We start from the raw sequence: 53,400 nt of genomic DNA, 5'->3' as shown, positions 1-53,400 counted from the left end.
CTGGGGGATTACCAGGGTCTTTCGCATCGGCTCGGCAATGCTGCGCAGCTTGGCGGTGAAGCCCTCCCCAAGGCCGAGGCTGCGGTGGCGTCCTTGAGCTTGGGGCTGCATCTACCCAAACGCGAGCTGCGCTCCACCAACACGCCCACCGCCGAGCGGTTGGCCGCCCCCTTGAGGAGGTCGCCTTCCCAGTGCCCGGGGAAAGCCCGCTCGTTGGCCTCGGGCGGACGCAGGTGAATGCTCACAGCGTCGGGCAGCTGGCCCCGCCGGTCCTGGCCTCGCGAGCGCGGCATGCGCTTGCTTTGCGCACGCTACCTCCCCCGCCACTGCCGGGCGGTGCTCTGCACGGCCTTCGCGGGGACTGGATCAAGATTGGAGGATTGGAGGCGACTTCCGTGTCGCAATCCAAAAGCTCCAAACAGAAGCCGAGCACCGACGCTGAACAGCGCGCAATCTCCATTTCGGAACAATGGGCTGGGCCGCTGCCGCCCCCTGCCGCGCTGGAGCATTTTGAACGCATTGCCCGGGGGCAGCCGAGCGCTTGCTGCAAATGGCCGAGCAGGAGCAAAAGCACCGCCACGCGCTTGAAGCAGCTGCCATACAGACGCAGCAAGAAACCGTGCGCTTGACGGCGCGCGACAACATCGTCGGAATGGTGCTGGGTTTTTTGGCGTTGGCCGGCAGCTTGGCTGCCGCAGTCTGGGCGGCCGCGACCGGTGCCCCATGGCAAGTCGCACTCGGCTTCATCGGCTTGCCCGTAACGATTGTCGTGGTCGAGTTGGTGCGCCGCAAGCGCTGAACTTCAGCATCAAGACACCAGCTACCGAACCCAGCCAGGCATCACCGGCAGTCGGATGTTTGGTGCCGCTTGTCTGACTCGAACAGACGACCTACCGCTTACAAGGCGGGTGCTCTACCAACTGAGCTAAAGCGGCTGAGCGGGCAACCCGTGCGCAGGGTCGCCCGTCGGGCAGGGCCCCATTGTAGCCCTGCCGGGAATCACTTGATCCGGGTCAGCGTCGGGCGCTTGCCGCCACGTGCCGGGTGGCCATCCCCATCGCCGCCGTCGTGCGCGGTCTCGGCGGGAGCGTCGGTCAGACCGTCGGCCGACTCCCGGGCCTCGTCGCTGGCCACCACCTGCAGCCGCTGGGGCGGCGCATCCGCAGCGGCCGGCTGCGGGGCGGGAAAGGCCATGCCCTGCCCGTTCTCGCGCGCGTAGATGGCGATCACATGGTCCACCGGCACCACCACGTCGCGCGGCACCCCGCCGAAGCGGGCCTTGAACTCGACCACGTCGTTGCCCAGCCGCAGGCCGCTGGTGGCGTCGAAGCTGACGTTGAGGACGATTTGACCGTCGCGCACGAACTCGCGCGGCACCTGCACGCGCTCGTCCACCGCGACCACGATGTAGGGGGTAAAGCCCCCGTCCGTGCACCATTCGTGCAAGGCGCGGATGAGGTACGGACGCGTGGAGGGCAGATCGGTTTCCATCACTTGCGCATGACCTTTTCGGACGGCGTGAGCGCCTCGATGTAGGCCGGCCGCGAGAAGATGCGCTCGGCATACTTCAGCAACGGGGCGGCATTCTTGTTCAGCTCGATGCCGTAGTGGTCCAGGCGCCACAGCAGCGGGGCGATCGCCACGTCCAGCATGGAGAAATTGTCGCCCAGCATGAACTTGTTCTTCAGGAACACGGGGGCCAACTGGGTCAGGCGGTCGCGGATGTGGGCCTTGGCCTTCTCGATTTGCTTGTCGGTCGGCTTGGGCGTGCGCTGCTCCAGCACCGAGACGTGCGAGAACAGCTCCTTCTCGAAGTTGAGCAGGAACAGCCGCACGCGCGCGCGGTCCACCGGGTCGCCCGGCATGAGCTGCGGGTGCGGGAAGCGCTCGTCGATGTACTCGTTGATGATGTTGGATTCGTACAGGATCAGGTCGCGCTCGACCAGGATGGGGACCTGGCCGTAGGGGTTCATGACCGCGATGTCCTCGGGCTTGTTGTAGAGATCCACGTCGCGGATCTCGAAATCCATGCCCTTCTCGAACAGCACGAAACGGCAACGGTGCGAATACGGGCAGGTGGTGCCCGAGTACAGAACCATCATGGTGTGTTCGCTCCTCAACAAAAGAAAACAGTGGATGGCCGCCTGCCGGCTGGCTCACCCACTGCGCGGACCGCGCACTGGCACGCGGTCAGATGGGGGTTACTTGACGTCCTTCCAGTAGGCGGCGTTCAACCGCCAGGCGATGACGGTGAACACGCCCAGGAAGATCAACACCCACACACCCAGGCGGATGCGGTCGTTCTTCGCGGGCTCGCCCATCCATTCCAGAAATGCGACCAGCTCGGCGACGGTGCGGTCGTATTCCGCCTCGGTCAGCTTTCCGGGCTTGACGACTTCCCACCCGCGGAAGACTTCCACCTCGTGGCCGTGGCTGGAGACCTTCTCGAACACCGGCTTGCGCTCGCCCTGCAGTTCCCACAACGGGTGGGGCATACCGATGTTGTGGAAGGCGACGTTGTTCCAGCCCGTGGGGCGGTTGGGGTCGCGGTAGTAGCCGCGCAGCAGCGTGTACAGATAGTCGGTGCCGCTGTAGCTCAGTTGCGCGGCGCGCGAGCGGGCCACCAGCGACAGATCCGGCGGTTGCGCGCCGAACCAGGCCTTGGCCTGCTTGGGGTCGATCGCGGCGATCATCTGGTCACCCACCTTTTCGGTGGTGAACATCAGGTTCTCGCGGATTTGCTTTTCCGTCAGGCCGATTTCGGTCAGCCGGTTGTAGCGCACGAACGACGCCGAATGGCAGCTCAGGCAGTAGTTGGTGAAGATCTTGGCGCCGTTTTGCAACGCGGCCAGATCGTTGGTCAGGCGCGGGGCCTTATCCATCGGGAAGCCTGCGCCTGCGGCGTGCAGCGCGCCAGACGCCCCGAACATCGCACCGAGGGCCACCAGACCCGTGGCAATCCATCGCTTCATGGGATTCGACTCCTCGAGTTTCAGTGGGCCTGGAAGTTGACGCGGGACGGAACGGGCTTGAACTCGCCCAGGCGGCTCCACCACGGCATCAGCAGGAAGAAGCCGAAGTAGAACAGCGTGCCCACCTGCGAGACGCGCTCACCCACCGGCGACGGCGGCAGCACGCCCAGGTAGCCCAGGATCAGGAAGTTGACGACGAACAGCGCGTACAGGTATTTGTTCCAGCTCGGGCGGTAGCGGATCGACTTGACCGGGCTGTAGTCCAGCCAGGGCAGGAAGAACAGGATGATGACCGCGCCGCCCATCACGACCACGCCCCAGAACTTGGCGTCGATGCTGAGCATCAGCGCGGACAGCACCACCGCGCCGCCGAGCAGGCCGCCTTTGCCCACCGGGCCCATGGACGACTTGATCGCCCCCAGCACGGCCGCAATCAGCACCACCGCGACGAGCACGTACATCATCTCGGTCGTGGTCGCGCGCAGCATCGAGTAGAACGGCGTGAAGTACCACACCGGCGCGATGTGCGGCGGCGTCACCATCGGATCGGCCGGAATGAAGTTGTTGTATTCGAGGAAGTAGCCGCCCAGCTCCGGCGCGAAGAAGACGATCGCCGAGAACGCCATCAGGAACACCGACACGCCCAGAATGTCGTGCACGGTGTAGTACGGATGGAAGGGGATGCCGTCCAGCGGCTTGCCGTCCGGCCCCTTGGTGGCCTTGATCTCGATGCCGTCCGGGTTGTTGGAGCCCACCTCGTGCAGCGCGATGATGTGCGCGACCACCAGACCCAGCAGCACCAGCGGCACGGCGATGACGTGGAAGCTGAAGAAGCGGTTGAGCGTCGCATCGCTGACGACGAAGTCGCCACGGATGAGGATCGCCAGATCGGGGCCGATGAAGGGGATGGCGGAGAACAGGTTGACGATCACCTGCGCACCCCAGTACGACATCTGGCCCCAGGGCAGCAGATAGCCCATGAAGGCCTCGGCCATGAGCGCGAGGAAAATCGCGCAGCCGAAGATCCACACCAGCTCGCGCGGCTTGCGGTACGAGCCGTAGATCAGGCCGCGGAACATGTGCAGGTACACCACGATGAAGAACGCCGACGCGCCCGTGGAGTGCATGTAGCGGATCAGCCAGCCCCACGGCACGTCGCGCATGATGTATTCGACCGAGGCGAAGGCCACGGGGACGCCTGCCGCGTTGAGCGAGGCGTCCGGCTTGTAGTGCATGACGAGGAAGATGCCGGTGACGATCTGGATCACCAGCACCAGCAGGGCGAGCGAGCCGAAGAAGTACCAGAAGTTGAAATTCTTCGGCGCGTAGTATTCGGACAGGTGCTCCTTGTAGAGCTTCGACAACGGGAAGCGGTTGTCGATCCAGGTCAGGAGCTGCTCGCCGCGCGACGCGTTGGGGGGGGCTTCCTTGAATTCGGCCATGGTGGTTCCCTAGTGCGTGGATTCGGTGCAAACGCGGCGGATCAGGCCTTGGGCGGGTCTTCGCCGATCAGCACGACCGTGTCCGAGACGTAGTGGTGCGGCGGCACTTCGAGGTTGTCCGGCGCCGGCTTGTTCTTGAACACCCGGCCCGCCATGTCGAAGGTGGAGCCGTGGCAGGGGCACAGGAAACCGCCTTTCCAGTCGTCCGGCAGCGACGGCTGCGGACCGGGCTGCAGCTTGTCCACGGGCGAGCAGCCCAGGTGCGTGCAAATGCCCACCGCGACGAGGATTTCCGGCTTGATCGAGCGGTGCCGGTTCTTCGCATACGGCGGCGTCGGGTACGCCTTGCGGTCGGATGCGGGGTCGGCCAGTTGAGACTCGACTTGCTCCAGCGACGCCAGTTGCTCCGGCGTGCGGCGCATCACCCACACCGGCTTGCCCCGCCATTCCACGACGACCTTCTCGCCAGGCTGGAGCTTGGACACGTCCACCTCCACCGAGGCGCCGGCGGCCTTGGCGCGCTCGGACGGCGAGAACGAACGGACGAAGGGGACCGCAGCGGCGGCCACGCCCGCGCCACCCACGGCACACGAGGTGATCAGCCAGGTCCGGCGGTCTTGGTCTAGGTTGGCTTCGCTCATGGGGGAGGTCTTTCTGAAATGCTGGAGCAAGACGGGACGCGCGCACCGCCACCGGGCGGCCTGCGCACAAAAGCCGCTGCGCATTGTAAGGGATCGCCGTTCGGACAAACCCTGATCCGTGACGTCGGCAGGTCAAACCGCCGCCGTCGCCCGCCGTGCACGCATCGCCCAGGCCGACTCCAGCGCCGCCAGTAGGCTGGAGGGATCGGCCAGCCCCCGCCCCGCCAGGTCGAACGCCGTCCCATGGTCGGGGCTGGTGCGCACGAACGGCAGGCCCAGCGTGGTGTTGACGCCCCGCTCGAGGCCCAGGTACTTCACCGGGATGAGGCCCTGGTCGTGGTACATGGCGACGACCACGTCGAACTCCCCGGCCCGCGCGCGCATGAACACGGTGTCGGGGGGGTGCGGGCCGGTGACCGCCCACCCGGCGGCCTGCGCGCGAGCGACGGCCGGGGCAATGGCGTCGATCTCCTCCCGCCCGAACAGCCCGCCCTCGCCCGCGTGCGGATTGAGCCCCGCGACGGCGATGCGGCAGCGCGGCCAGCCCAGCAGCCCGCAAAAATGGTCGTGGGTGATGCGCAGCGTCTCCCACACCGCCGCCTCGGTGACGGCCTCGATCGCGGCGCGCAAAGGGATGTGGATGCTGACGAGCACGGTGCGCAGCACATCGTTCGACAACATCATGCGCACCGGCAGCTCGGCAGGCAACAGGCCGCGCGCCTGCGCGGCGATGCGCTGCAGCAGCTCGGTGTGGCCGGGCACATCGACACCGGCGGCGGCCAGCGCCGCCTTGTGCAGGGGGGCCGTGACGATGGCGCTGACCTCCCCGCGCAGCGCGGCCTGGGCGGCGGCGATGACGGCATCGGCGGCCGCCCGCCCCGCCACGGCACTCACCTCGCCAAAGCGCGGCAGCGCCGGGATCGACACCACGGGCCACACGGGCATGCACCGCGGCGGCACACGCCCCGCCTGCGCCGGCCCGTCCAGCACGGCGATCGGCAGCAGCCCCCCGCCCACCTGCGCCGCCCGCCGCATCACGGCCACATCCCCCACCACCACGCAGCGGGACGACCACTCGGGCCAGCGCCGGAACACCTCGGCCACGATCTCCGGCCCGATGCCGGCCGCATCCCCCATGGTGATGGCGATGGGGGCGTCGCCCCCGTCAGCGGACAAGCGGGGCGCGTCCATCAGGCGGGATTGTCGATGTCGATGAAACGGTGTTCGATGCCGAGCTGGGCGGCCACATGCGCGCCAACGGCGGGCGCGCCGTAGCGCTCGGTGGCGTGGTGCCCGCACGCCAGGAAAGCCACGCCGCACTCGCGCGCCAGGTGCGCCTGGGGTTCGGAGATCTCGCCGGTCAAAAAGGCATCGGCGCCGGCGGCGATGGCCGCCTCGAAATAGCCCTGCGCCCCGCCACTGCACCAGGCCACGCGGCGAATCGGCCGGCCGTCCCCCGCCACGCAGGTGACGCGCCGGCCCAGCGCCGCCTCGACGCGGGCGGCCAGTGCCGCCGCATCCGGCGCGTCGCACCCGCCCAGGAAGCCGAGCTGCTGCTCGCCAAACCGTCCCCACCCCTCGCCCAGCGGCGCGAAGCCCAGGCGCTGCCCAAGCTGGGCGTTGTTGCCCAGCTCGGCATGCGCATCGAGCGGCAGGTGGTAGGCATACAGATTGATGTCGTGCGCCAGCAGCCGCTGCAGGCGGGTTTTCATCCAGCCGGTGACGGTGCCGCGCTGTCCGCGCCAAAACAGGCCGTGATGCACCAAAATGGCATCGGCACCAGCGTCGATGGCCGCTTCGATCAAGGCCAGGCTGGCGGTGACGCCGCTGACCAAGCGGCGGATCGGCCGACGCCCCTCGACCTGCAATCCGTTGGGGCCATAGTCCTGAAAGCGCGCCGGCTCCAGCAGCGCGTCCAGCGCGGCCAACAGCGCGTCACGGGTGGTGCCGCCGGACGCAACGTCCGCGGCGGAGAGGGGCAGATCCTGCATGGGCGGATTGTCGCACCGCCCGTGCGCCGATCGTCAGGACTTGCCGGCGGCGCGCTCGGACTCGGCCATCTTGCGCGAGAAGAAGCGGTAGAACCACACCGCCATGACGACGATGAAGGCAATCACCCCCGCGCTCATGAGCCCGTAATCGGTCGAAAAAAGGTCCACAATTGCTTTCATACTGCGCTCCTGCGTCATTTGAACCGCTTGCCTATTGGAGCCGCGGACGGCGACAGGCGCATTGACCCATATCAACCCTGATGCAAACAGGGGTTTGGCCGGCGGGCTGCCGGCGGAAAGTGTCCATGAAGCGCCACTGGCTGATCTTCTCCCAGACCGTCACCGTGCTGCTGGCCATCTGGTTCGTGGTGGCGACGCTCAAACCGCACTGGCTGACCCAGCGGCCCTCGCTGTCGAGCGTGGTGCCGGTCTTCGAGGTCGGGCCCGACACGCGCAGCCCCACCATCGCCGGGGCCAGCCTGAGTGCCGCGGCGCGGGCGGCCGCTCCCGCGGTGGTGAGCATCAGCACGAGCAAGGCGGTGCGGCACCCGCATGCCCAGGAGCCGTGGTTCCGGTTCTTCTTTGGCGAACGGCCGGAATTCCAACCCCAGGCCGGGCTGGGATCGGGCGTGATCGTCAGCCCCGCCGGCTACATCCTGACCAACAACCATGTGGTCGAAGAGGCGGACGAGATCCTCGTGCAGCTCAGCGACGGCCGGCAGGCACCGGCCCAGGTCATCGGCACCGACCCCGATACCGATCTGGCGGTGCTGCGCATCGCCCTGCCCGATCTGCCGGTGATCGTGCTGGGGCGATCCGAATCGCTCGAGGTGGGCGACCGGGTGCTGGCCATCGGCAATCCGTTCGGCGTGGGCCAGACGGTGACGGCGGGCATCGTCAGTGCCTTGGGGCGCAGCCAGCTTGGCATCAACACCTTCGAAAACTTCATCCAGACCGATGCGGCGATCAACCCGGGCAACTCCGGCGGGGCGCTCGTGGACGCCGAGGGGCACCTGGTCGGCATCAACACGGCGATCTATTCCCGCTCGGGCGGCTCGATGGGCATCGGCTTTGCCATCCCGATGGCGACGGCGCGGGAGGTGATGGAGGCCATCGTGCGCGACGGCGCCGTCACGCGCGGCTGGATCGGCGTCGAGCCGCAGGAGCTGACACCCGAGCTGGCCGAGCATTTTGGCGTGCCGCAGGCCAGCGGGGTGATCGTGACGGGCGTCCTGCAGGACGGGCCTGCGGCCAATGCCGGCATCCGCCCGGGGGATGTCATCGGCCGCGTCGAGCAGACGCCCATCCGGGATGTGGCGGGCCTGCTCGCCGCGGTGGCGGCGCTCAAACCCGGCACACCCGCCGAGCTGGAAGTACAGCGGCGAGACGGCGCGCGCACACTGACCGTCGTCCCCGCGCGCCGGCCGTCAGCCGCCGCGCGTTGACGCGGTCACGACGACGAGGGGCCGTCGGTCGCGGAAGCGGTTTCGTCCGCTTCGGCGCTGGGTTTGCCGCGCGCGAACCAGCGCGCGCCGATGATGCCCAATTCGTACAGCAGGCACATCGGGATGGCCAGCGCCAGTTGCGAAATCACGTCGGGCGGGGTGACCACCGCCGCGATGATGAAGGCCACGACGATGAAGTAGCCGCGAAAGGACTTGAGCTTCTCGATGGACACCATCTCGAAGCGGACCAACAGCATCACCACCACCGGGACCTGGAAGGCCAGACCGAAGGCCAGGTAGAGCGACAGAATCGCCTCCACGTAAGACGCGATGTCCGGCGTGGCGTTGACGCTGGCCGGGGTAAAGCCCTGGATGAAGGCGAACATCTTGTCCAGCACGAAAAACTGGACGAACGCGATGCCCAGGTAGGCCAGCAGGCTGCCGATGATGATGAGCGGCAGGGCAAAGCGCTTTTCGTGGCTGTACAGGCCCGGCGCGACGAACGCCCAGATCTGGTAGATGACCCAGGGCAGCGCCAGCAGCAGCCCCGCCATCATCAGAACCTTGAGCGGCACGAAAAACGGGGTGAACACCCCGACCGCGATGAGCTTGACATCCGGCGGCATGTGCGCCCGGATCGGCACGGCGATCAGGTCGATGAGGCCGCTCGGGCCGGGCCAGATGGCGAGCAGCACCATGCACACCCCCACGCCCCCCAGGGCGTATAGGATGCGGTCGCGCAGTTCCATCAGGTGCGCGACGAACGGCTGCTCGGTGCCGGCGAGCTCGTCGGCGGAGTCTCGGGGATCGGCCATGGGTCAGCGCAGGGGAGTCTTGGGACGGTAGCGCGCCACGCGCGCCGCGCCGGACAGGGCCCGGGTGCGCACGCCGGCGCGGGCCTTGTACCACTGGGGCACGGCCTGGCGCTTGAGGCGGAAGTTCTTTTTCGGCCGCCGATATTCGGGATAGACCGGCGCACCGATGGACGCCAGATCGTCGTAGGACGTCGATGCGCTCGACGACGATTGGCCTTCGAGCCCGGCCGTCACTTCGGACCATTCGCGCTCGAACTCGGCCGCGGTCGAGCTGACCTGCGTCTCGACGTCGCGGGCGGTCTTTTCGACCGCCTCTTTCATGCGCTTGAGCTCTTCGAGCTCGATGGTGCGGTTGACCTCGGCCTTGACCTCGGCCACATAGCGCTGCGCCTTGCCCAGCAGCGCGCCCACGGTGCGGGCCACGCGCGGCAGCTTCTCGGGGCCGATGACGACGAGCGCCACGACCCCGATGAGGGCGAGCTTGGAGATACCGAGGTCGATCATGCGGGGGTGGCCGCGCTCACGACTTGGTCTTGGCGTCGACGTCGATGGTGGTCTTTTCGGCCGCCTTGTCCTGTCCCACCTGCGCCGTGGCGGTGGACGACGACTCCGGCGCGCTGCCGTCGCGCATGCCGTCCTTGAAGCCCTTGACCGCGCTGCCCAGGTCGGACCCGATGTTCTTGAGCTTCTTGGTGCCGAAGACCAGCACCACGATCAGCAGGACGACCAGCCAGTGCCAAATGGAAAAACTGCCCATGTTCTACTCCAACGACGGGGCAGCCGGCCCCGATGCCGTGTTTGATTCTACGCAGCGCCGGGGGTTCGCCCGGACGCGGGAATGCCGCGATTGTGCCCGAAAGGGCTCGGGGATGGGGTCAGCCCTTGCGCCAGGGGCGCGGGCCGCCGATGACGTGCACGTGCAGGTGGTGCACCTCCTGCCCGCCGTGCTCGCCGGTGTTGGCGACGATGCGAAACCCCCCTTCCGGGTACGGCTGGCAGCCCTGCTCCAGCGCCAGACGCGGGGCGAGCACCATCAGGCGGCCCATCAGGCGCTCGTGCTCGGCGGTCAACTGGGCCATGGACGGGATGTGCGCCTTGGGGACGATCAAAAAATGCACCGGCGCCCAGGGCTGAATGTCGTGGAAGGCGTACAGCTCGTCGTCTTCGTACACCTTGCGGCTGGGGATCTGGCCGGCGACGATCTTGCAAAAAATGCAGTTGGGGTCGTGCGACATGGTCGGTCGGGTCGGGATCGGAAGGAGTGCGGATCAGACGGGCATGGGCCGGCGGTCGTTCCAGTACAGAAAACCTTTGACCAACCGGTACAGGGACCAGACGGCCGCGGCGAGCAGAATCACCGCGCCCACCCCGAGGACGAGCGTGAGAAAGCCGAGCGCGGCCCACAGCAGGCTCCACCAGAAGGTGCGGATCTGCCAGGTGAAATGGCTCTCGTAGAGGGTGCCGGCGACATCCTCGCGCTTGACGTAGTTGACGATGATGCCCACGAGCGCGGTCACGGCGACGAACCACGATGCCGCATAGAGGATGTAGACCGCCAGCGTCAGCCGGCGCAGGCTGGCGAGCTGCTCGGGCGTCTTGGGGGTGACGTCGATCACGGGCGGGGTCGACATGGGCGCCTCCTGCAGGTCGGGCTCAGGGTTGGGGGAGCGGGGACTGCGCCTCGGCCTCGCGCGCGCGGGCCTTGCGCAGGGCTTTTTCTTCCAGCCCGGACAGGCCCTCGCGGCGCGCCAGCTCGGCCACCACATCGGCCGGCCCAAGGCCGAAATGCGCCAGCGCGATCAGGCTGTGGAACCAGAGGTCGGCCACCTCGCCCACGAACGCCTGCGCGCTGCCGGCACCGTGCTGCAGGTCCTTGGCGGCCATCACGGCCTCGCCCGCCTCCTCGGCGATTTTTTTCAGAAAGGCATCCGGCCCCTTGTGCAGCAGGCGCGCGACGTAGCTGCGCTCGGGGTCGCCCCCGGCGGCCGGCTTGCGGCTGTCGATGACGGCGGCCAGGCGCAGCAGGGTGTCGAGCGGCGGGATGTCGGTCATGGTCAGCGGTAGATGGATTGCGGATCCTTGAGCACGGGATCGACGGCCTGCCACTCGCCGCGCTGCGTGTCCAGGCGCTGATAAAAGCAACTGTGGCGCCCGGTGTGGCAGGCGATGCCCGGCTCGTGGCCCAGTTGCGTCACCTGCAGCAGCACCACGTCGTCGTCGCAGTCGAGGCGGATTTCGTGCACCTGCTGCACATGGCCGGATTCCTCCCCCTTGTACCACAGGCGGCCGCGCGAGCGGCTGTAGTAGACGGCGCGGCCCAGTTCGGCGGTCTTTTGCAGGGCCTCGCGATTCATCCAGGCGAACATCAGCACGTCGCCAGTCCCGCGCTCCTGGGCGATCACGGGCACCAGGCCCTGCGCGTCCCATTTGATGCGATCGAGCCAGTCGGCCATGCCGCTCACCTCCGCACGGGGATGCCCGCCTCGGCCATGCGCTGCTTGGCCTGGGCGATGGTGTATTCGCCGTAGTGGAAGATGCTGGCCGCGAGCACCGCGTCGGCACCGCCGACCCGGATGCCATCCACCAGGTGATCCAGGTTACCCACCCCGCCCGAGGCGATCACGGGCACATCCACCGCATCGCTGACGGCACGGGTGAGTTCGAGGTCGAAGCCCGCCTTGGTGCCATCGCGGTCCATGCTGGTGAGCAGGATTTCGCCCGCGCCAAAGTCCGCCATCTGGCGCGCCCAGGCGACCGCATCCAGCCCAACGTTTTTGCGCCCCCCGTGGGAATAGACGTCCCATCCCGGCCCCAGAGGCTGGCCGTCCGGGCCGGGGCGTTGGCACTCGTCGGGCGTGCGCCGCTTGGCGTCGATGGCCACGACAATGCACTGCGAGCCGTACTTGCCCGACGCATCGCGGATGACCTGGGGATTGGCGATGGCAGCGGAGTTGAAGCTGACCTTGTCCGCCCCGGCATTGAGCAGCCGGCGCACGTCCTCCACGGTGCGCACGCCGCCGCCCACCGTCAGCGGAATGAACACCTGGCTCGCCACCGCCTCGATGATGGGCAGGATCAGGTCGCGCCCGTCGCTGGTGGCGGTGATGTCCAGAAACGTCAGCTCGTCGGCGCCCTGCTCGTTGTAGCGCGCGGCGATTTCCACCGGGTCTCCGGCATCGCGCAGCTCGACGAAGTTGACGCCCTTGACGACGCGCCCGCCGGTGACGTCCAGGCAGGGGATGATGCGCTTGGCCAGCATCGTCAGGCGCCCACGCCGTCGACGAGGCGGACCGCCGCGGCGTAGTCCAGGTCGCCGCTGTAGATGGCGCGGCCGCAGATGACGCCCTCCACGCCTTCGGACTCGACCTCGCACAGCCGACGGACATCGTCCAGGTTGGACAGCCCGCCCGAGGCGATGACCGGGATGGACAGGGCCTGCGCCAGCCGCACCGTGGCCTCGATGTTGATGCCGGTGAGCATGCCGTCGCGGCCGATGTCGGTGTAGATGACGGACTCGACGCCGTAGTCCTCGAATTTGCGCGCCAGATCCACCACCTCGTGGCCGGTCAGCTTGCTCCAGCCGTCGGTGGCCACCTTGCCGTCCTTGGCATCCAGCCCGACGATGATGTGCCCGCCGAACGCCGTGCAGGCGTCCTGCAGAAAGCCGGGGTTCTTGACCGCCGCGGTGCCGATGATGACGTAGCGCAGCCCGGCGTCCAGATAGCGCTCGATGGTATCGAGGTCGCGGATGCCGCCGCCGAGCTGCACATCGACTTCGTCGCCGACCTCGCGCAGGATGCTGCGGATGGCGGCTTCGTTGCGGGGTTTGCCGGCGAATGCGCCATTGAGGTCCACCAGGTGCAGGCGGCGCGCGCCCTGCTCGACCCAGTGGCGGGCCATGGCGGCGGGGTCGTCGCTGAACACGGTGGACTGGTCCATGTCGCCTTGCTTGAGGCGCACGCATTGACCGTCTTTCAGGTCGATGGCAGGAATCAGCAGCATGGCTCGTCGGGGGTGGGGCTTCAGGGGTTCCAGTGCAGGAAGTTGCGGTACAGCGCCAACCCCTGGGCCGAGCTTTTTTCGGGGTGGAACTGGGTGGCGAACAGGTTGTCGCGCGCGATGGCGCTGGCAAAGCGCACGCCGTACTCGGTCATACCGGCGGCATGGGCCGGGTCGGCCGGATGGGCGTGGTAGCTGTGCACGAAATAATAGTAACTGCCGTCCGGGATGCCGGCCCACAGCGGATGGGGCGCGGGCCGCTCGGCAGCGCCGTGCTCGAAGCCGTACCAGACCCGGTTCCAGCCCATCTGCGGCACCTTGAAGCGGCTGCCATCGGGCTGACTCTGGCCCTCCAGGCGAAACCGAACCACCTGACCGGGGATCAGGCCCAGGCCGGCAGTGTCGCCTTCCTCGGAGTGCTCCAGCAGCATCTGCATGCCGACGCACACCCCGAACAGCGGCTTGGTGGCCGCGGCGTGCAGGACCGCCTCGCGCAGGCCGCTGCGCTCCAGCTCGGCCATGCAGTCGGGCATGGCGCCCTGCCCCGGCAGCACGACGCGGTGCGCATCGCGCACCACCTGCGGACTGGCGGTCACGACCACCTCGACATGGTCGGTGGCCAGCGCCGCATGGATGACCGCCTGCGCCACCGAGCGCAGATTGCCCATGCCGTAGTCGACGACCGCAACCGTCTCGCGCCTGACCGGAATGTTCATCGTGGTGGGGGGAGATTCGGCGTGCACCGGCCTCACAGGCTGCCCTTGGTCGAGGGGATGGCATCCCCCAGCCGGGGGTCGCGCTCCAGCGCGGCCCGCAGGGCGCGCGCAAAGGCCTTGAAAATCGTCTCGCACTGGTGGTGCGCGTTGTGACCCTTGAGGTTGTCGATGTGCAGCGTCACGCCGGCGTGGTTGACGAAGCCCTGGAAAAACTCGTAGACGAGCTGGGTGTCGAGCTGGCCGATCATCGCGGCCGTGAACCGCACGTCCATGTGCAGGCCAGGGCGTCCGGAAAAATCCACCACGACGCGCGACAGCGCCTCGTCCAGCGGCACGTAGGCGTGGCCGTAACGGCGAATGCCGCGCTTGTCACCGACCGCGCGCGCCACCGCCTGCCCGAGGGTGATGCCGACGTCCTCCACCGTGTGGTGGCCGTCGATGTGCAGATCGCCGCGGCACTCGATCTCCAGATCGATCAGCCCGTGGCGGGCGATCTGATCCAGCATGTGGTCGAAAAAGCCGATGCCGGTGTCGAGCCGGGCGCGGCCGGTGCCGTCGAGGTCCACGCGCACGCGGATCTGGGTCTCGGCCGTCACGCGCTGGACGTCCGCGGTGCGGGCCGCGGCGCTGGGAGCAGGCAGGGTGGTCATAGCGATGGCGGCAGCGCCGCGAGCAGCGCCTCGTTCTCGGCGGGCGTGCCCACGGTCAGCCGCAAGCAGTTGGCAAGCATCGGGTGCATTGTAGAAACATTCTTCACGAGGACGCCACGCGCGCGCAAGCCGGCAAACGCCTTGGCCGCATCGGGCACCCGCACCAGGATCATGTTCGCCTCGCTGGGAAAGGGCTGCACGCCGGGCAGTGCGGCCAGCGCGGCCATCAGTCGCTCGCGCTCGGCGCGGATCGCCGCAGCCTGTTCGGCAAAAACATCGGCGTGCTCCAGCGCAAACAGCGCGCATTCGGCGTTGAGGGCGCTGACGTTGTACGGCGGGCGCACCTTGTCGATCTGCGCCACGAGCGGTGCAGCCCCGATCAGGTAGCCCAACCGCACCCCGGCCAGGCCAAACTTGGACAGTGTGCGCATGACCAGCACATGTCCGTGCGCCGCCGGGTCGGCGCGCCATTCGTCCAGCCAGGTGTGGCTGGCAAAGGGCTGGTAGGCCTCGTCCATGACGACCAGCCCCCCCACCGCGCCGGCGGCGGCGATCAGGCGCCGGATCGCGGCCGGATCCCAGCAGTTGGCGGTCGGGTTGTTGGGATAGGCCAGGTAGGTGATGGCCGGTTGCACCCGGGCGATGGCCTCGAGCATCGCCGCCTCGTCGAGCGCAAAGTCGGGTGTCAGCGGCACGCCGTGGAAGGCCAGCCCCTGCAACTGCGCGCTCATGGCGTACATGACGAAGCCCGGCACCGGCGCCAGGATGGCGGCGCCCGGCCGGTCGCAGGCCATCGCCAGCAGGCTGATCAGCTCGTCTGAGCCGTTGCCCAGCATGAGCGCCGCCCCCTCGGGCAGCCGGACGTGTGCCGCCAGCGCGTGTTTGAGGTCCTCGATGCGCGGGCCTGGGTAGCGGTTGACGGCCACCGCCCCCAGCCGTTGGCCGAGCGCGTGTTGCAGCGCATCGGGCAGCGGGTAGGGGTTTTCCATCGCATCCAGCTTGATCAGGCCGGTCGCGTCCTGAATGGCGTAGGCGTGCATGCCCTGCACGTCCTGGCGGATGCGCTGCAGCGCCGCCTCCAGCAACGGGTTCATGCCGCGCCCTCCTCGCGCAGGCGCAGCTCGGCGGCGCGCGCGTGGGCGGTCAGGCCCTCGCCGTGCGCCAGCACCGACGCGATGCGGCCCAGCGTCTGCGCCCCCTCGGCGCTGACCTCGATCAGGCTGGAGCGCTTTTGAAAGTCGTACACCCCCAGCGGGCTGGAGAAGCGCGCCGTGCCGCTGGTGGGCAGCACGTGGTTGGGGCCGGCGCAGTAGTCGCCCAGGCTCTCGCTGGTGTAGGCGCCCAGGAAGATGGCCCCCGCGTGGCGCAGCAGCGGCTCCCAGCGGTGCGGCTCGCGGCTGGCGATCTCCAGGTGCTCGGGCGCGATGCGGTTGCTCAGCGCGCAGGCCTCCTCCATGCTGCGGGTGCGGATCAGCGCGCCCCGGCCCTCGAGGCTGCGCACGATGATGTCCGCACGCGGCATCGTTGGCAGCAGCCGGTCAATGGCGGCCTGCACCGCATCCAGATAGGCCGTGTCCGGGCACAGCAGAATGGACTGCGCCAACTCGTCGTGCTCGGCCTGGCTGAACAGGTCCATCGCCACCCAGTCCGGCGGCGTGGTGCCGTCGGCGAGCACCAGGATTTCGCTCGGCCCGGCGATCATGTCGATGCCGACGGTGCCAAAAACATGCTTCTTGGCGCTGGCGACGTAGGCGTTGCCCGGGCCGGTGATCTTGTCCACCTGGGGAATGGTCGCCGTGCCATAGGCCAGCGCCGCCACGGCCTGCGCCCCGCCGATGGCAAACGCGCGGCTCACCCCCGCGACGTGCGCGGCGGCCAGCACCAGCGGGTTGCGCTCGCCGCGCGGGGTCGGCACGACCATCACGATCTCCGGCACGCCGGCGACGTGCGCGGGGATGGCGTTCATCAACACGCTGGACGGGTAGGCGGCCTTGCCGCCCGGCACATAGATGCCGACACGGTCCAGCGGCGTGACTTTTTGGCCGAGCAGCGTGCCGTCGGCATCGCGGACCTGCCACGAGCGGCCGCAGGCCTCGAGCTGCGCCTCGTGGTAGCGGCGCACGCGCGCGGCGGCCTGCTGCAGTGCCTCGCGCTGGTCGGCGGGGATGGCTTCGAAGGCGGCGCGCAACACATCGGTGCCCAGCTCCAGGTCGGCCATGCGCTCGGCCTCCACCGCGTCGAACCGGCGGGTGTACTCCAGTACCGCCGCATCGCCCCGGGCCCGCACGTCGGCCAGGATGGCCGCCACGCGGGATTCGATCGCCGCATCGGTGTCCGCCGACCAATGCAGGCGGGCCGCAAAACGCGCTTCGAAGTCGGTATCGGCGGTATCCAGCCGCAGGGGCCGGACTCGGGGGGTGTCGGCAGCAGTCATGGGCACGATTGTCGCAGCACAGCGGGGAAAGCGGGGCCGCCCACGCGGCCTGCAGGCGGCGGCGGTGGGGTCAGCCGCTCAGGCGGCGGGTGCCGCCACCGCCTGCGCGAAGGCATCCAGAATGGGACGGATGAGCGCGCGCTTGAGTTTGAGCGAGGTCGGCCGCACCACGAGCTGCGAGGAAATGTCCATGATGCGCTCGACCTCCACCAGCCGGTTGGCCTTGAGCGTGTTGCCGGTGGACACCAGGTCCACGATGGCGTCGGCCAGCCCGGTCAGCGGCGCCAGCTCCATGCTGCCGTAGAGCTTGATCAGATCCACATGCACGCCCTTGCTGGCAAAAAACTCGCGCGCGATGGCGACGTATTTGGTCGCGACACGCAGGCGCGCGCCCTGGCGCACGGCGCGCACATAGTCGAAGTCCGCCGGGACGGCCACGCTCATGCGGCAGCGGGCGATGCCCAAATCCAGCGGCCGGTACAGCCCCACCTGGGCCGCGTCGCCCCAGGCGGCCTCGTGCTCGATCAGCGTGTCCTTGCCGCACACGCCCAGGTCGGCGCCACCGTGCTCCACATAGGTCGGCACGTCGGTGGCGCGCACCAGGACCACGCGCACCTCGGGCCGGTTGGTGGGCAGGATCAGCTTGCGCGAGGTTTCGGGGTCTTCCAGCACCTCGATGCCGGCGGCGCGCAGCAGGGGCAGCGTCTCCTCGAAGATGCGGCCCTTGGACAGGGCCAAGGTGACGGTTTCGGCGCTCATGCGATCCTTTCGATGTCGGCCCCCAGGGCCCGCAGCTTGCGCTCCATGCGGTCGTAGCCACGGTCCAGGTGGTAGATGCGGTCGACGACCGTCTCGCCGTCGGCCACCAGGCCGGCGATCACCAGACTGGCCGACGCGCGCAGATCGGTCGCCATGACGGCGGCACCGGTCAGGCGCTGGCCGCCTTCGACGACGGCGGTGCGCCCGTCGATGTGGATGCGCGCGCCCAGCCGGGCCAGCTCCTGCACATGCATGAAGCGGTTTTCGAAAATCGTCTCGGTGACGGCGCTGGGCCCCTGCGCCACGCAGTTGAGCGCCATGAACTGCGCCTGCATGTCGGTGGGGAAGCCCGGGTATTCGGTCGTGCGAAAGCTCTGCGCGCGCAGGGCCGCGCCGCCCGGCGAGCGCACGCGGATGCCGGTGGCATCGGCCTCCACGGTGGCGCCCGCCTCGCGCAGCTTGTCGATGACGGCATCGAGGTGATCCCCCCGCCCGCCGCGCAGCCAGGCCTCGCCGCCGGTGGCGGCCACCGCGCACAAAAAGGTACCGGTCTCGATGCGGTCGGCCACCACGGTGTGCTCGGTGCCGCCCAAGGCCGGCACGCCTTCGATGCGGATGCGGCTGGTCCCGTGCCCCTCGATGCGCGCGCCCATGCGGATCAGCATCTCGGCCAGATCGACCACCTCCGGCTCCTGGGCGGCGTTTTCCAGCACCGTCTCGCCCTCGGCCAGGGTGGCGGCCATCATCAGGTTTTCGGTGCCGGTCACGGTGACCATGTCGGTGGTGATGCGCGCGCCGCGCAGGCGCGAGCGGCCGGCGGGCAAGCTGGCCTCGATGTAGCCGTGCTCGACCGCAATCTCCGCCCCCATGGCCTGCAGGCCCTTGATGTGCTGGTCCACCGGCCGCGAGCCGATGGCGCACCCGCCCGGCAGCGACACCCGCGCCTGACCGCAGCGGGCGACCAGGGGCCCCAGCACCAGCACCGAGGCGCGCATGGTCTTGACCAGCTCGTACGGCGCGACCGGATCCAGTGCCGCCGCGGCGTGCAGCGTCATGCCGCCGCGCTCGTCATGCGTTTGCACTTGCACGCCCATGCGCTCCAGCAGCGTGCGCATGGTGGCCACGTCGCGCAAACGGGGGACGTTGCGCAGCATCACCGGCTGGTCGGTCAGCAGCGCCGCGCACAGCTCGGGCAGCGCCGCGTTCTTGGCGCCGGAGACGAGCACCTCGCCATGCAGGCGCTGGCCGCCGCGGATCAGGAGTCGGTCCATCATCGACCCCTCAGGCCTGGCCGGCGGCACGCCACTCGGCCGGGGTGTAGGTCTTCATGGACAGTGCATGCACCTCGTCGGTGTGGATGCGCTGGCCCAGCGTGGCGTAGACCAGCTGGTGGCGCTGCACGGCACGCCGCCCCTCGAACGCGGGCGAGACGATCACCGCCGCCCAGTGGCGGCCGTCGCCGGACACCTCCAGGTGGTCGCAGGGCAGGCCGGCAGCGATGAGGGAGCGGAGTTGGTCGGCAGTCATCATGGAGGGTAAAGCGGCAGGACGGCACGGCGCGCGCTGCGCGACGCGCGGAATCGATGGCCCAGGGTCAATGGCGAATCTTGTACCCGATGCGCAGCAGGTGCAAGGTCAGAGCGGCCACGGCCAGGAAAGCCCCCGCCACCACCGCCAGACTCAGCCAGGGCGAAACGTCGCTGACCCCGAAAAAGCCGTAGCGCGCCCCGTCGATCATGTAGAAAAACGGATTGAGGTGGCTGACGGTCTGCCAGAAGGGGGGCAGCGAATGGATGGAATAGAACACGCCGGAGAGAAACGTCATCGGCATGATGATGAAGTTCTGGAAGGCGGCCATCTGGTCGAACTTTTCGGCCCACAGCCCCGCGATGACCCCCAGCGACCCCAGCAACCCCGCGCCCAGCACGGCAAACGCCACGATCCACAGCGGGTGCGCAAACCGCAGGTCCGCCGCCCAGGCCGTCACCAGCAGCACCCCGGCGCCCACCACCAGCCCGCGCACCACGGACGACCCGACGTAAGCCGCAAACCAGGCGCGGTGCGACAGCGGGGTGAGCAGGACGAAGACCAGGTTGCCCATGATCTTGCTCTGGATCAGGCTGGACGAGCTGTTGGCAAATGCGTTTTGCAGCAGGCTCATCATCGCCAGCCCCGGCAGCAAAAACGCGGTGTAGCCCACACCGTCGTAGACCTGCACATGCTCCTCCAGCACATGGCCGAAGATCAGCAGGTACAGAATCGCCGTGACGATCGGCGCGGCCACGGTCTGGAAAGCCACCTTCCAGAACCGCAGCACCTCTTTCAGAAACAGGGTCTGCCAACCAGTCACGCGCGCCCCTCCCCGTCCGGCTGCCCGGCCATCAGCTCCAGGAACACATCCTCCAGATCCGCTTTGTGGACCTCGATGTCTTCCATGACGATGCCGGCTTGGCGCAGCGCCGCCAGCGTCTGCTCGACCTCGTAGGCGTCGTGCACCTTGATCTGCTTGATGCGGCCCGTCACGCGGGCGCGCGCCGCCAGCGCGTCCGGCAGGGCCTGATCGGTCTTGAAATGCAGCACGTTGGACGAGGCGCGGCGCAACAGCTCGGCGGTGCGCTCCAGCGCGATCACGCGGCCGGCCCGCAGCATCGCGATGCGGCCGCACAGGGCCTCGGCCTCCTCCAGATAGTGGGTGGTCAGCAGCACGGTGCAGCCGTCGCGGTTGAGGCGCGAGATGAAGGCCCACAGCGTCTGCCGCAGCTCCACGTCCACGCCGGCGGTCGGCTCGTCCAGCACGATGACCTGGGGCCGGTGCACCAGCGCCTGCGCAACCATGACGCGGCGCTTCATGCCGCCGGAGAGCTGGCGCATGTTGGTGTCAGCCTTATCGGCCAGCCCCAGCCCGGCCAGCAGCTCGTCGATCCACGCGCCATTGCCCTGGATGCCAAAGTAGCCGGACTGAAAGCGCAGGGCCTCGCGCACCGTGAAGAAGGGGTCGAACACCAGCTCCTGCGGCACGATGCCGAGCCGCCGCCGAGCCTCCATGGGCTGGGCATGCACATCGGCGCCAAACACGGTGACGCGCCCGCGGGTCGGCCGGCTCAGACCCGCCAGGATGCTGATGAGGGTGGTCTTGCCCGCGCCGTTGGGGCCGAGCAGGCCGAAGAATTCGCCCGGCTGGATGTCGAACGTCACATCCTGCAGCGCCTGCAGCGGCCCGCGCGAGGTGTCGAAACGCTTGTTGACCTGCTGGAAAGAGATGGCGGCGGACATAAACCGGTCATTTTACGCGGGCAGCAGTTCGGCCACGCCGTACAGGCCGGCCAGCACCCGCGCCCGCTCGTTCAGGCCGTCCAGCCGCCAGTGCGCCCCGCGTGCCAGCACCTCGCGCCGCACCGCGAGCAGCACCGCCAGCGCGGAGGAGTCGAACTCGTGCAGGGCCGAGGCATCCAGCTGCACCGTCGCGCCGCGGCCCGCAGCGGCCAGCGCCGCGCGGCACTGGGCCAGATAGGCCGCCGCCTGCGCATGCGTCAGGGTGGCGGGCAGCGCCGGCAAGGTCAAGGCAATCGGCCCCCCCATGGCGGCTCAGCCCCGCTGGGCGTTGGCGCGGTTGCGTTCGGCCAGCGCATCGATCAGCCCATCGATGCCCTTGGCGCCGATCTCCTGCGCGAACTGGGTGCGGTAGGTCTCGACCAGCCACACGCCGAGCACATTCAGGTCATAGACCTTCCAGCCCGACGGGGTTTGCTCCAGCCGGTAGTCGAGCTGGATCGGGTCGCCCTTGCCGCGGATTTCGGAGCGCACGACCACCTCGGTCGCGCCAGCCGCCGCGCGCAGCGGGCGAATCACCAGCGTTTGGTCGCGAATCTGCGTCAGCGCGCCGGCATAGGTGCGCACCAGCAGGGTCTTGAACTCGGCTTGCAGACGCTGGCGCTGCTCGGGCGTGGCCTGGCGCCAGAAGCGGCCCACTGCGGACGACGTCATGCGCTCGAAATTGACATGCGGCATCAGCTTGGTGTCCACCAGCTCGACGATGCGGGCCATGTCGCCGTTGCGGATCGCCGGATCGCGCTTGACGGTCTCGAACACATCGTTGGCCACGCGCTGGATCAGCGCATCGGGGGCCTCCGTGGCCTGCGCCCGGGACGGCCAGGCGGGCAGCGCGGCCGCGGCGACCACGGCCATCAGGGCCAGCCACTGGCGGCGGCCGGTCATCGCAACCACCGGGCGGGCAGAAAGGGGTAGGGTCGGCTTGCTCATATCCATTGGGGTCGGGGGGACGGCCGCGGGTTCCGGTCGGTTACCCATGGTTACGGTCGTCACACGTCAGTCATCGTCGCCGCGGGCCGCATCGACCTGGCTTTGGCGCCGCGCCAGGTAGGCGTCGCGTGTAAAACCATATTTATCCAGCGCCGCCTGCTCCAGCAGGTCACCCGCGCGCAGCAGGGTGGCGCGCGTGTCCACCAGCCGCAGCGTCTGGGCGGTGTTGCGGGTCACCACATCGTCGATGCCCTGCGACACGGGGTCCGCCCGGCGGTCGACGGGCAGCGCCACGGCCTCGCGCACGCTGGACGGGCCCAACAGCGGCAGCACCAGATACGGCCCTGACGGCACGCCCCAGCGGCCCAGGGTGTGGCCAAAGTCCAGCGTCGTGCGGGGGATGCTCATCTCCGTCGCCAGGTCGATCACCCCCCCAAAGCCGAGAAGGGTGTTGACGCCAAAGCGCATGGCGTTTTCCACCGCGGGCTGCGGGCGGGCCTGTAAGGCCGCGTTCACGGCCGACCACAGGTCGCGCAGATTGCCAAAAAAGTTGCCCACCCCAGTGCGCACCGGTGAGGGCACGGCCGCCACATAGCCTTCGGCGACGGGCTTGAGCACCGCGCGGTCCACCGCCTCGTTGAACTGATAGACGCCGCGGTTGAACGGCTCCAGGGGATCACGCGGATGCGCGTCGGGCCCGGTGGCGCAACCGGCCAGGGCCGCGAGCACGCCTCCCAGGCCGATCAGACGCGCGGCCCGGCTGTGCAGGGTTACTTGGCTCATTTGCCGTCCCCCGCCTCGGCGGCCTTGTTGAACAGGAACTGGCCGATCAGGTTTTCCAGCACCACGGCGGACTGGGTTTGCGCCACCACATCGCCCGCAGCCAGATTCGCGTCTGCGCCGCCCGGCTCGATGCCGATGTACTGCTCGCCCAGCAGCCCGCTGGTCAGGATCTTGAACGAGCTGTCCTTCGGGAAGGTGTAGCGCGACTCCAGCGCCAACACCACGCGCGCCTGAAACGTCTTGTCGTCGAAGGTGATGGACTCCACGCGCCCGACCAGCACGCCCGCGCTGCGCACCGCCGCCTTGGGCTTGAGCGAGCCGACGTTGTCGAACGTGGCGGTGACGCGGTAGGTCGGCGCAAAGCTCAAGTTGAGCAGGTTGGCCGCCTGCAGCGCCAGAAACAGGATGGCCGCCGCGCCGATCAGCACGAACAGGCCCACCCAGACATCGATCTTGGAACGTTGCATCCGTCGAATCCTTCCCTGATCAGATCGTGAACATCAGCGCGGTCAGGATGAAGTCCAGCCCCAGCACCGTCAGCGACGCCATCACCACGGTGCGCGTCGTCGCGCGCGAGACGCCCTCCGGCGTCGGGTGCGACTCGAAGCCCTGCAGCAGCGCGATGAAGGTCACCGCGATCCCGAACACCACGCTCTTGATGATGCCGTTGCCGACGTCAGACCACACGTCCACGCCACTTTGCACCTGGCTCCAAAACGCCCCGCCATCGACACCGATCATGGGCACCCCGACGATCCAGCCACCAACGATGCCCATGCTGCTGAACACCGCCGCCAGCAATGGCAGCGCCACCACCCCGGCCACGAAGCGCGGCGCCAGCACGCGGTCGATGGGGTCGACCGCCATCATCTCCATCACGCTGAGCTGTTCGCCGGCTTTCATGAGGCCGATCTCCGCCGTCAGCGACGTACCCGCGCGGCCGGCAAACAGCAGCGCTGTCACCACCGGGCCGAGCTCGCGCACCAAGCTCAGCGTCACCAGCAGCCCGAGCGATTCGGCCGAGCCGTAGCGCTGCAACGTGTAGTAGCCCTGCAACCCGAGCACGAAGCCGACGAACAAGCCGGAGACAGTGATGATCGACAGCGAGTGGTTGCCCAGAAAGTGGATTTGATCGCGCACCAGGCCAAAGCGCCGCAACGCCTGGGGGCATCCCGCCAGCAACCGCAACAGCAGCCGCGCCCCCCAGCCCAGATCCGCCAGCTTGCCGCGCACCGCCGCACCCAACGCCGCCAGCATCGACACCCCCTTCATCGCGCTGCCTCCGGACCGTAGTCCTCGGCCACGGCCGGGGCGGCGTAGTGAAAATGCACCGGCCCCTCGGGCGCGGCGGTGATGAATTGCTGCACCAACGGGTCCGGGCAGCGGCGCACCTCGTCGGGCGTGCCCTGCACCGCCACCCGCCCGTTGGCCAACACCACCATGTGGTCGGCCACGGCAAAGGCGGTGTCCAGATCATGCGACACCATGATGCTGGTGAGCCCCAGCGTGTCGTTGAGCTGGCGGATCAGGCGCGCGGCGGTGCCCAGCGAGATCGGATCCAGCCCCGCAAACGGCTCGTCATACATGATCAACTCGGGGTCCAGCGCGATGGCGCGCGCCAGCGCCACCCGGCGCGCCATGCCACCCGACAGCGCCGCGGGCATCAGGTCGCGCGCGCCGCGCAGGCCCACGGCGTGCAGCTTCATCAGCACGATGTCGCGGATCAGTGGCTCGGGCAAGCGGGTGTGCTCACGCAGCGGGAAGGCCACGTTGTCGAACACCGACAAATCGGTGAACAGCGCGCCGTACTGAAACAGCATGCCCATGCGCCGCCGCGCCGCGTACAGGCCCTTGCGGTCCAGCGCGCCCACATCCTGACCGTCGAAACACACCTGGCCGTGCTGGGCGCGCACCAAGCCGCCGATGAGGCGCAGCACGGTCGTCTTGCCGCCACCCGAGGCGCCCATGATGACCGTCACCTGGCCCCGCGGCACGTGCAAGCTGATGCGGTCGAGCACGATGCGCTCGTCATACCCGAAGGTGACGTCACGCAGTTCGACGAGGGGCTCGGTGCTCATACGCAACAACGATCAAAAAGGCCGACGCAGGGTCGGCCCGATCATAAGGGATCAGCCGCAGCCGCGTCGGCGCGGTGGCCCCGCGGGGCCGCCGCGCAGGTCAGCGCGGCAGCAGGCTGGCACCCATCAGGTACTCGTCCACCGCGCGCGCGGCCTGGCGGCCTTCGCGGATCGCCCACACCACCAGCGACTGGCCGCGGCGCATGTCGCCGGCGGCAAACACCTGGGGCACGTTGGTGGCATAGCCGCCGACCAGCTCGGTGCTGGCCTTGGCGTTGCCGCGCGCATCCTTCTCGACGCCAAAGGCGTCCAGCACCGAGGCGATCGGCGACACAAACCCCATCGCCAGCAGCACCAGGTCGGCCTTGTATTCTTTCTCGGTGCCCGGGATTTCGACCAACTTGCCGTCCTTCATTTCGACGTGCACGGTCTGCACCCCGGTGACCTTGCCGCCCTTGCCGACGAACGCCTTGGTGGCGATGGCGAACTCGCGCTGGCAGCCCTCTTCGTGGCTGGAGCTGGTGCGCAGCTTCAGTGGCCAGTACGGCCAGGTCAGCGGCTTGTTCTCCTGCGCGGGCGGCTGCGGCATCACCTCGAACTGCGTCACGCTGGCCGCACCATGGCGGTTGGAGGTTCCCACGCAGTCGCTGCCGGTGTCGCCGCCACCGATGACGATGACGTGCTTGCCGTCGGCGCGGATCTGCTTTTTGAGCTTGTCGCCGGCGTTGACCTTGTTTTGCTGCGGCAAAAACTCCATCGCGAAATGGATGCCGTCCAGCTCGCGCCCCGGCACGGGCAGGTCGCGCGGTTGCTCGGCGCCGCCGCACAGCAGCACGGCGTCGAACTCGGCGCGCAGTTGCTCGGGGCTGACCACTTCGCGCGCGTCGTTGGTGACCTTGCTGCCGTCGGGCAGGGCGCCGACCAGCACGCGGGTGCGGAAGGTGACACCCTCGGCCTGCATCTGCTCGATGCGGCGGTCGATCAGCCACTTCTCCATCTTGAAGTCGGGGATGCCGTAGCGCAGCAGGCCGCCGATGCGGTCGTTCTTCTCGAATACCGTCACGTCGTGGCCGGCGCGCGCCAGCTGCTGCGCCGCCGCCAGCCCGGCCGGGCCGGAGCCCACGACCGCCACCTTCTTGCCCGTCTTGGCCTTGGGCGGCTGGGGCACGACCCAGCCCTCGGCCCAGGCACGGTCGATGATGGCGTGCTCGATGGACTTGATGCCCACCGGATCGTCGTTGATGTTGAGCACGCACGCCGCCTCGCACGGCGCCGGGCAGATGCGCCCGGTGAACTCCGGGAAGTTGTTGGTGCTGTGCAGCACGGCGATGGCGTTCTTCCAGTCGCCGCGGTAGACCAGATCGTTGAAGTCCGGAATGATGTTGTTGATGGGGCAGCCGTTGTTGCAAAACGGCGTGCCGCAGTCCATGCAGCGCGCGCCCTGCACCTTGGCCTGCGCGTCATCCAGGCCGATAACGAACTCGCGGTAGTGCTTGAGCCGCTCGGCGGGGGGCTGGTAGCCCTCCTCGACGCGCTCGAATTCCATGAAGCCGGTGATCTTTCCCATGATCGGTTGCCTCGTGATGCGATGGTCGGTGGCGCTCAGGCCGCGGCGGTCTTGCGGGCCTTGGCCGGCTTGGCCGCAGCAGGCTCGGCCGGGGCGGCGGTGCCTTTGGCGGCGTTTTCCGCCAGCGCGCGCTTGTATTCATGCGGGAAGACCTTGACGAAGCGCGTGCGCGCGGTCGCCCAGTCGTCCAGCAGCGCGCGCGCCTTGGTCGAGCCGGTCCAGCGGTGGTGGTCCTCCAGCAGCTGGCGCAGCTGCGCCTCGTCGGTCTGGCCGCGGTGCCAGACGGCGCGGTCCACGGTCGCCTCTTGTTCGGCGCTGGTGACCACGCGGTCGAGCGCCACCATCGCCGTGTTGCAGCGCTTGGCAAACAGCCCGTCCTCGTCGTAGACGTAGGCGATGCCGCCGCTCATGCCGGCGGCAAAGTTGCGCCCGGTCTTGCCCAGCACCACCACCGTGCCGCCGGTCATGTATTCGCAGCCGTGGTCGCCGGTGCCTTCCACCACGGCGGTGGCACCCGACAGGCGCACCGCGAAGCGCTCGCCCGCCACGCCGCGGAAGAACGCCTCGCCGCGCGTAGCGCCGTAGAGCACCGTGTTGCCGACGATGATGTTCTGCCCCGCGTCACCGCGGAAGTCGATGCTGGGCCGCACGACGATGCGGCCGCCCGACAGGCCCTTGCCGGTGTAGTCGTTGGCGTCGCCGATCAGGTACAGCGTGATGCCCTTGCAGAGGAAGGCGCCGAACGACTGACCGCCCGTGCCTTCCATCTGGATGCGGATGGTGTCATCGGGCAGCCCCTCGGGGTGGTGGCGCGTCACCTCACCCGACAGCATCGCGCCGACCGTGCGGTTGACGTTGCGCACGCTCTCGATGAAGTGCACCTTCTCGCCACGCTCGATGGCCGGGCGGGACTTCTCGATCAGCTTGACGTCCAGCGCCTTGTCCAGCCCGTGGTCCTGGGTCTCGACATGGCGGTGGGCCACCTCGGCCGACGTGGGCGGCTGATACAGCAGGCGGCTGTAATCCAACCCCTTGGCCTTCCAGTGGTCGATGCCCTTCTTCATGTCGAGCAGGTCGGTGCGCCCGATCAGGTCGTCGAAGCGGCGGATGCCCAGCTGCGCCATGATGGCGCGCACCTCCTCGGCGACGAAGAAGAAGTAGTTGACGACGTGCTCGGGCTTGCCGGCGAACTTGCGCCGCAGCACCGGATCCTGCGTGGCCACCCCCACCGGGCAGGTGTTGAGGTGGCACTTGCGCATCATGATGCAGCCCTCCACCACCAGCGGCGCGGTGGCGAAGCCGAACTCGTCCGCGCCCAGCAGCGCGCCGATCACCACGTCGCGGCCGGTCTTGATCTGGCCGTCCACTTGGACGCGGATGCGGCCGCGCAGGCGGTTGAGCACCAGGGTCTGCTGCGTCTCGGCCAGGCCGATCTCCCACGGGCTGCCCGCGTGCTTGATCGATGACCAGGGCGACGCGCCCGTGCCGCCGTCGTGCCCGGCGATGACGACGTGGTCGGCCTTGGCCTTGGCCACGCCGGCCGCGATCGTGCCCACGCCCACTTCGGACACCAGCTTGACCGAGATGTCCGCGCGCGGGTTGACGTTCTTCAGGTCGTGGATGAGCTGCGCCAGATCCTCGATCGAATAGATGTCGTGGTGCGGCGGCGGGCTGATCAGGCCCACGCCCGGCACCGAGTAGCGCAGAAAACCGATGTACTCCGACACCTTGGTGCCGGGCAACTGACCGCCTTCGCCGGGCTTGGCGCCCTGCGCCATCTTGATCTGAATCTGGTCGGCGCTGACCAGGTACTCCGCCGTCACGCCGAAGCGCCCGGAGGCCACCTGCTTGATCCGCGAGCGCAGGCTGTCGCCCGCCTGCAGCGGAATGTCGGCCTCGACCTTGTCCGCACCGATCACCGACGCCAGGGTCTCGCCTTGGCGGATGGGGATGCCCTTGAGTTCGTTGCGGTAGCGCGCCGGGTCCTCGCCGCCCTCGCCGGTGTTGCTCTTGCCGCCGATGCGGTTCATGGCGACGGCCAGCGTGGCGTGCGCCTCGGTGCTGATGGAGCCGAGCGACATCGCGCCGGTGGCAAAGCGCTTGACGATCTCGCTGGCCGGCTCGACCTCTTCGATCGGGATCGCCTTGGCCGGATCGACCTTGAACTCGAACAGCCCGCGCAGCGTCATGTGGCGGCGCGACTGGTCGTTGATGATCTGCGCGTACTCCTTGTAGGTCGCGTAGTTGCCGGCGCGCGTGGCGTGCTGCAGCTTGGCGATGGCGTCGGGTGTCCACATGTGCTCTTCGCCGCGCGCGCGCCAGGCGTACTCGCCGCCCACGTCCAGCATGTCGGTCAGCAGCGGGTCGTCACCGAAGGCACTCCGGTGCAGGCGGATGGCCTCCTCGGCAATCTCGAACACGCCGATGCCCTCGACGCGGCTGGCGGTGCCGGTGAAGTACTTTTCGATCGTCGCGCTGTTGATGCCCACCGCCTCGAACAGCTGCGCGCCGCAGTAGCTCATGTAGGTGGACACGCCCATCTTGGACATGATCTTGGACAGGCCCTTGCCAACCGCCTTGATGTAGTTGGCGATCGCCTTGTCGGCCGATAGATCGCCGGGCAGGTCCTGGTGGATGGCCTTGAGCGTATCCAGCGCCAGATAGGGGTGGACGGCCTCGGCGCCATAGCCGGCCAGCACCGCGAAGTGGTGCACCTCGCGCGCGCTGCCGGTCTCCACCACCAGGCCGGTGGCGGTGCGCAGGCCCTCGCGGATCAGGTGCTGGTGCACCGCCGACAGCGCCAGCAAGGCGGGGATAGCCACGCGCTCGCGGTTGACGCCGCGGTCGCTGACGATCAGGATGTTGCTGCCGCTGCGGATGGCATCGACCGCCTCGGCGCACAGCGAGGCGAGCTTGGCCTCCACCCCTTCCTTGCCCCAGCCCACGGGGTAGGTGATGTCCAGCGTGCTGCTCTTGAACTTGCCGCCGGTGCGCCGCTCGATGTCGCGCAGCTTGGCCATGTCGGCGTGGTTGAGCACGGGCTGGCTGACCTCCAGCCGCATCGGCGGGTTGACCTGGTTGATGTCCAGCAGGTTGGGGCGCGGGCCGACGAACGACACCAGCGACATCACGATCGCCTCGCGGATCGGGTCGATCGGCGGGTTGGTGACCTGCGCGAACAGCTGTTTGAAGTAGTTGTAGAGCGGCTTGGGCCGGTCCGACAACACGGGCAGCGGGCTGTCGTTGCCCATCGAGCCGACGCCCTCCTCGCCGTTTTGCGCCATCGGCGCCATCAGGAACTTGATGTCCTCCTGCGTGTAGCCAAAGGCCTGCTGCAGGTCGAGCAACTGGGCGTCCACCTGCTCCATCGCGGCGTGGGACGATTCGTCGGCCACGGTGCGCACGCTGGCCTCGTCGTCGCCGGCGACGGGGCGCTGCACATCGTCCAAGTGGATGCGCAGGTTTTCGATCCACTGCTTGTAGGGCTTGGCGTTGGCCAGCGTCGCCTTGACCTCCTCGTCGTCGATCAGGCGGCCCTGCTCCAGATCGATCAGGAACATCTTGCCCGGCTGCAGGCGCCACTTGCGCACGATCTTGCTCTCGGGCACTGGCAGCACGCCGGACTCGGACGCCATGATGACGAAGTCGTCGTCCGTGACGCAATAGCGCGAGGGCCGCAGACCGTTGCGGTCCAGCGTCGCGCCGATCTGCCGCCCATCGGTGAAGACGATGGACGCCGGGCCATCCCACGGCTCCAGCATCGCCGCGTGGTACTCGTAGAACGCACGGCGGCGCTCATCCATCAGCGTGTGCTGCTCCCACGGCTCGGGGATCATCATCATGACCGCCTGCGCCAGCGGATAGCCGGCCATGGTCAGCAGCTCCAGGCAGTTGTCGAAGGTGGCGGTGTCGGACTGACCGGCAAAGCTGATCGGGTAGAGCTTCTTCAGGTCCGCACCCAGCACCGGCGAGGCCATCACGCCCTCGCGCGCGCGCATCCAGTTGTAGTTGCCCTTGACGGTATTGATCTCGCCGTTGTGGGCCACATAACGGTACGGGTGCGCCAGCGGCCACTCGGGGAAAGTGTTGGTCGAGAAGCGCTGGTGCACCAGCCCCAGCGCCGAGACGCAGCGCGGATCCTGCAAATCCAGGTAGTACTCGCCCACCTGGTTGGCCAGCAGCAGCCCCTTGTACACCACGGTGCGGCTGCTCATGCTGGGCACATAGTATTCCTTGCTGTGCGTCAGCTGCAGGCGCTGGATGGCGGCGCTGGCGGTCTTGCGGATGACGTACAGCTTGCGCTCCAGCGCGTCCTGCACGATGACGTCGCTGCCGCGGCCGATGAAGACCTGGCGGATGATGGGCTCGGTCTTGCGCACCGTCGGGGACATGGGCATGTCCTTGTTCACGGGCACGTCGCGCCAGCCCAGCAGCACCTGGCCCTCGGCCTTGATGGCGCGCTCCATCTCCTGCTCGCAGGCCAGACGGCTGGCGTGCTCCTTGGGCAAAAAGATCATGCCCACGCCGTACTCGCCCGGGGGCGGCAGGGTCACGCCCTGCTTGGCCATCTCTTCGCGGTAGAGCGGGTCCGGAATCTGCAGCAGGATGCCCGCCCCGTCGCCCATCAGCGCATCGGCGCCCACGGCGCCGCGGTGGTCGAGGTTTTCCAGAATCTTGAGCGCCTGGGTCACGATGGCGTGACTCTTTTGCCCCTTGATGTGGGCGACGAAGCCGACGCCACAGGCGTCGTGTTCCAGGGCAGCGTCGTACAGACCGTGCTGCGCGGCGAGGGTGTGGGGGGTAGCGGTCACGCCTGACTCCTTGGCCGGGTTGACAAAGACGGACCGCAGCATAGTGCATTGCAGCAAACCGGGCAAGCACTTTATTTGGGGTCAGAGTACGATTTAGAAATCGGAAACGCGTACTTTGATTTATTAGGGACAGATCAAACCCGCTTGCGCGGTCGGCCGGGCCGCGCCGGTTGTGTGCGCCGCCCGGTCTGCGCCGCCAGCGCGGCCAAAAAGGCGGCATCGCCCACCGGCCAGCCTTTGATCGCGGCCTCGCGCAAACCCTGCGCCTGCGCGGGCGGCAAACCCTCGTGCACGCGCTGGCGGTAGGCGGCCTCGCGGGCAAAGGGCGTGTCCCCCAGGCCCCACCAGGGCGCGGGCGGCTGCACGCCACGCAGCGGCGCGATGCCCGCATAGTGGCGGTGGGTGGACCAGGGCCAGGCCTCCGGCGACGGGGCCAGGCCCACGCGCACCGGCTCGTGGTCCAACAGCACCAGGGCCGGCAGCACCCGATCCGGCGCCAGCACGGTGGCGCGGTAGCGTCCCTCCCACAGCGTGCCGGTACGGCCATGCCGCGCGTTGAAGCGGCGCACATAGCTGCGCCCCAGCCCCTGCATCAGGCGCGACAGCACCCCCTCGCGGCGCGGCGTGACCAGCAACCACAGGCCCGCGTCCAGCAACGCATAGCCATGGACCTCGACGCCCTCGCGGGCTGCACCGTCACCCAGCAGCGCCAGGAAGGCCTGACGGTCGTCGTCGTCCGAAAACACGGCCTGCCGGTTGTGCCCCTGCCACAGGACCAGGTGGGGCAAATCCGTCACCGACAGGCGGGGCAGGCGCGCCATTCAGCGTCCCCCCGTGCGCTGGACACCGGGGGCGGACAAGCGGCCCAGCCGGGCCTGCAGCGCCACCGCCAATGCCATCCCCACGGCGCAGCACGCGACATTGACCAACCACGTCCAATGCCAGCCCCCCACCCGGGCCGCCAGCCAGGCGACCAAGGGCGGCCCGACGAACTGCCCCAACGACGACAACTGCTGGACCCAGCCCACCGTCGTCGAAACCGTCTGCGGCCCCGGGGCCAGGCGTACCGCCAGGGTGAACAGGGTGCCGGGGATGAGGCCGCCGACCGCCGAAAACACCAACACCGACGCATACGCCCATCCAGCCCCCGCCGTGAAGGTGCCCACCGCCCCCAGGGCCATGGCGGTATAGCCCGACCACAGCAGGGTGCGCGGCGCGACCCCGCGCGCGAGCAGTCGGCCGGCCGCGATGTTGCCCGTGAGGTTGATGCCCGCGGCCAGCGCACTGGCCCAGCCCACCCGGGCGGGCGACCAACCGGCCTCGGTGTAGAGGGTGGGCAAAAACCCGACCACCGCCAGCCATTGCCCGGAGTACATCAAAAACGCCGCGGCGACCAACCACGGCCCAGGCGCCGACAGCGTCGAGCGCAGGCCCTGCCATGCCGCGCCCCACGCCCCTCCCGCAACGGCGGCCGGCCCGTCCGGGGCGTCCGGGGCTAATCGCGCGCGCACGGCCACCGCGCACAACACCGCCAAGCCCGCCAGCAAGCCCCACGCCGTACGCCAACCGACGGCGGCATGCAAGGCGGGGGCCAGCAGCAGCCCCGTCGCCGTCCCGATCGGCATATACGCCCCCCACCAGCCCAAGGCGCGGTTGAGCACGGCCGGCTCGGTCACCGACCGGCGCAACAGGCCCGGCGCGGGCAAGACGGCCATCAAGAACCCGAAGCCCTCGATGCCGCGCGTCCACAGCAACAGGTGCGCCGCCGGCACCAGCGCCCCCAGCGCGCTGCCCGCGGCCAGCAATAGCAAACCCGCCATCATGACGCGCCGCGGCCCCAGCCGGTCGGCCAGTTGCCCGAACAGCGCCCCCATGCTCATGCCGGCCAACTGGATCATGGAGAGCAAAAAGCCCCCCTGCACCAGGGTCAGCCCCAGTTCCTGCGCCAGCACGGGCAGCGCCGGGGGCAGTTTGCCCACATGCAGCGCGCTGGCAATGCCCACAGCGACGATCAGCCGCGCCTGCGCCGGCACGGGCTGGCGGTCGCGGGGGCCGGGTTGCGCGCTGGGCATAGGCGGTCAGACGAACAGCCGCTGGCCGGTCAGCCGCTCGTGCTCGCGGATCGCGTAGCGGTCGGTCATGCCGGCGATGTGGTCGGCCACCTGCCGCCGCAGCGACAGCCCGGCGCGGCGCCGCTGCGCGGGCAACCGCGCGGGGTCGGCGCAGTAGGCGCGGTACAGGTCCGCCACCACCTGGCGCGCGCGCGCCGTGGTCTCCATCACCTGCGGGTGGCGGTACAGGTTGACGAGCAGGAAGCGCTTGAGCCGCGCCGACGCCTCGCGCATCGCCGGCGAAAAGCCCAGCAGCGGCGGCTGCGCGCGCACGTCGGCCACGGACTGCACGCCGGCGACGCTCAGGGCCGTGCGCGTGGCGGCGATCACGTCGTACACCTGCGCGCTGAGCATGCGGCGGATCGCCTCGTACAGCAGCCGCCGTCCCCGCAGGTGCGGATGCTGCGCCAGCGCCTCGCGGCGGAAGGCGTCGAACAGCTCGACCTGCTCCAGCTGCTCCAGCGTCAGCAGGCCGCTGCGCACGCCGTCGTCGATGTCGTGCGCGTTGTAGGCGATCTCGTCGGCGACGTTGGCCAGCTGCGCCTCCAGCGACGGCGACTCGCCGCGCAGGAAGCGCGCCCCCACGCCGCCCGGCTCGCGCGCCTCCAGCCACTCGGCGTTGGCGCGCGCGCAATGCTTCAGGATGCCCTCGCGCGTCTCGAAGCTGAGGTTGAGGCCGTCGAACTCGGGGTAGCGCTCCTCCAGCTCGTCGACCACGCGCAGGCTCTGCAGGTTGTGCTCGAAGCCGCCGTGCGGCTCATCCGGCCCGCGCGGCTCGGCCGCCCACGGGCCGTCGTCGGCGTGCAGGCAGGCGTTGAGCGCGTCCTGCCCGGCGTGGCCGAACGGCGTGTGCCCCAGGTCGTGCGCCAGCGCGATCGCCTCTACCAGATCCTCGTGCAGGCCCAGCGCACGGGCGATGCTGCGGCCGAGCTGCGCCACCTCCAGCGAGTGGGTCAGCCGCGTGCGGAACAGGTCGCCCTCGTGGTTGAGGAACACCTGCGTCTTGTAGACCAGGCGGCGAAACGCGGTGGAGTGGATGACGCGGTCGCGGTCGCGCTGGAACGGGTTGCGCGTCGGCGCCGGCGGCTCCGGATGGCGCCGGCCGCGGCTGCGCGCGGGGTCGCATGCCCACGGCGCCAGCGTCCCGGCCGGCCAGGGCAGCACGCCCATGGCGGCCACCTCCTCGGCCAGCGTCGGCAGCACCGGGGTCATGGCGCCCTGCCCTTCCTCGCCGGCCGGCGGCTCAGGTGGCGCAGCGCGCCGCGATCACCTCGGCCACCAGCGCATCCGGTGCCGGGCGCACCAAGGCGTGCCCGGCCTCGTCGACGACGACGAAGCGGATCTCGCCGCCCTCGGCCTTCTTGTCCACCCGCATCAGCTCCAGGTAGCGCGCGGCGTTGTCCGACCCCAACACCGGCGCGCGCACCGGCAGGCCGGCCGCGGCCACCAGCCGCTCCAGCCGCGCCACCCAGGCGGGCGACACCAACCCGAGCCGGCGCGACAGCTCCGCCGCCATCACCATACCGCAGCCGACCGCCTCGCCGTGCAGCCAGGCGCCGTAGCCGAGGCCCGCCTCGATCGCGTGGCCGAAGGTGTGGCCAAAGTTGAGGATCGCGCGCAGGCCGGACTCGCGCTCGTCCTGCCCGACGACGGCGGCCTTGATCTCGCAGCTGCGCCGCACGGCGTGCGCCAGCGCCGCGGCGTCGCGCGCCACCAGGTGCTGGACATTCGCTTCCACCCAGTCGAGGAAGGCCACGTCGGCGATCGGCCCGTACTTGATAACCTCCGCCAGCCCGGCGGCGAACTCGCGCGGCGGCAGGGTGGCCAGCGTCGCCAGATCGCACACCACCCGCACCGGCTGGTAGAACGCCCCGATCATGTTCTTGCCGAGCGGGTGGTTGATCGCCGTCTTGCCGCCAACCGAGGAATCCACCTGCGCCAGCAGGGTGGTCGGCACCTGCACGAACGGCACGCCGCGCATGTAGCACGCGGCGGCAAAGCCGGTCATGTCGCCGATCACGCCGCCGCCCAGCGCGAACAGCACCGTCTTGCGATCCGCCCCGGCGGCCAGCAGCGCGTCGAAGATGCGGTTGAGCGTCGGCCAGTCCTTGTGCGCCTCGCCGTCGGGCAGCACCACCTCCAGCACGCGCGCATAGTGTGGCTGCAGCGTCGCGCGCAGCCGCGCCAGGTACAGCGGCGCCACCACCGTGTTGGTGACGATGGCGGCGGTGGCCGCGCGCGGCAGGCCGGCCGAGGTGGCCGGGTCGTCCAGCAGCCCGGTGCCGATGACGATCGGGTAGCTGCGCTCCCCGAGGTCGATGCTCACCGTGTGCAGCACGGTGGCGGCGGGCGCGAACGCGGGGGCTTCGGCGATGGCGGCGGCAGGCGTGGACATGCCACGAGTTTAGCCGGCCGCCACGCCCCGGGCCGCCTCGGCGTCCAGCTCCAGCTGCATCAGGATCATGTTGACGAGGGTGGCCACCGACGGGCGCCCGGTCTCGATCACGTAGTGCGCCGTCTCGCGGTACAGCGGGTCGCGCACCCCGTGCAGCTCGCGCAGCCGCTGCAGCGGATCGGCCACCTGCAGCAGCGGGCGCGTGCGGTCATGGCGCAGCCGGCGCATCAGCTCCTCCGGCGTGGAGCGCAGGTAGAACACCCGGCCGCGCGCACGCAGCCGCTGCCGGTTGGCCGGCCGCAGCACCGCCCCGCCGCCGGTGGACAGCACGCACGACTCGCCGCGCGTCAGCTCGTCGAGCACCGCCTCCTCCACGTCGCGGAAGGGCTCCTCGCCCTCCCGCTCGAAGAACTCGCGAATGCTGCAGCCGAGCCGCTCCTCGATCACGGCGTCGGAATCGACGAATGGCAGCTGCAACCGCCGCGCCAGCTGCCGGCCGACTGTGGTCTTGCCGGCGCCGGGCAGGCCGATCAAGATGACATGGCCAGCCATTAGGGACAAGAGGCCGGATTGGTGTCCACCACCGTCACCACCGCCGTCCCGATCGACCCATGGCTGTCGATGACCGTCAGCGTGACCGGGGTGTCCGCCTTCACACAGGTCGTGCCCGATACCGTACCCACGAAGGAGCCGGGCGTCTTGATCGAACCATCGGCATTGAACTCCGGCGCCGTGACCGCCGACACCGACACCAGTCCCGGGAAACTGCTGAGAACCGTCGGCGCACCCTTGGCCGCCGTCAAGAAACTGAACCTAACCGACGAACCCGACTGCTCGCCCAAACTCACCGCCGAGGGCGAAACACGGATTTGTGTCGTGGCCGTATTGATCGTGACTTTCGTCTTCACCGTTTTCCCAGAGGCATCGGAAAACACGACGTCGACGTCACCCGTGGCCAGCAGACCGAGAATCTCGAACTCGCTGTCCGATCCCGGAAGCAGCCGGACTTGGATGGCGGCGGGAATACCGCCCGCGATCGAGTACGGTTTTTGCCCTCCGGACAGCACCACCGTCGCAGGGATACCAATCGGTAGGGTCAGGTTGTCCGAAGAAATGCGCAGCTCCGGTGAGCCCACCGTCACCGCCACTTCCAACTCCTTGCCGGCGGCGTCTCGGATACGAACCTTCATGTCGCCGATGGCCACCCCCTGAATGCTCCATTCCTCCGCATTCAGCTGGGTGACGGTCGCGACCAAGGGTGCGCTGCCAGTAATGGTGTAGGGCTTCACCCCACCGCTGACACGGAAGGTGCGCGCCTGTGATGACCCCACCCCAATCGTCAGCGCAGCCGGGGCCGTCGTGTACAGGGGCACACTCGTCCCCACCGTCACGGACACCGTTTTGCTCGTGCCGGCATAGTCCGTGACAATCACGTTGGTAGACGCCCCCGGCGCGATGCCACCAACGACCAGCGAATTGCCATCCATGGCCGCCACGGCCACGGCGGCTTCGGAGGTCACCGCGCGATAGGGCGGCACGCCACCGGTCACGGGAAGCAGTTTGGACTCACCCGGCAAAACGGTGACCGCAGACACCCCACCGACCGAAAGCGCGCCCGTGTTCGGATTCGCACCGGGGGAACCGCCACCACCACCGCAGGCCACGGTCAGCAGACCGGCGATGAGTGCAGCGATCGCCCACAACGGCTTCATAGGCCAACGGATGAACCAGCGTTCCATATTCACAACCTCATTGGAAGGGCGTCGCCGCGCCATCGACGATGTACGGGGTCAGGAAGATCACCATCTCGCGCTTCTGCGTGTCGCGGTTACGGCTCTTGAACAAGTTGCCGACTACCGGCACGTCTCCGAGCACTGGCACCTTGTCGACACCTTGCGACTCCTCATGCTCGAATATGCCCCCGATCATCACGGTACCGCCATTCTCCACCATGACGTCGGTCTGCACTTCACGCACATCCAGCTGCGGCCCGGCGTCGGTGATGCGCAGCAGACGGTTCTTCGCGGCCTTCAGTTTCACCATCACCTGCCCGGAGGGCGTGATCTGCGGCTCCACCTCAAGCTGCAGGTTAGCGTCGATAGTCTCGATGACATCCTCAATCTGACCGTTGGCAGCCTGTCGCCGACGGATGAAGCGGATCTGGTCGCCCTGCTTGATGGTCGCCTTGGTCAGGTCACCCGTGAGCACACGGGGACTGGAAATGATTCGCCCCTGGTTGTCCGACTCCAGTGCCGACAGCTCCAGGTTCAGAAAGCGGTTGGCCGCCGGACTGAAGAGGGAGATCGCGAACCGCGGCACTTCCGCCCCAGACAGGCCGCTGCGCGCCGGCAGGCTGACGAATGTCGTGTTCGCGTTGGTCATCAGGTTGGCAGTCTGCCCGGTGGTCGACGTGATGGCGTCGTAGGAGCCAGCAATGGCGGCGCGCGCAGTCCCCCCGACGCTGTAGCCTGCATCGCCGCCGCGGATCGTGCGCAGGTCAGCCCCACCCAGCCGCACGCCCAGCGAGCGGCTGAAGCCCTCGCGCGCCTCGACGATACGTGCCTGGATCATGACCTGCCGCCTCGGCGTGTCGACCTTAGCCATAAACTGACGCACCGCCTCCAGCCGCGAGGCCACGTCGGTGACGAACACCTGGTTGGTGCGCACATCGGCAATGACCGAGCCGCGCGGTGACAGCAGGCGATTGGTGCTGGCGTTCTCGCCCGATCCGGTGTTGACGCCTTGCCGAAGGGCCTCGGCCGCCTCCTGCGCCTTGGCGAAGTTGAGCCGGAAGGTCTCCGTCTGCAACACCTCGAGAGCCTCGAGCTTCTTGTTGACCTCCCGCCGTGCCACGGCCTCGTCGTCCAGCTCCTTCTTCGGCGCCACGCGAATGACATTCCCCGTCTTGGTCATGCCCAGCTGTTTGGCCTCCAGGATGATGTCCAGCGCCTGGTCCCAGGGCACGTCCTTCAGGCGCAGGGTCAGGTTGCCCTGCACGGTGTCCGTGGTGATGATGTTGAAGTTGGTGAAGTCTGCAATCACCTGCAGCAGCGAGCGCACGTCGATGTTTTGGAAGTTGAGGGACAACTTCTCGCCGCTGTACTTGGGCCCCTGCACGAGCCGGTTGGGGTCGGGCTTGACCGGGCGCACCTCCAGCACGAACTGGTTGTCGCTCTGGTAGGCGCTGTGCTCCCACTCGCCGGTGTTTTCCACCAGCAGGCGCACGCGGTCGCCGGTCTGGGTGGCGGTGACGGTGCGCACCGGGGTGCCAAAGTCGGTCACGTCCAAGCGCCGGCGCAGGCCCTCGGGTAGCGACGTGCGCAAAAACTCCACCACCAGATTGCGCCCTTGCGGCCGAATGTCCACCCCGGTTTGCGGGTTGCCCAATTCCACGATCAGGCGGCCGGCGCTGTCCTCGCCACGGCGAAAGTCGATGTCGCTCAGGGCCGTCGTGCCGCTGACCGCAGGGCCGCTGTCGAAGGTGGTGGCGCCCACCGCAGCCGAGGCGGCCGGCGCGGCAGCGGGCGCGTTTTGCAGGGTGACGAACAGCACGTTGCCCTGGACCTGGGTGTCGTAGGGCACGGCGCGGTTGAGGTTGAGGACCAGGCGCGTGCGGCCACCGGCCTCGATAACGTTGACCGAGCGCAGATTGCCCTGGTTGATCTCGATCAGCCCTTGGCCGGTGGCGTTGGTGGTCGCGGGGAAATCCAGCGCGATGCGCGCGGGCGTCTGGATGGTGAACGCGGCGGGCAGGGCCTTCAGGGGTTCGGTGGTTTCGATGCGAATGACTTCGTTGCCGCTGCTGAAGCCCGCCGAGACGGAGCGGATGGCCCCTTGGGCCTGCGCCCAACCGCTCGCCAGGACAACCGCGGCCGCCAGGGCGAACGACATCCACCGCCGGCCCCGGGGCCGGCGCTGCGGTGCATCACCGGGTGATCGATGTGCGAAGGTCATTTGCCGGTTCCTTCCGGTAGCTGCAAGGTGGCGGTGCGCTCGATCCACTCGCCGGCAGCGTCCTGCACGATCTCGCGCAGCGTGATCTGATTGTCGGAGATGGCGGTCACCCGCCCGTAGTTCTGGCCCAGATAATTGCCCGCCGCCACCTGATAGAGCAAACCATTGACGCGGACCAGCGCCACGCGGCGACCGCCCTTGTCCAGCAGGCCCACCATGGCAATCGCGTCGAGGGGGTAGTCCTCCAGCGGCTCGCGGCGCCGGCGCATCTCGGACTCGATCAAGCGCGACACCGCCCCGCTGGCCGCGTCGCTGCGCAGCACGCGGACCAGCTTTTCCTCGCTGAAGGGGGCCAGGGTATCGCCCCCTTCGTACGCCTGCGGCTGGTAGGCGGTGGGCGGCTGAATGGGGGTCACCTTGGGCTGGGCCGATGCGCGCTGACGCGCCATCCACTGCGCCAGATCCTCGTCGTTGCCGCCGGAGCAGCCCAACAACCCCGCCGACACGGCCACGATGGCGAGACCGCCCCAAACGGATCGCAGGGGATGCGCGCGCGGGGTCATTTCTTGCCTCCCTGGGCCGCTTTGGCCGCCGACTTCTGGGCCAGCACTTCGTCGGGGTCCAGATAGCGGAAGGTCTTGGCGGTGGCCTCCATGGTCAGCAGGTCGTTGCGGTTGGCCACCGGGTTGATCGACACATTGTTGAGCGTCACGATGCGCGACAGATGGGCAATGTCGGAGACGAACATGCCAATGTCGTGGTAGGAGCCGCTCACACGCACGGTGATGGGCAGCTCGGCATAGTAGTCGCGCACCGTCTCCTGCCCGGGGCGAAAGAGCTCGAACTGCAACCCGCGGCCGATGCCGGCCTGGTTGATGTCGGACAGCAGGGCATCCATCTCGGCGCGGTTGGGCAGTTGCTTTTCCAGTTGCGCGACGTATTGCCGCACCTGCTCCAGTTGCGCCTTCAGCGCGTCGAGGGCGACGGCCTTGGCGACCTTTTGCGTGTATTCGGTGCGCAGCTCGCCTTCGCGGCGCTGGGCGGCTTCGAGCGCATCGCGGCGGTCGGACAACCAGACGTACCACAGCGCCACGACGATGAAAACCGCCACCGCCACCAGCAGCAAGGCCCGCGGCAGCGCCGGCCAGCGGGACGGATCGTTGGGGTCCAGCCCGCTGAACTGGCGCTGCAGGGTCTGCTGCAGATCGGCCCAGTCGATGGAGGAGGGTTTGCGTTTGGAGGCCATGGTGTCGTCCGGTTGCGGGGTCAGACCGCCCCGCCCTTGCCAGCGGGGGCCGGCGCCCCGCCGCCCGCCTTGTCCGCCCCCTCGCCCTTGCCCTGCACGACGCGCAGCGCAAAGTTGAAGACCCGGCGCTGCCCGCCCGGGTTGAAGTTCTGGGTGCCGGCCGTGATCTCGATGAGCTGCGGCTGCCGCAGCCAGGGGCTCTGGGTGGACAGGTTGCGCAGCAGCTCGGAGACGCGCTCCTGCGACTGGGCCACCCCGGTGATCGCGATGCCGCTGCCCTCCTGCTTGATCGAGCGCAGGTACACCCCGTCGGGCAGCCGCCGCACCAGCTCGTTGAGCAGGTGAACCGGCAGGTTGCGGTCGGCCTGCAGGCTCTCGACGGCGTCCTGGCGCGCCTTGAGGGCATCCAGCTCGGTTTGCAGGGTGGCGATTTCCTTGATCTGCTGGTCGAGCTTGGCGATTTCGGCCTGCAGCTGCTGGTTGCGCCCCTGCTGGGCGGCGATGCGCGCCTCGAAAACCGTGTACACCACGCCCGCCAGCGCCACCCCGGCAAGCGCCGCCAGCGCCAGATGCACGAAGAATGCCTCGCGCCGCCTCTTGCGCGCCCACTCGCGGTGGGGCAGCAGGTTGATGGCGATCATGGCATGAACCTCCGCAAGGCCAGCCCCGTGGCCACCAGGTAGGACGTCGCCTCCATGGCCAGGCGCGCGGCGGGCAGGTTGGGTGGCAGGGTCATGCCCTCGAAGGGATTGAGCACACTGGTGGCAAAGCCCGTCTGGGTCATGACCGCCTCGGCCACGCCGGGCAGGCTGGCCGCACCGCCGGACAGCAGGATGTGGTCCACCTTGTTGTGCGGCGTGCTGGTGAAAAAGAACTGCAGCGCACGGCCCAGCTCCTGCCCCAGGGTGTCCAGAAACGGCTGCAGCACCGTCTGCGGGTAGTCGGCCGGCAGGCCGTTGCCGGTTTTCTTTTTCTGCTCCGCCTCTTCCAGGGAAATGCCGTACTGGCGCGCAATCACCTGGGTCAGCGCCGCGCCGCCGACCGGCTGGTCGCGCTCGTAGATCATCTCGTCGTTGCGGATGACCTGCAGGCCCGTGGACTGCGAGCCGATCTCGAACAATGCGACGAGCAGGTTGTTGCCCTGGTTGGGCAGCCGCTCGATGGCCCGGCGCGCAGCCAGCCGCGACGCGTAGGACTCGACGTCCATGATCACCGGGTTGAGGCCCGCCGCCTCGGCCAGCCCTTGCCGGTCGGACACCTTCTCCTTGCGGGAGGCGGCCACCAGCACCTCGTTATACCCAGGGGCGGTGGCCGACGGCCCGATGACGCAAAAGTCCAGCGCGACTTCGGACAGCGGGAAGGGAATCAGTTGCGCCGCCTCCGCCTCGACCTGGACTTCCAGCTCGTCCTCCGTCAGGCCGGCGGGCAGGCTGACCTTGCGCGTGATCACCGCCGAGCCGGGCAGGGCCAGCGCGACGTTCTTGGTCTTGGTGCCGGCCTTGCGCACCAGCCGGCGCAGCGCCTCGGCCACCTCGTCGAACTTCTCGATATTGCCCTCTGCGATCCAGCCCTTGTCCAGCGGCTCGATCGCGCAGTGCAGCAAGGCATAGCCGCCATTGCGCCCGCGGCCCAGCTCCACCAGCTTCAGGGTGGTGGAGCTGATGTCGATGCCGAGCAGCGGGGCTGGCTCGCGACTGAACAGTGATCCGAATGCAGTCAAATCCCACCCCCATGGGCCGGACCGGACCGGCCTGCACAATGCCCATTGCGTTCAATCCTAGCAGTAACGCCCCGCATCGCCCAGAGAAATCTCGCGCAGCATCGCACCGCACCGCCCGCGCCCGTTGCCTGGAACCGACATCGGCCGCTTCCTATAATGCGGGCGCCATGCTCCGGCACCCCCGGCCCGCTCCATGTCCCGACCCCCATCCCCACCGCCCGCCCCGCCCAAGCCCGCGCCCCAATCGGGTTGGCGCCGGATGCTGTGGGGGGCGCTGACGGTCGTCTTGGGCACGGGGCTGGCCGCAGCGATGCTGGTCGCCCTTGGCCTGGCGATGGCCTACCCCAACCTGCCCGACGTCAGCGAGCTGACGGACTACCGCCCCAAGCTGCCGCTGCGCGTGTACGCGCGCGACGGCTCGCTGCTGGCCGAGTTTGGCGAGGAGCGGCGCAACCTCGTGCCGTTCGAGGACATCCCGCCGGTGATGATCAACGCGGTGCTGGCCATCGAGGACGCGCGCTTCTTCGAGCACAACGGCATCGACTACCGGGGCCTGCTGCGCGCGGCGCTGGCCAACCTGGGCGAAGCCAAGAGCCAGGGCGCCTCCACCATCACCATGCAGGTGGCGCGCAACGTCTATCTGTCCAGCGAAAAGAGCTACCTGCGCAAGATCTACGAGGTGCTGCTGACCTTCAAGCTCGAGCACCTGCTCACCAAGGAGCAGATCCTCGAGATCTACATGAACCAGATCTTTCTGGGCCACCGCTCGTACGGCTTTGCAGCGGCGGCGCACACGTATTTCGGCAAATCGCTCAAAGATCTGACCATCGCCGAAGCGGCCATGCTGGCCGGCCTGCCCAAGGCGCCGTCGGCGTATAACCCGATCAGCAACCCCAAGCGGGCCCGGGCGCGCCAGCTCTACATCATCGACCGGATGCTGGAAAACGGCTTCATCACCGCCGCCGAGGCCCAGGCTGCGCGCGAGGAGCCACTGCGCCTGCGCCGCTACGACGCCGAGCAGGCCATCCACGCCGAGTACATCGCCGAGATGGTGCGCCAAACCATCGTCGAGCGCTATGGCGAAGACGCCTACACCGCCGGCCTGAAGGTCCACACCACCATCGACCCGGCTCTGCAGCGCGCGGCCTGGCGCGCCGTGCGGCAGGGCGTTCTGGACTTCGAGCGGCGCCAGTTCTACCGTGGGCCGGAGCGCTTCATCGACCTGCCGGCCAACCCCGCCGCCCGCGAGGCGGCCATCGACGATGCGCTGACCGCCGTGCCGGATAACGAGCCGCTGCTGACCGCCGTGGTGCTGTCGGCCGACCCGCGCAAAGTGGTCGTGGTGCGCGGCGACGACACACCGATCGAGATCACCGGCGAGGGGCTGGAGTCGGTGCGCTCGGGCCTGAGCGACAACGCCCCGCCCCACTTGAAGCTGCGCCCCGGGGCCGTGGTGCGCATCGTCAAGGGCGCGCAGGGGTGGTATCTGACCCAGACCCCCGAGGTGGAGGCAGCCTTCGTCGCCGTCGATCCGCGCGACGGTGGCATCCGCGCGCTGGTCGGCGGCTTCGACTTCGAGCGCAACAAGTTCAACCGCGTCACGCAGTCGCAGCGCCAGCCGGGCTCCAGCTTCAAGCCCTTCATCTACTCGGCCGCTCTGGAAAAGGGCATCATGCCGCAGACGGTCGCCAACGACGCGCCGCTGTTCTTCCCGGCCAGCGTGACGGGCGGCAAGCCCTGGGAGCCCAAAAACTACGACGGGCAGTACGAGGGGCCGATGACCATCCGCACGGCGCTGGCCAAGTCCAAGAACATGGTGTCGATCCATGTGCTGCGGGCCGTCGGCACCCAGTCGGCGCAGCAGTGGATCACCCGCTTTGGGCTGGACCCCGCCAAGCATCCGCCCTACCTGACCATGGCGCTGGGTGCGGGGGCCGTGACGCCGCTGGAAATGGCGGCCGGCTACGGCGTGTTCGCCAACGGGGGGCACTACCTGCCGCCGGTACTGATCACCCGCATCACCGACCCCAAAGGCCGGGTGCTGCTGGAGGTGCCGCCGCAGGCCACGGACGAGGCCAACCGCACCCTGCCCGAGCGCAACGCCTTCCTGATGGGGCAGCTTCTCAACGAAATCACGCGCAGCGGCACCGCCGCGCGGGCGCAGGCGACGCTCAAGCGCCCGGATCTGTACGGCAAGACCGGCACCACCAACGACGCGCAGGATGCGTGGTTCGTGGGCTTTCACCCGACGCTGGCCGCGGCGGCTTGGCTGGGCTACGACACGCCGCGCAACCTGGGGCGGCGGGCCACGGGCGGGGCGCTGGCGCTGCCGATCTGGATCGACTTCATGGGCCAGGCCCTGCGCAACACGCCCGTGCACGAGCTCACCCCGCCCTCGGGCGTCGCGTTCGTGAACGGGGACTGGGTGTACGACGAGTATGCCGACGGCAGCTACGTCAAACGCCTGGGCTTTGGCGATGCGGCCAGCCTGCCCGCGGGCGAACCGCCCCCCGACGGCGGGGCCGACCCGCGCGAAAAGCGCAGCATCCTGGACTTGTTCCGGCAGTAAGCCCCCGCCCCCCGGTCACGGGGCGGGGCGGCGGATCACGGTACGAACGTCAGCGGCACGCCCGCCTGCGCCGACGCCTCGCGCGAGAGGTGGGCAAAAAACTCCCCCGCGCCCTTGGTGTCCATCCAGTGCTGGCCGTCGAAGCGGTAGTGGTAGCCGCCGGAGCGCGACGCCATCCAAATCTCGTGCAGGGGCTTTTGCAGATTGATCACGATCTGGCTGCCGTTGCGGAAGGTCAGCGTGATCATGCCGCCCACGCGCTGGTTGTCGATGTCCGCATCGGTGGTTTCGTTCAGGCGGTCGCAGTTGAGCTCCACCGCCTTCAGGGCCGCCTCGGCCCGGTCCAGGTATTCGAGATCGGTCATCACTACAATCGCCCGCATGCAAAGAAGTCGGCGCATTGTAGGACCACGTCTGGCCGCCTGGGCGGCCGTGCTGGCCATGACCCTGTCGGGATGTGGCCAGAAAGGCCCCTTGACGCTGCCCTCCGCCCCCCAGCCCCCCGCCGCCACGACCGATGCCCCGCGCTGAACCGCCCCCCCCCTACCTGCCCGGCGCCCCCCATTTTGCTTACTGCGACGGCGAGCTGTGGGTCGAAGGGCTGCGCGTCGCCGATCTGGCGCGCGAGCACGGCACGCCGCTGTTCGTGTACTCGGTGGCGGCCATGCGCGCGGCGGTGGCGGCCTACCAGCGCGGGCTGCAGGGGCGCGACGCGCTCATCTGCTACGCGATGAAGGCCAACTCCACGCTCGCGATCCTGGAGGTGTTCGCGCGGGCCGGCTGCGGCTTCGACATCGTCTCCGGCGGCGAGCTGGAGCGCGCCCTGCGCGCCGGGGCGGCGCCCGAGCGCATCGTCTTTTCGGGCGTGGGCAAGACCCGCGCCGAAATGCGCCGCGCGCTGCAGGTCGGCATCGGCTGCTTCAACGTCGAAAGCCGCGCCGAGCTGGACGTGCTGGACGCCGTGGCGCGCGAGCTGGGCGTGCGCGCGCCGGTCAGCCTGCGCGTCAACCCCGACGTGGACGCGCAGACCCACCCCTACATCTCCACCGGGCTCAAGGGCAACAAATTCGGCATTGCGCACGACGAGGCGCTGGACGCCTACCGCCACGCCGCCAGTCTGAGCGGCCTGTCGGTGGTGGGCATCGACTGCCACATCGGCTCGCAGATCACCAGCATCGGCCCCTATCTGGATGCGCTGGACCGCGTGCTCGACCTGGTCGAGGCGATCGAGGCCGCGGGCATCCCCCTGCACCACCTGGACCTGGGTGGCGGCCTCGGCATCGAATACCACGGCGAGCAGCCCCCCGCCGCGGATGCGCTGTGGCAGGCGATGCTGGCGCGCCTGGACGCGCGCGGCCATGGCCGGCGCCGCCTGCTGCTGGAGCCGGGCCGCTCGCTGGTCGGCAACGCCGGCATCTGCGTGACCCAGGTGCTCTACACCAAGCCCGGCGCGGCCAAAAACTTTTTGATCGTCGACGCGGCGATGAACGACCTGCCGCGTCCGGCGATGTACGAGGCCTGGCACGCCATCGCCCCCGTGCGGCCGCGCGCGGACGTGCCCGCGCGGACGTGGGACGTGGTCGGTCCGGTGTGCGAAAGCGGCGACTGGCTCGGGCGCGACCGGGAGCTGGCCGCGCAGCCGGGCGACCTACTCGCCGTCGGCTCGGCCGGCGCCTACTGCATGAGCATGGCCAGCCACTACAACACGCGCGGCAAGGCAGCCGAGGTGCTGGTCAGCGGCGCGCGCGCGCAGCTCATCCGCGCGCGCGAGACGGTGGCCGACCTGTGGCGGCAGGAGCGCGCGCTCGCGCTCGACTGACCGCGGCGCGCAGCCGCCAGCCCAGCAGCAGCGCCAGCAGCGCGGCGTACACCGCCACCTCGCCCCAGAGGCGCTTGCCGCTGCGCATCCAGAACCAGTGCAGCAGCGCCAGCAGCGCCACCGCGTACACCAGCCGGTGCAGCGCGCGCCAGCGCCGCGCGCCCAGGCGCCGAATCGCGGCGTCGAACGAGGTCGCCGCCAGCGGCACCAGGAGCAGCACCGCCACCGCACCGACCAGGATGAACGGCCGTTGCGCCACGTCGCGCGCGATCGCGGCGAGGTCGCCGCCCTGATCCAGCCACGCGTACGCCAGCAGGTGCAGCAGCGCGTAGCCGAACGCCCACAGGCCCAGGCCGCGGCGCCAGCCGGCCAGCGCCTGCCAGCCAGTCAGCTGCCGCAGCGGCGTGACGAGCAGCGTCAGCCACAGCAGCCGCAGCGCCCACAGGCCCAGGCCCCGGATCAGCGCCTCGGCCGGGTTGGCGCCAAGGCGGTCGGCCAGCGCCAGCGCCCACAGCCACGCCGCCGGGGCCGCGAGCAGCAGCAGCGCCCAGGGCTTGGCCGCGCGCAGCCAGCGGTCCACGTCAGTAAAAGCGCCGCAGGTCCATACCGGCGTACAGCCCCGCCACCTGCTCGGCGTAGCCGTTGAACGGCTGCGTCTTGACGCGCGGGGCGAACAGCCCGCCCTGCCCCAGCCGCCGCTCGGTGGCCTGGCTCCAGCGCGGATGCGGCACATCCGGGTTGACGTTGGCGTAAAAGCCGTACTCGTGCGGCGCCGCCACGCTCCAGGCGGTGGCCGGCTGGCGCTCGACGAAGCGGATGCGCACGATCGATTTGGCGCTCTTGAAGCCGTACTTCCAGGGTACCACCACGCGCAGCGGCGCGCCGTTCTGCGGCGGCAGCAGCTCGCCGTACAGGCCGAAGGCCAGCAGCGTCAGCGGATGGCGCGCCTCGTCCATCCGCAGCCCCTCCACGTACGGCCACAGCAGCACGCTGGAGCGCAGGCCGGGCATCGTCTCCCGGTCGGCCAGGGTGTGGAACTCGACGAACTTGGCGCTGCCCAGCGGCCGCGCGTGCTCGATCAGCGCCGACAGCGAATAGCCGATCCATGGGATCACCATCGACCAGCCCTCCACGCAGCGCAGGCGGTAGACGCGCTCCTCCATCGGGGCGAGCTTGAGCAGGTCGTCCAGATCCAGCGTGAGCGGCCGCGCCACCAGCCCGTCCACCTGCACCGTCCACGGCCGCAGCCGCATGCGGTGCGCCAGGCGAGCGGGGTCTTCCTTGTCGGTGCCGAACTCGTAGAAGTTGTTGTAGCCGGTGACCAACTCGTAGGGCGTGGGCGCCTCGGGCGTGTGGGCACCGGCGACGGTGCTTGGCCGGGCGGCCAAAGGCGGGCGCTGCCCGGCCCGGCCAGCCGGGGCGGACGCCGTCCCCCAAGCGGCCGGCGCGAGCGCCACCCCCGCCGCCCCCGCCGTCACCCAGCCCGCGCGCTGCAGCCACGCGCGGCGGTTTTCCACGATCGCCCGTGGCGTGATCTCGCTGGGCCGCGGCTGCATCGGGACCACCCCTGCCGGATCAAAGCGCGCCGTAGCTGTGCAACCCGCTCAGGAACATGTTGACGCCCAGGAACGCAAACGTCGTGATGCCCAGCCCCACCAGCGCCCACCACGCCGCCACCGTGCCGCGCAGCCCCTTCATCAGGCGCATGTGCAGCCAGGCGGCGTAGTTCAGCCAGACGATCAGCGCCCAGGTCTCCTTCGGGTCCCAGCTCCAGTAACCGCCCCAGGCCTCCGCCGCCCACAGCGCGCCCAGCACGGTGGCGATGGTGAAGAAGGCAAAACCCACCGCGATCGCCTTGTACATCACATCGTCGAGCACCTGCAGGCTCGGCAGCCGCTCGGCGATGCGCCGCCGCGCCGCCAAAATCCCGCCGACGATCAGTGCCGACACGCCGAAGTAGACGAACCAGTAGCTGCCGCCTTTGGCCGCGGCATCCTGCCGGAACACCAGCGGCTCGAAGCACAACACGATGCCCAGCAGCCACAGCGGGGCGAGCTTGACCCAGCTCGTCTCGCCGGCGCTCTGTTTGATCAAGTAGGCAAACGCCAGCATCGCCGCAATCGCAAACGTGCCGTAGCCGATGAAGTTGGCCGGTACATGCAGCTTCATCCACCAGCTCTGCAGGGCAGGCACCAGCGGCTGAATTTGGTGCGCCTCGCGCACCACCGTGTACCACAGCAAAAAGCCCACCGCGGCGCTGACGATCAGCATCGCGAACGCCCCCATGCTGCGCGTCTGGTAGCGGTCCTCGTAGTACAGGTAGTACGTCGCCGTCAGCCAGGCGAACAGCACGAACACCTCGTACAGGTTGCTGACCGGGATGTGACCGATGCCGGGGCCGATCTGGTGGCTTTCGTACCAGCGCACCATCGTGCCGACCAGCGCCAGCGTCACCGCCACCCAGGCGATGCGCGAGCCGAGCCGCTCGGCCGTCTCGCCCCCGCGCGGCGCCAGCAGCCCGATCCAGTAGAACACCGTGCTCATGAAGAACAGCACGCTCATCCACAGGATGGCCGACTGGCTGGACAGGAAATACTTCAGCAGGAACACCTGATCGGCGCGCGCCAGATCGGCACGGCCATCCACCTGATAGAGCCCGATGGCCAGCAGCGCCAGCGCCGCCACCACCACGGTCAATGGCTGCACCGGGCGCCAAAACCACGCCAGCGCCACCAGGCTGGGCACCGCGCCGACCAGAATGGCCTTTTCGTAGCCATCCATCGCGTGGCCCCACTGCCACAGCGCCACCGCGGCACCGGCCACGGCCAGCAGCGCATACAGCCAGTCCCACACCGTGCGGCGGGCCAGCCAGCCGCGCGCGCCGCTGTCCGACGCGCTGTGCTTGTCGAGCTTGAGGTCGATGGTTTGGGAAGCGGACGTCATGTCGAACCCTTGGACGCGGGGGGATGCAGCAGGCCACGCAGGCCGTCGAACTCGCGGTCGTTGTCGAGCAGCTTGCGGTTGCTCGACAGCGCCATGGTCGCGCGGGCGCCGTCGCCAGACGGAGCCAGCCACACCCACAGGCGCCGCTCGCGCACGTAGAGCATGGCAAAAACCCCGATGATCAGCAACAGACACCCCAAGTACACAATGGTCTTGCCCGGCGCGCGCGCGACCTGGAAGACGCTGGCCTGCACATGCTCGAAGTCCTTGAGCTGGAAGGTTAGCGGCGCGGGGTAGAAGAAGGCGTCGGACAGGCTCAACACCGCCTGCGTCATGAAGGCCGCGGTGGCGTCGCCGCGCTGCGCCGGCGGCAGGCCGGCCTGCTGGCGGCTGAGCTGATACAGCTCGAACAACGTGCCGTTCAGGATGCGCAGCAGCACCTCGCCGGCGCGCTCGCGCTCGGCCTCGGGAACGTTGACCTCCATGAAGGCCGACAGCGCCTGCAGCCCCCCCAGACGGGGCACGCCGTTGTGGGGCAGGCGTTCGATCTCCGGGTCCTCACCGGCGAACAGGTCGATCGCGCGCTGGGCCGACCCGGCGAGCGCCTGCACCACGGCAGGCGGCTGGTCGGGCGCCGCCAGCGCCACGTAACGCCGCACCGCCATCTGCCGCATCGCCGGGTCGGCCAGCGCCGCGCGCAGCCGCGCAAAGCCGTCCAGGCCGTCGTTTTCGTCCACCGGCACGCGCAGGTAGCGGAACGGCTCCTGCGGCGTGTCGCGCACGCCCAGCAGGATCACGCGCTGGCCGTCCAGGTCGATCGGCAGCATGTAGTTGTGGAACTCGCGCGCCTGGCCCGCTTCGTCGCGCAGCTTGTAGGTGATGCTGGGGCCGACGTTGCGCAGCACGCGCTCGGTCACGGTCTTGTGGCCGGAACCCAGGCGCGACTCGATCGCCTGGCGCAGATCGACCTTGCGCACATCCACGCCGGCGGCGGCCGTGCCGCCAAAGTTCTCGACGTTGATGACGCGCAGGCCCGTGAACTCCAGCCGCAGCCGCTCGTCGCCATTGGTCAGCGCGGTCGCTTCGCCGATGCGGCCCTGCACCTCGAACGGCTTGACGCTCGCACCCATGGGCACCGCGCGCAGTTTGACCAGCGAACCGCCGTCGTCGAAGCTGGACTGGTAGATCTGGATGCCCCGGTGCTCCACCGGGTGGTTGACCTCCACCCGCGCCGGGCGCGCCTCGCCCGTGTAGCGGTCGTGGATGACGATCTCGCTGGCAAACAGCCGCGGCATGCCGGTGTCGTAGTACTCGACGATGAACTTTTTCAGCTCCACGTCGAACGGCAGCTCCTGCAGGATCACGCCCTCGGGCTGGGGCAGCACCGCGACACCAGCGCGCGTGCCCTCGGTGACCAGCAGGTTGCCGCGAAAGGTCGGGTTGGCGTCGCTCAGGCGGTGCTTGGCGGGCACGTCGGCGATCAGCCCGCCGCCCTGGAAGGCCTCCTTGCCGCCAAACCAAAGCTGCGCCCGCACCATCAAATCCCCGTCGAACAGGCCGCCGATGCAAATGATGACGATGGCCGCGTGCGCCGCCAGGTAGCCGATCTTGTTGGCCGCCCCCGCCTTGGCGGCCACCATCCAGCCGGTGCCGCTGGGGGTTTCGCGCGACTGCAGGCGCACCTTCCAGCCGCGCGCCAGCAGCCCCTGGCCAATGCGCTCGGCGGCCGCGCGCGGGGCCTCGGCCAAGGTCGCATCCGCCTTGTGGTGGAAGGCCTGCAGGCTTTGCTCGCGCACATGCTCTTTGTACTGGCGCAGGTCGGTCAGGATCTTGGGCGTGTTGCGCACGATGCACAGCGTCGTGCTCACCACCAAAAACGCCAGGATCAGCAAAAACCACCAGGCGCTGTAGACGGAGTACAGGTCCAGCGCCCCGAACACCTCGGACCAAAACGGCCCGAACTGGTTGACGTAGTTGTTGATCGGCTCGTGCTGCTTGAGCACGGTGCCCACGACCGACGCGATGCTGATGACCGTCAGCAGCGCGATGGCAAAACGCATCGACGACAGCAGCTCGACCGCCGACGCGACGCGGCGGGATTGGAGTCGCAGCTCGATACCGGCGGTGGAAGCACTCATGCGGACGCGGGGCACAAAAAAGGCAGGCCGGGTGGGGGCCTGCCTCGACTGAGAGTTGGGGTCACGCGGAAGGTTCCACGCGGGGGCCGGCTGCCGGGTCGAATATTATCGAACGCTGATATTCTCCGGCAGCGGGCGGGGCTTTTGGACGGAACGGGGCCACGGCCGACCCGCCGATCAACGCAAACCGGCGATGTAATCGGCCAGGGCCTTGATTTCGTTGTCCGTCAGGTAGCGCGCGATCTCGTGCATCTGCTTGTTGTTGGCGCGCTCGTTGGAGCGGAACGCCTTGAGCTGGGTGGCCGTGTACTCGGCATGCTGGCCGCTCAGGCGCGGATACTCGGCCGGGATGCCGCTGCCGCTGGGGCCGTGGCAGCCGGCACAGGCCGGGATGCGGCGGTCGGTGATGCCCCCGCGGTAGATGCGCTCGCCCAGGCGCACCAGCTCGGCGCTGGTGGAGAACCCGGTCGCACCCTTCTGGCTGGCCAGCCAGTAAGCGATGTCGCGCATGTCGTCATCGGACAACTGGCTGGCAAAGCCCACCATCACCGCATTGGCCCGCTTGCCCGACTTGTACTCGCGCAGCTGCTTCATCAGGTATTCCGGGTGCTGCTGCGCCAGCTTGGGGTTGGCCGCGGTCGTCGAGTTGCCATCCGCCGCGTGGCAGGCCACGCACACCTGCCCAAACAGCGTCGCGCCGCGCTTGAGGTCGGGCTGGGCGGTCTGTGCTTGGGCGGACCAGGACAGGGTGGCGGCGAGGGCGGCACCAATGAGCGTGACGATGGGTTTCATGGTGTGGTCGCTGTGTGGGCGCGTGAAAGTGCGGGCCGGGGCCGGCCCCGACGCATCGGAATAACCGCCAGATTCTACAATGGCCCCGAAACCGCCCTGTATGACGACGCCCACCCCCCCCCCCCCCCCCCCCCCCCCCCCACCCCCCCACCCCCCCGCCCCGCCCCCCCCCGCCCCCCCCCCCACCCACGCGCCCCACCCCCCCCCCCCCCCCCCCCCCGCCCCCCCCCCGCCCCGCCCCGCCCCGCGCCCCCCCCCCCGCCCCCCCACCCCCCACCCCCCCCCCCCCCCCCCCCGCCCCCCCACCCCCCCCACCCACCCGCACCGCCGCGCGCCCGCACCAGCGCTGC

55 protein-coding genes, 1 tRNA gene and 2 pseudogenes are annotated in these 53,400 nt (G+C 69.0%); 5 read left to right on the top strand and 53 right to left on the bottom strand.

Annotated elements, in window-relative coordinates; all coding sequences use genetic code 11:
- Positions 1-311, bottom strand: a pseudogene (locus tag A9O67_RS13650) (transposase); the annotation flags it as partial.
- A 221-nt stretch (positions 312-532) separates the two neighbouring features.
- Here A9O67_RS13650 and A9O67_RS00275 point away from each other — a divergent pair.
- A pseudogene (locus A9O67_RS00275) lies at positions 533-799 on the top strand (hypothetical protein); the annotation flags it as partial.
- Positions 800-859: 60 nt separating this feature from the next.
- Here the strand turns inward: A9O67_RS00275 and A9O67_RS00270 are convergent.
- The 9 genes from A9O67_RS00270 to A9O67_RS12775 all read right to left on the bottom strand — a co-directional run bounded on the left by A9O67_RS00270 (position 860) and on the right by A9O67_RS12775 (position 7,226).
- Positions 860-935: transfer RNA gene (locus A9O67_RS00270), tRNA-Thr, on the bottom strand.
- Positions 936-999: 64 nt separating this feature from the next.
- Complete coding sequence (locus A9O67_RS00265; protein ID WP_068606214.1) at positions 1,000-1,491, bottom strand: ClpXP protease specificity-enhancing factor; 492 nt, start codon at positions 1,489-1,491, stop codon at positions 1,000-1,002.
- Positions 1,491-2,102, bottom strand: a complete 612-nt coding sequence (locus A9O67_RS00260) for a glutathione S-transferase N-terminal domain-containing protein (RefSeq protein ID WP_068606212.1) — start codon at positions 2,100-2,102, stop codon at positions 1,491-1,493. Before A9O67_RS00260 ends, A9O67_RS00265 begins: the two co-directional genes overlap by 1 nt.
- A gap of 99 nt (positions 2,103-2,201) precedes the next feature.
- Positions 2,202-2,972, bottom strand: a complete 771-nt coding sequence (locus A9O67_RS00255) for a cytochrome c1 (protein ID WP_068606211.1) — start codon at positions 2,970-2,972, stop codon at positions 2,202-2,204.
- Positions 2,973-2,992: 20 nt separating this feature from the next.
- Complete coding sequence (locus tag A9O67_RS00250) at positions 2,993-4,414, bottom strand: cytochrome b (RefSeq protein WP_068606210.1); 1,422 nt, start codon at positions 4,412-4,414, stop codon at positions 2,993-2,995.
- Positions 4,415-4,455: 41 nt separating this feature from the next.
- Positions 4,456-5,055, bottom strand: a complete 600-nt coding sequence (gene petA / locus A9O67_RS00245; RefSeq protein ID WP_068606209.1) for a ubiquinol-cytochrome c reductase iron-sulfur subunit — start codon at positions 5,053-5,055, stop codon at positions 4,456-4,458.
- A gap of 132 nt (positions 5,056-5,187) precedes the next feature.
- Positions 5,188-6,246: a 4-hydroxythreonine-4-phosphate dehydrogenase PdxA gene (gene pdxA, locus A9O67_RS00240; RefSeq protein WP_068606208.1), complete on the bottom strand. Its 1,059-nt coding sequence runs from the start codon at positions 6,244-6,246 to the stop codon at positions 5,188-5,190.
- The gene (locus A9O67_RS00235) at positions 6,246-7,046 is read right to left on the bottom strand and encodes a Nif3-like dinuclear metal center hexameric protein (RefSeq protein ID WP_068606207.1); all 801 of its coding nucleotides are present in this window, start codon (positions 7,044-7,046) and stop codon (positions 6,246-6,248) included. The genes pdxA and A9O67_RS00235 overlap by 1 nt, the downstream gene beginning before the upstream one ends.
- A 33-nt stretch (positions 7,047-7,079) precedes the next feature.
- Complete coding sequence (locus tag A9O67_RS12775) at positions 7,080-7,226, bottom strand: DUF3149 domain-containing protein (RefSeq protein ID WP_082955236.1); 147 nt, start codon at positions 7,224-7,226, stop codon at positions 7,080-7,082.
- A gap of 125 nt (positions 7,227-7,351) precedes the next feature.
- On the opposite strand from A9O67_RS12775, the gene A9O67_RS00230 reads away from it, so the two are divergent.
- On the top strand, positions 7,352-8,491 hold the full coding sequence (locus A9O67_RS00230; RefSeq protein ID WP_068606206.1) for a S1C family serine protease: 1,140 nt from the start codon (positions 7,352-7,354) through the stop codon (positions 8,489-8,491).
- 5 nt (positions 8,492-8,496) lie between these two features.
- Here the strand turns inward: A9O67_RS00230 and tatC are convergent, their stop codons facing one another.
- The 37 genes from tatC to A9O67_RS00045 form a co-directional block, all read right to left on the bottom strand.
- On the bottom strand, positions 8,497-9,306 hold the full coding sequence (gene tatC / locus A9O67_RS00225) for a twin-arginine translocase subunit TatC (RefSeq protein ID WP_068606201.1): 810 nt from the start codon (positions 9,304-9,306) through the stop codon (positions 8,497-8,499).
- 3 nt (positions 9,307-9,309) lie between these two features.
- Positions 9,310-9,810 carry a Sec-independent protein translocase protein TatB gene (gene tatB, locus A9O67_RS00220; RefSeq protein ID WP_068606199.1) on the bottom strand — a complete coding sequence of 167 codons (501 nt, stop codon included), beginning with the start codon at positions 9,808-9,810 and terminating at the stop codon, positions 9,310-9,312.
- A gap of 16 nt (positions 9,811-9,826) precedes the next feature.
- Positions 9,827-10,063, bottom strand: coding sequence for a Sec-independent protein translocase subunit TatA (tatA, locus tag A9O67_RS00215; protein ID WP_068606197.1), 237 nt, complete (start codon positions 10,061-10,063; stop codon positions 9,827-9,829).
- Between the two features lie 118 nt (positions 10,064-10,181).
- Positions 10,182-10,541 (bottom strand): histidine triad nucleotide-binding protein, encoded by a 360-nt coding sequence (locus A9O67_RS00210; RefSeq protein WP_068606195.1) that lies wholly within the window; start codon positions 10,539-10,541, stop codon positions 10,182-10,184.
- A gap of 33 nt (positions 10,542-10,574) precedes the next feature.
- Positions 10,575-10,937, bottom strand: a complete 363-nt coding sequence (locus A9O67_RS00205; protein ID WP_185974492.1) for a DUF4870 family protein — start codon at positions 10,935-10,937, stop codon at positions 10,575-10,577.
- Positions 10,938-10,959: 22 nt separating this feature from the next.
- On the bottom strand, positions 10,960-11,358 hold the full coding sequence (locus A9O67_RS00200) for a phosphoribosyl-ATP diphosphatase (RefSeq protein ID WP_068606194.1): 399 nt from the start codon (positions 11,356-11,358) through the stop codon (positions 10,960-10,962).
- 2 nt (positions 11,359-11,360) lie between these two features.
- The gene (gene hisI / locus A9O67_RS00195; protein WP_068606193.1) at positions 11,361-11,759 is read right to left on the bottom strand and encodes a phosphoribosyl-AMP cyclohydrolase; all 399 of its coding nucleotides are present in this window, start codon (positions 11,757-11,759) and stop codon (positions 11,361-11,363) included.
- A gap of 5 nt (positions 11,760-11,764) precedes the next feature.
- Positions 11,765-12,565, bottom strand: coding sequence for an imidazole glycerol phosphate synthase subunit HisF (hisF, locus tag A9O67_RS00190; protein ID WP_068606188.1), 801 nt, complete (start codon positions 12,563-12,565; stop codon positions 11,765-11,767).
- A 2-nt stretch (positions 12,566-12,567) separates the two neighbouring features.
- Complete coding sequence (gene hisA, locus A9O67_RS00185) at positions 12,568-13,308, bottom strand: 1-(5-phosphoribosyl)-5-[(5-phosphoribosylamino)methylideneamino]imidazole-4-carboxamide isomerase (protein WP_068606186.1); 741 nt, start codon at positions 13,306-13,308, stop codon at positions 12,568-12,570.
- A 20-nt stretch (positions 13,309-13,328) separates the two neighbouring features.
- Positions 13,329-14,021: an imidazole glycerol phosphate synthase subunit HisH gene (hisH, locus tag A9O67_RS00180; RefSeq protein WP_068606184.1), complete on the bottom strand. Its 693-nt coding sequence runs from the start codon at positions 14,019-14,021 to the stop codon at positions 13,329-13,331.
- Positions 14,022-14,053: 32 nt separating this feature from the next.
- Positions 14,054-14,671 (bottom strand): imidazoleglycerol-phosphate dehydratase HisB, encoded by a 618-nt coding sequence (gene hisB / locus A9O67_RS00175; RefSeq protein ID WP_068606182.1) that lies wholly within the window; start codon positions 14,669-14,671, stop codon positions 14,054-14,056.
- Positions 14,668-15,765 (bottom strand): histidinol-phosphate transaminase, encoded by a 1,098-nt coding sequence (gene hisC, locus A9O67_RS00170; RefSeq protein WP_068606180.1) that lies wholly within the window; start codon positions 15,763-15,765, stop codon positions 14,668-14,670. Before hisC ends, hisB begins: the two co-directional genes overlap by 4 nt.
- Complete coding sequence (gene hisD, locus A9O67_RS00165) at positions 15,762-17,105, bottom strand: histidinol dehydrogenase (RefSeq protein ID WP_068606179.1); 1,344 nt, start codon at positions 17,103-17,105, stop codon at positions 15,762-15,764. The genes hisC and hisD overlap by 4 nt, the downstream gene beginning before the upstream one ends.
- 78 nt (positions 17,106-17,183) lie before the next feature.
- Positions 17,184-17,864 carry an ATP phosphoribosyltransferase gene (gene hisG, locus A9O67_RS00160; RefSeq protein ID WP_068606176.1) on the bottom strand — a complete coding sequence of 227 codons (681 nt, stop codon included), beginning with the start codon at positions 17,862-17,864 and terminating at the stop codon, positions 17,184-17,186.
- Complete coding sequence (gene murA, locus A9O67_RS00155) at positions 17,861-19,135, bottom strand: UDP-N-acetylglucosamine 1-carboxyvinyltransferase (RefSeq protein ID WP_068606174.1); 1,275 nt, start codon at positions 19,133-19,135, stop codon at positions 17,861-17,863. Before murA ends, hisG begins: the two co-directional genes overlap by 4 nt.
- Before the next feature lie 10 nt (positions 19,136-19,145).
- Positions 19,146-19,391 carry a BolA family protein gene (locus tag A9O67_RS00150; RefSeq protein ID WP_068606225.1) on the bottom strand — a complete coding sequence of 82 codons (246 nt, stop codon included), beginning with the start codon at positions 19,389-19,391 and terminating at the stop codon, positions 19,146-19,148.
- A 67-nt stretch (positions 19,392-19,458) separates the two neighbouring features.
- Positions 19,459-20,214 carry an ABC transporter permease gene (locus tag A9O67_RS00145; protein ID WP_068606172.1) on the bottom strand — a complete coding sequence of 252 codons (756 nt, stop codon included), beginning with the start codon at positions 20,212-20,214 and terminating at the stop codon, positions 19,459-19,461.
- Entirely contained in the window at positions 20,211-21,137 is a 927-nt protein-coding gene (locus A9O67_RS00140) for an ABC transporter ATP-binding protein (protein WP_068606170.1), read from the bottom strand. Before A9O67_RS00140 ends, A9O67_RS00145 begins: the two co-directional genes overlap by 4 nt.
- Positions 21,138-21,149: 12 nt before the next feature.
- Positions 21,150-21,443, bottom strand: a complete 294-nt coding sequence (locus A9O67_RS00135) for an STAS domain-containing protein (protein WP_068606168.1) — start codon at positions 21,441-21,443, stop codon at positions 21,150-21,152.
- Between the two features lie 6 nt (positions 21,444-21,449).
- Positions 21,450-22,079: an MlaC/ttg2D family ABC transporter substrate-binding protein gene (locus A9O67_RS00130; protein WP_068606166.1), complete on the bottom strand. Its 630-nt coding sequence runs from the start codon at positions 22,077-22,079 to the stop codon at positions 21,450-21,452.
- Positions 22,080-22,190: 111 nt separating this feature from the next.
- A complete protein-coding gene (locus A9O67_RS00125) occupies positions 22,191-22,907 on the bottom strand; it encodes an MlaA family lipoprotein (protein WP_068606164.1) in 717 nt (238 codons plus the stop codon).
- On the bottom strand, positions 22,904-23,374 hold the full coding sequence (mlaD, locus tag A9O67_RS00120; RefSeq protein ID WP_068606162.1) for an outer membrane lipid asymmetry maintenance protein MlaD: 471 nt from the start codon (positions 23,372-23,374) through the stop codon (positions 22,904-22,906). Before mlaD ends, A9O67_RS00125 begins: the two co-directional genes overlap by 4 nt.
- A gap of 19 nt (positions 23,375-23,393) precedes the next feature.
- Entirely contained in the window at positions 23,394-24,179 is a 786-nt protein-coding gene (gene mlaE / locus A9O67_RS00115; RefSeq protein ID WP_068606161.1) for a lipid asymmetry maintenance ABC transporter permease subunit MlaE, read from the bottom strand.
- On the bottom strand, positions 24,176-24,985 hold the full coding sequence (locus tag A9O67_RS00110; protein ID WP_068606159.1) for an ABC transporter ATP-binding protein: 810 nt from the start codon (positions 24,983-24,985) through the stop codon (positions 24,176-24,178). Before A9O67_RS00110 ends, mlaE begins: the two co-directional genes overlap by 4 nt.
- Before the next feature lie 100 nt (positions 24,986-25,085).
- The gene (locus tag A9O67_RS00105) at positions 25,086-26,552 is read right to left on the bottom strand and encodes a glutamate synthase subunit beta (protein ID WP_068606157.1); all 1,467 of its coding nucleotides are present in this window, start codon (positions 26,550-26,552) and stop codon (positions 25,086-25,088) included.
- Between the two features lie 35 nt (positions 26,553-26,587).
- Positions 26,588-31,363 carry a glutamate synthase-related protein gene (locus tag A9O67_RS00100; RefSeq protein WP_068606223.1) on the bottom strand — a complete coding sequence of 1,592 codons (4,776 nt, stop codon included), beginning with the start codon at positions 31,361-31,363 and terminating at the stop codon, positions 26,588-26,590.
- Positions 31,364-31,497: 134 nt separating this feature from the next.
- The gene (locus A9O67_RS00095; RefSeq protein ID WP_068606155.1) at positions 31,498-32,184 is read right to left on the bottom strand and encodes a transposase; all 687 of its coding nucleotides are present in this window, start codon (positions 32,182-32,184) and stop codon (positions 31,498-31,500) included.
- Entirely contained in the window at positions 32,185-33,435 is a 1,251-nt protein-coding gene (locus A9O67_RS00090; protein WP_068606153.1) for an MFS transporter, read from the bottom strand. It abuts the gene before it with no gap.
- 6 nt (positions 33,436-33,441) lie between these two features.
- Positions 33,442-34,644, bottom strand: a complete 1,203-nt coding sequence (locus tag A9O67_RS00085; RefSeq protein ID WP_068606221.1) for a deoxyguanosinetriphosphate triphosphohydrolase — start codon at positions 34,642-34,644, stop codon at positions 33,442-33,444.
- Positions 34,645-34,717: 73 nt separating this feature from the next.
- Positions 34,718-35,869, bottom strand: a complete 1,152-nt coding sequence (aroB, locus tag A9O67_RS00080; protein ID WP_068606151.1) for a 3-dehydroquinate synthase — start codon at positions 35,867-35,869, stop codon at positions 34,718-34,720.
- Between the two features lie 9 nt (positions 35,870-35,878).
- Positions 35,879-36,421, bottom strand: a complete 543-nt coding sequence (locus A9O67_RS00075) for a shikimate kinase (protein WP_068606147.1) — start codon at positions 36,419-36,421, stop codon at positions 35,879-35,881.
- Positions 36,421-37,608: a hypothetical protein gene (locus A9O67_RS00070; protein ID WP_144326891.1), complete on the bottom strand. Its 1,188-nt coding sequence runs from the start codon at positions 37,606-37,608 to the stop codon at positions 36,421-36,423. Before A9O67_RS00070 ends, A9O67_RS00075 begins: the two co-directional genes overlap by 1 nt.
- A 10-nt stretch (positions 37,609-37,618) precedes the next feature.
- Positions 37,619-39,760, bottom strand: a complete 2,142-nt coding sequence (pilQ, locus tag A9O67_RS00065) for a type IV pilus secretin family protein (RefSeq protein WP_068606143.1) — start codon at positions 39,758-39,760, stop codon at positions 37,619-37,621.
- A gap of 59 nt (positions 39,761-39,819) precedes the next feature.
- The gene (locus A9O67_RS00060) at positions 39,820-40,386 is read right to left on the bottom strand and encodes a pilus assembly protein PilP (RefSeq protein WP_082955233.1); all 567 of its coding nucleotides are present in this window, start codon (positions 40,384-40,386) and stop codon (positions 39,820-39,822) included.
- Complete coding sequence (locus A9O67_RS00055; RefSeq protein ID WP_068606142.1) at positions 40,383-41,069, bottom strand: type IV pilus inner membrane component PilO; 687 nt, start codon at positions 41,067-41,069, stop codon at positions 40,383-40,385. The genes A9O67_RS00060 and A9O67_RS00055 overlap by 4 nt, the downstream gene beginning before the upstream one ends.
- A 20-nt stretch (positions 41,070-41,089) precedes the next feature.
- Complete coding sequence (locus A9O67_RS00050; protein ID WP_068606140.1) at positions 41,090-41,710, bottom strand: PilN domain-containing protein; 621 nt, start codon at positions 41,708-41,710, stop codon at positions 41,090-41,092.
- The gene (locus A9O67_RS00045; protein ID WP_068606138.1) at positions 41,707-42,789 is read right to left on the bottom strand and encodes a pilus assembly protein PilM; all 1,083 of its coding nucleotides are present in this window, start codon (positions 42,787-42,789) and stop codon (positions 41,707-41,709) included. The genes A9O67_RS00050 and A9O67_RS00045 overlap by 4 nt, the downstream gene beginning before the upstream one ends.
- A gap of 193 nt (positions 42,790-42,982) precedes the next feature.
- Here A9O67_RS00045 and A9O67_RS00040 point away from each other — a divergent pair, with 193 nt between their 5' ends.
- Entirely contained in the window at positions 42,983-45,358 is a 2,376-nt protein-coding gene (locus tag A9O67_RS00040; RefSeq protein WP_082955232.1) for a penicillin-binding protein 1A, read from the top strand.
- 35 nt (positions 45,359-45,393) lie between these two features.
- On the opposite strand, the gene cyaY is transcribed toward A9O67_RS00040, so the two are convergent.
- Entirely contained in the window at positions 45,394-45,723 is a 330-nt protein-coding gene (gene cyaY, locus A9O67_RS00035) for an iron donor protein CyaY (RefSeq protein WP_068606134.1), read from the bottom strand.
- Between cyaY and lptM the strand changes: the two genes are divergently transcribed.
- Together lptM and lysA are read left to right on the top strand one after the other, a co-directional pair.
- Entirely contained in the window at positions 45,605-45,889 is a 285-nt protein-coding gene (lptM, locus tag A9O67_RS13975) for an LPS translocon maturation chaperone LptM (RefSeq protein WP_331711341.1), read from the top strand. The genes cyaY and lptM overlap by 119 nt on opposite strands.
- Positions 45,876-47,177 carry a diaminopimelate decarboxylase gene (lysA, locus tag A9O67_RS00030; protein ID WP_068606132.1) on the top strand — a complete coding sequence of 434 codons (1,302 nt, stop codon included), beginning with the start codon at positions 45,876-45,878 and terminating at the stop codon, positions 47,175-47,177. The genes lptM and lysA overlap by 14 nt, the downstream gene beginning before the upstream one ends.
- On the opposite strand, the gene A9O67_RS00025 is transcribed toward lysA, so the two are convergent.
- The 5 genes from A9O67_RS00025 to A9O67_RS00005 all read right to left on the bottom strand — a co-directional run bounded on the left by A9O67_RS00025 (position 47,113) and on the right by A9O67_RS00005 (position 53,050).
- Positions 47,113-47,757, bottom strand: coding sequence for a protein-methionine-sulfoxide reductase heme-binding subunit MsrQ (locus A9O67_RS00025; protein ID WP_068606130.1), 645 nt, complete (start codon positions 47,755-47,757; stop codon positions 47,113-47,115). The genes lysA and A9O67_RS00025 overlap by 65 nt on opposite strands.
- Before the next feature lies 1 nt (position 47,758).
- On the bottom strand, positions 47,759-48,733 hold the full coding sequence (gene msrP / locus A9O67_RS00020; protein WP_068606128.1) for a protein-methionine-sulfoxide reductase catalytic subunit MsrP: 975 nt from the start codon (positions 48,731-48,733) through the stop codon (positions 47,759-47,761).
- 19 nt (positions 48,734-48,752) lie between these two features.
- Positions 48,753-50,120, bottom strand: coding sequence for a c-type cytochrome biogenesis protein CcsB (ccsB, locus tag A9O67_RS00015; RefSeq protein ID WP_068606126.1), 1,368 nt, complete (start codon positions 50,118-50,120; stop codon positions 48,753-48,755).
- Positions 50,117-52,258 carry a cytochrome c biogenesis protein ResB gene (locus tag A9O67_RS00010; RefSeq protein ID WP_068606124.1) on the bottom strand — a complete coding sequence of 714 codons (2,142 nt, stop codon included), beginning with the start codon at positions 52,256-52,258 and terminating at the stop codon, positions 50,117-50,119. Before A9O67_RS00010 ends, ccsB begins: the two co-directional genes overlap by 4 nt.
- Positions 52,259-52,435: 177 nt before the next feature.
- Positions 52,436-53,050: a c-type cytochrome gene (locus tag A9O67_RS00005; RefSeq protein ID WP_068606122.1), complete on the bottom strand. Its 615-nt coding sequence runs from the start codon at positions 53,048-53,050 to the stop codon at positions 52,436-52,438.
- Positions 53,051-53,400 lie beyond the last annotated feature (350 nt).

This window comes from Tepidimonas fonticaldi (assembly GCF_001675355.1).
GTDB classification, from domain to species: Bacteria; Pseudomonadota; Gammaproteobacteria; order Burkholderiales; family Burkholderiaceae_C; genus Tepidimonas; species Tepidimonas fonticaldi.
The sequence above is the reverse complement of the archived record's forward strand: the minus strand, read 5'-3'. Positions and strand labels throughout refer to the sequence as shown.

Excerpts from the sequence above, each read along its gene's own strand:
- A9O67_RS00265 (WP_068606214.1), bottom strand. The coding sequence starts at position 1,491 with ATGGAAACCGATCTGCCCTCCACGCGTCCGTACCTCATCCGCGCCTTG.
- A9O67_RS00260 (WP_068606212.1), bottom strand. The coding sequence starts at position 2,102 with ATGATGGTTCTGTACTCGGGCACCACCTGCCCGTATTCGCACCGTTGC.
- A9O67_RS00255 (WP_068606211.1), bottom strand. The coding sequence starts at position 2,972 with ATGAAGCGATGGATTGCCACGGGTCTGGTGGCCCTCGGTGCGATGTTC.
- A9O67_RS00250 (WP_068606210.1), bottom strand. The coding sequence starts at position 4,414 with ATGGCCGAATTCAAGGAAGCCCCCCCCAACGCGTCGCGCGGCGAGCAG.
- petA (WP_068606209.1), bottom strand. The coding sequence starts at position 5,055 with ATGAGCGAAGCCAACCTAGACCAAGACCGCCGGACCTGGCTGATCACC.
- pdxA (WP_068606208.1), bottom strand. The coding sequence starts at position 6,246 with ATGGACGCGCCCCGCTTGTCCGCTGACGGGGGCGACGCCCCCATCGCC.
- A9O67_RS00235 (WP_068606207.1), bottom strand. The coding sequence starts at position 7,046 with ATGCAGGATCTGCCCCTCTCCGCCGCGGACGTTGCGTCCGGCGGCACC.
- A9O67_RS12775 (WP_082955236.1), bottom strand. The coding sequence starts at position 7,226 with ATGAAAGCAATTGTGGACCTTTTTTCGACCGATTACGGGCTCATGAGC.
- A9O67_RS00230 (WP_068606206.1), top strand. The coding sequence starts at position 7,352 with ATGAAGCGCCACTGGCTGATCTTCTCCCAGACCGTCACCGTGCTGCTG.
- tatC (WP_068606201.1), bottom strand. The coding sequence starts at position 9,306 with ATGGCCGATCCCCGAGACTCCGCCGACGAGCTCGCCGGCACCGAGCAG.
- tatB (WP_068606199.1), bottom strand. The coding sequence starts at position 9,810 with ATGATCGACCTCGGTATCTCCAAGCTCGCCCTCATCGGGGTCGTGGCG.
- tatA (WP_068606197.1), bottom strand. The coding sequence starts at position 10,063 with ATGGGCAGTTTTTCCATTTGGCACTGGCTGGTCGTCCTGCTGATCGTG.
- A9O67_RS00210 (WP_068606195.1), bottom strand. The coding sequence starts at position 10,541 with ATGTCGCACGACCCCAACTGCATTTTTTGCAAGATCGTCGCCGGCCAG.
- A9O67_RS00205 (WP_185974492.1), bottom strand. The coding sequence starts at position 10,937 with ATGTCGACCCCGCCCGTGATCGACGTCACCCCCAAGACGCCCGAGCAG.
- A9O67_RS00200 (WP_068606194.1), bottom strand. The coding sequence starts at position 11,358 with ATGACCGACATCCCGCCGCTCGACACCCTGCTGCGCCTGGCCGCCGTC.
- hisI (WP_068606193.1), bottom strand. The coding sequence starts at position 11,759 with ATGGCCGACTGGCTCGATCGCATCAAATGGGACGCGCAGGGCCTGGTG.
- hisF (WP_068606188.1), bottom strand. The coding sequence starts at position 12,565 with ATGCTGGCCAAGCGCATCATCCCCTGCCTGGACGTCACCGGCGGGCGC.
- hisA (WP_068606186.1), bottom strand. The coding sequence starts at position 13,308 with ATGCTGCTGATTCCTGCCATCGACCTGAAAGACGGTCAATGCGTGCGC.
- hisH (WP_068606184.1), bottom strand. The coding sequence starts at position 14,021 with ATGAACATTCCGGTCAGGCGCGAGACGGTTGCGGTCGTCGACTACGGC.
- hisB (WP_068606182.1), bottom strand. The coding sequence starts at position 14,671 with ATGACCACCCTGCCTGCTCCCAGCGCCGCGGCCCGCACCGCGGACGTC.
- hisC (WP_068606180.1), bottom strand. The coding sequence starts at position 15,765 with ATGAACCCGTTGCTGGAGGCGGCGCTGCAGCGCATCCGCCAGGACGTG.
- hisD (WP_068606179.1), bottom strand. The coding sequence starts at position 17,105 with ATGACTGCTGCCGACACCCCCCGAGTCCGGCCCCTGCGGCTGGATACC.
- hisG (WP_068606176.1), bottom strand. The coding sequence starts at position 17,864 with ATGAGCGCCGAAACCGTCACCTTGGCCCTGTCCAAGGGCCGCATCTTC.
- murA (WP_068606174.1), bottom strand. The coding sequence starts at position 19,135 with ATGGACCGACTCCTGATCCGCGGCGGCCAGCGCCTGCATGGCGAGGTG.
- A9O67_RS00150 (WP_068606225.1), bottom strand. The coding sequence starts at position 19,391 with ATGACTGCCGACCAACTCCGCTCCCTCATCGCTGCCGGCCTGCCCTGC.
- A9O67_RS00140 (WP_068606170.1), bottom strand. The coding sequence starts at position 21,137 with ATGTCCGCCGCCATCTCTTTCCAGCAGGTCAACAAGCGTTTCGACACC.
- A9O67_RS00135 (WP_068606168.1), bottom strand. The coding sequence starts at position 21,443 with ATGGGGGGGCCGATTGCCTTGACCTTGCCGGCGCTGCCCGCCACCCTG.
- A9O67_RS00130 (WP_068606166.1), bottom strand. The coding sequence starts at position 22,079 with ATGACCGGCCGCCGCCAGTGGCTGGCCCTGATGGCCGTGGTCGCCGCG.
- A9O67_RS00125 (WP_068606164.1), bottom strand. The coding sequence starts at position 22,907 with ATGAGCCAAGTAACCCTGCACAGCCGGGCCGCGCGTCTGATCGGCCTG.
- mlaD (WP_068606162.1), bottom strand. The coding sequence starts at position 23,374 with ATGCAACGTTCCAAGATCGATGTCTGGGTGGGCCTGTTCGTGCTGATC.
- mlaE (WP_068606161.1), bottom strand. The coding sequence starts at position 24,179 with ATGAAGGGGGTGTCGATGCTGGCGGCGTTGGGTGCGGCGGTGCGCGGC.
- A9O67_RS00110 (WP_068606159.1), bottom strand. The coding sequence starts at position 24,985 with ATGAGCACCGAGCCCCTCGTCGAACTGCGTGACGTCACCTTCGGGTAT.
- A9O67_RS00105 (WP_068606157.1), bottom strand. The coding sequence starts at position 26,552 with ATGGGAAAGATCACCGGCTTCATGGAATTCGAGCGCGTCGAGGAGGGC.
- A9O67_RS00095 (WP_068606155.1), bottom strand. The coding sequence starts at position 32,184 with ATGGCGCGCCTGCCCCGCCTGTCGGTGACGGATTTGCCCCACCTGGTC.
- A9O67_RS00090 (WP_068606153.1), bottom strand. The coding sequence starts at position 33,435 with ATGCCCAGCGCGCAACCCGGCCCCCGCGACCGCCAGCCCGTGCCGGCG.
- A9O67_RS00085 (WP_068606221.1), bottom strand. The coding sequence starts at position 34,644 with ATGGGCGTGCTGCCCTGGCCGGCCGGGACGCTGGCGCCGTGGGCATGC.
- aroB (WP_068606151.1), bottom strand. The coding sequence starts at position 35,869 with ATGTCCACGCCTGCCGCCGCCATCGCCGAAGCCCCCGCGTTCGCGCCC.
- A9O67_RS00075 (WP_068606147.1), bottom strand. The coding sequence starts at position 36,421 with ATGGCTGGCCATGTCATCTTGATCGGCCTGCCCGGCGCCGGCAAGACC.
- A9O67_RS00070 (WP_144326891.1), bottom strand. The coding sequence starts at position 37,608 with ATGGAACGCTGGTTCATCCGTTGGCCTATGAAGCCGTTGTGGGCGATC.
- pilQ (WP_068606143.1), bottom strand. The coding sequence starts at position 39,760 with ATGTCGTTCGCCCTGGCGGCCGCGGTTGTCCTGGCGAGCGGTTGGGCG.
- A9O67_RS00060 (WP_082955233.1), bottom strand. The coding sequence starts at position 40,386 with ATGACCCCGCGCGCGCATCCCCTGCGATCCGTTTGGGGCGGTCTCGCC.
- A9O67_RS00055 (WP_068606142.1), bottom strand. The coding sequence starts at position 41,069 with ATGGCCTCCAAACGCAAACCCTCCTCCATCGACTGGGCCGATCTGCAG.
- A9O67_RS00050 (WP_068606140.1), bottom strand. The coding sequence starts at position 41,710 with ATGATCGCCATCAACCTGCTGCCCCACCGCGAGTGGGCGCGCAAGAGG.
- A9O67_RS00040 (WP_082955232.1), top strand. The coding sequence starts at position 42,983 with ATGTCCCGACCCCCATCCCCACCGCCCGCCCCGCCCAAGCCCGCGCCC.
- lptM (WP_331711341.1), top strand. The coding sequence starts at position 45,605 with ATGCCGCCCACGCGCTGGTTGTCGATGTCCGCATCGGTGGTTTCGTTC.
- cyaY (WP_068606134.1), bottom strand. The coding sequence starts at position 45,723 with ATGACCGATCTCGAATACCTGGACCGGGCCGAGGCGGCCCTGAAGGCG.
- lysA (WP_068606132.1), top strand. The coding sequence starts at position 45,876 with ATGCCCCGCGCTGAACCGCCCCCCCCCTACCTGCCCGGCGCCCCCCAT.
- msrP (WP_068606128.1), bottom strand. The coding sequence starts at position 48,733 with ATGCAGCCGCGGCCCAGCGAGATCACGCCACGGGCGATCGTGGAAAAC.
- ccsB (WP_068606126.1), bottom strand. The coding sequence starts at position 50,120 with ATGACGTCCGCTTCCCAAACCATCGACCTCAAGCTCGACAAGCACAGC.
- A9O67_RS00010 (WP_068606124.1), bottom strand. The coding sequence starts at position 52,258 with ATGAGTGCTTCCACCGCCGGTATCGAGCTGCGACTCCAATCCCGCCGC.
- A9O67_RS00005 (WP_068606122.1), bottom strand. The coding sequence starts at position 53,050 with ATGAAACCCATCGTCACGCTCATTGGTGCCGCCCTCGCCGCCACCCTG.